Genomic DNA, 54539 nt, shown 5'->3' on the forward strand with positions numbered 1-54539 from the left:
ATGGCCAAGGCAAAATTCGAGCGTACGAAGCCGCACTGCAACATCGGGACGATCGGTCACGTGGACCACGGCAAGACGTCGCTGACGGCGGCGATCACGAAGGTCCTGGCGGAGACGGGCGGCGCGACGTACACGGCGTACGACGCGATCGACAAGGCTCCCGAGGAGAAGGCGCGCGGGATCACGATCTCGACGGCGCACGTGGAGTACGAGACGGCGAACCGTCACTACGCGCACGTGGACTGCCCCGGCCACGCGGACTACGTGAAGAACATGATCACGGGCGCGGCGCAGATGGACGGCGCGATCCTGGTCGTGTCGGCGGCGGACGGCCCGATGCCGCAGACGCGCGAGCACATCCTGCTCGCCCGCCAGGTCGGCGTGCCGGCGCTGGTCGTGTTCATGAACAAGGTCGACATGGTCGACGACGAGGAGCTGCTGGAGCTGGTCGAGCTCGAGATCCGCGAGCTCTTGTCGAAGTACAGCTTCCCGGGCGACGACATCCCGATCACGAAGGGCTCGGCGCTGATGGCGCTCGAGGACAAGAGCCCGGAGATCGGCAAGGAGGCCGTGCTCAAGCTGATGGCCTCGGTGGACGAGTACATCCCGACGCCGGAGCGCCCGATCGACCAGCCGTTCCTGATGCCGATCGAGGACGTGTTCTCGATCTCGGGCCGCGGCACGGTGGTGACGGGTCGCGTCGAGCGCGGCGTGGTGAAGGTGGGCGAGGAGGTCGAGATCGTCGGCATCCGCGACACCGTCAAGACCACCGTGACGGGCGTCGAGATGTTCCGCAAGCTGCTCGACCAGGGCCAGGCCGGCGACAACGTCGGCGTGCTGCTGCGCGGCACCAAGCGCGAGGACGTCGAGCGCGGGCAGGTCGTCTGCAAGCCGGGCTCGGTGAAGCCGCACAAGAAGTTCACTGCCGAGGCGTACATCCTCACCAAGGAGGAGGGCGGCCGCCACACGCCGTTCTTCAACAACTACCGCCCGCAGTTCTACTTCCGCACGACGGACGTGACCGGCATGTGCAAGCTGCCCGAGGGCACCGAGATGGTGATGCCGGGCGACAACGTGTCGATGGAGGTCGAGCTGATCGTGCCGATCGCCATGGAGGAGAAGCTGCGCTTCGCCATCCGCGAGGGCGGCCGTACCGTCGGCGCCGGCGTCGTGGCGGCGGTCCTGGACTGAGGCCCGAGAGGGCGTGAGGACGCGGCCGCGATCGTCGCGGCCGCGTTTCTGGTCCCGCGGCGGGTTCGCCGCCGGCGGGTCGGGTGAGGAAGACGGGGCAACCCATGAACGGTCAGAATATCCGCATTCGCCTCAAGGCGTTCGACCACCGCGTGCTCGACGCGTCGACCCGCGAGATCGTGTCGACCGCCAAGCGCACGGGAGCGCAGGTTCGTGGGCCCATCCCGCTGCCGACGCGCCTCGAGAGGTTCACGGTGCTGCGCTCGCCGCACATCGACAAGAAGTCGCGCGAGCAGTTCGAGATGCGCACGCACAAGCGTGTCCTCGACATCGTGGACCCCACCCCGCAGACGGTCGATGCGCTCATGAAGCTCGACCTCGCCGCGGGCGTGGACGTGGAGATCAAGCTCTGAGGCCCTCCGGGCTCTCAGGGACAGGCATCAACGCCGAGAGGGAACGCACATGCGCTCAGGCGTCATCGCGCAAAAGATCGGCATGACCCGCGTCTTCACGGACGCCGGAGAGCATGTCCCGGTCACCGTCCTCAAGCTCGACCAGTGTCAGGTCGTGGCCCATCGGACGAAGGACAAGAACGGCTACGTCGCGCTGCAGGTCGGCGCCGGCCTCGCCAAGGTGAAGAACGTCTCGAAGGCGGAGCGCGGCCGGTTCGCCGTCGCCAAGGTCGAGCCGAAGCGCAAGCTCGCCGAGTTCCGCGTGTCCGAGGACGCGCTGATCCCGGTCGGCGCCGAGATCACGGCGGATCACTTCGTCCCCGGGCAGTTCGTCGACGTGACGGGCACCTCGAAGGGCAAGGGCTTCGCCGGCGGCATGAAGCGCTGGAACTTCGCGGGCCTGCGCGCCTCCCACGGCGTGTCGGTGTCGCATCGCTCGATCGGCTCGACCGGCGGCCGCCAGGACCCCGGCAAGACGTTCAAGGGCAAGAAGATGCCCGGCCATCTCGGCGTCGAGCGCGTCACGACGCAGAACCTGCGCGTGGTGCAGACCGATCCGGAGCGCGGCCTCATCCTCGTCGAGGGTGCCGTCCCCGGCGGCGACGGCGGCTGGATCTTCGTGCGGGACGCGGTGAAGCGCGCGCTCCCGGCGGATGTGCCGATGCCCGGCAAGTACCGTGAGAACGGGGCCAGCGAGGCGCCGGCCGAGGCCGGCTCCCAGGCCCAGACCGAGGAGAACGCGTGATGAAGCTCGCGATCACCACGTTGGACGGCGCCAGCGCCGGCGAGGTCGAGCTCGACGACGCGATCTTCGGTCTCGAGCCTCGTGCCGACATCCTGCAGCGCATGGTCCGCTGGCAGCTCGCCAAGCGCCAGGCGGGGACCCACAAGGTCAAGAACCGCGGCGAGATCGCCCGGACGACCAAGAAGGTCTACCGTCAGAAGGGCACCGGCAACGCCCGCCACGGCTCGGCCCGCGTGGGCCAGTTCCGCGGCGGCGGACGCGCCTTCGGCCCGCTCGTGCGCTCGCACGCTCACGACCTGCCCAAGAAGGTCCGTGCGCTGGCGCTGCGCCACGCGCTGTCCTCCAAGGCACGCACCGAGGCGCTCATCGTCGTCGACGAGATCGTCGCGGCCGAGCCCAAGACGAAGGCTCTGGTCGAGCGCTTCGCCAAGCTCGACCTGACGAACGCGCTGATCATCGGCGGCACGGAGCTCGACGCGAACTTCAAGCTCGCCTCGCGCGCCATCCCCAACATCGACGTTCTGCCGATCCAGGGCATCAACGTCTACGACATCCTGCGCCGCGAGAAGCTCGTGCTGACCAAGGCGGCCGTGGACGCGCTGGAGGAGCGGTTCAAATGAGCATGGATCCACGCCATTACGACGTGATCATCGCTCCCGTGATCACGGAGAAGTCGACCAACCTGTCCGAGCTGAACAAGGTCGTCTTCAAGGTCGCCATGGACGCGACCAAGCCGCAGATCAAGACGGCCGTCGAGAAGCTCTTCGACGTCAAGGTCAAGGCGGTGAACACGTCCGTGCTCAAGGGCAAGACCAAGATCTTCCGCGGCATCCGCGGGCGCCGCTCGGACGTCAAGAAGGCGATCGTGACCCTCGAGGAGGGGCACTCCATCGACGTCACCACGGGCCTGTGAGGAAGGGATCTCCACAATGGCTTTGAAGCATTTCAAGCCCATCACGCCCGGCCTCCGGCAGCTCGTCATCGTCGACCGGAAGGGCCTCTACAAGGGCAAGCCGGTCAAGGCGCTCACCGAGGGCCTGTCGCAGAAGGGCGGGCGCAACAACACCGGCCGGATCACCGTCCGCTTCCGCGGCGGCGGCCACAAGCGCACCTACCGCGTCGTCGACTTCAAGCGTCGCGCGCGGCTCGGCGAGACGGCCAAGGTGGAGCGGATCGAGTACGATCCCAACCGCTCGGCCTACATCGCGCTGATCCGCTACGAGGACGGGACGCAGTCCTACATCCTCGCGCCGCAGCGCCTGTCGGCCGGCGACACGGTCACCGCGGGCGAGAAGTCCGACATCAAGCCGGGCAACGCCCTGCCGCTCGCGTCGATCCCGGTCGGCACGATCGTGCACAACATCGAGCTGAAGATCGGCAAGGGCGGCGCGATGGCGCGCTCGGCGGGCTCCTACGGGCAGATCGTCGGCCGCGACCAGGGCTACGTCTCGATCCGCCTGACCTCCGGCGAGCAGCGTCTCGTCCACGGCCAGTGCTTCGCGACGGTCGGTGCGGTGTCGAACCCGGACCACATGAACACCTCGATGGGCAAGGCCGGCCGCAACCGCTGGCTCGGCCGTCGCCCGCACAATCGCGGCGTCGCGATGAACCCGATCGACCACCCGCACGGCGGCGGCGAAGGCCGCACCTCGGGCGGCCGTCACCCGGTCACCCCGTGGGGCAAGCCCACCAAGGGCCGCAAGACGCGGTCCAACAAGCGGACGGACAAGTTCATCGTCTCGAGCCGCCACGCCCGCAAGAAGAGGTGAGGACAGAGCCATGGCGCGTTCCATCTGGAAGGGCCCGTTCATCGACGGCTACCTTCTCAAGAAGGCCGAGGCGGCCCGCTCGTCCGGCCGAAGCGAGGTCATCAAGATCTGGAGCCGTCGCTCCACGATCCTGCCTCAGTTCGTCGGCCTCACCTTCGGGGTCTACAACGGTCAGAAGCACATTCCCGTCTACGTGACGGAGGAGATGGTGGGCCACAAGTTCGGCGAGTTCTCGCCGACGCGCACCTTCTCCGGCCACGCGGCGGACAAGAAGGCGAGGAGGCGCTGACATGGGCAAGCCCGCTCAAACCCGCTCGCTGCCCGAGAACGAGGCCAAGGCCGTGCTGCGCATGGTCCGCATCAGCCCTCAGAAGCTGAACCTCGTGGCGCAGCTCATCCGGGGCAAGAAGGTCGGCGTCGCGCTCGCGGATCTGGAGTTCTCCAAGAAGCGCATCGCGCGCGACGTGAAGAAGTGCCTCGAGAGCGCCATCGCCAACGCCGAGAACAACCACGACCTCGATGTCGACGATCTCGTCGTCAAGGAGGCGTTCGTCGGCAAGGCGCTGGTGATGAAGCGCTTCCACGCCCGCGCCCGCGGCCGCGGCGCGCGCATCATGAAGCCCTTCTCGAACCTCACGATCGTGGTTCGCGAAGCGCCCGCGCAGTCCTGAGGAGGATACGATGGGTCACAAGGTCAACCCGATCGGGCTGCGTCTGGGCATCAACCGCACCTGGGACAGCCGCTGGTTCGCCGGCAAGGGCGAGTACGCCCGCCTGCTCCACGAGGACATCGCCATCCGCGACGCCCTCATGAAGCAGCTCAAGCAGGCCGCCGTCTCGCGCATCGTCATCGAGCGCCCGCACCGGAAGTGCCGCGTCACCATCCACTCGGCCCGCCCGGGCGTGGTGATCGGCAAGAAGGGCGCGGACATCGAGAAGCTGCGCAAGCTCGTCGGCCGGATGACCAAGGCCGAGGTGACGATCAACATCGTCGAGGTGCGCAAGCCGGAGACGGACGCGACGCTCATCGCCGACTCGATCGCCCAGCAGCTCGAGCGCCGCGTGGCCTTCCGTCGCGCCATGAAGCGCGCGGTGCAGTCGGCGATGCGTCTGGGTGCCGAGGGCATCCGCATCAACTGTGCCGGCCGTCTCGGCGGCGCCGAGATCGCGCGCCTCGAGTGGTACCGCGAGGGCCGCGTCCCGCTGCACACGCTGCGCGCGGACGTCGACTACGGTATCGGCACGGCGTTCACCACGTACGGCACGTGCGGCATCAAGGTCTGGGTGTTCAAGGGCGAGATCCTCGAGCACGACCCGATGGCGCAGGAGCGCCGCATGACCGAGGAAGGCGGCCGCTCCGGCGGCGACCGTGATCGCGATCGTGACCGCGGCCCGCGCCGCGACCGTGACCGTGATCGCGAGCGCGAGAGCGCCTGAGGCGAAGGCAGTTCTGGAGGCACGCCATGTTGCAACCCAAGAAGACCAAGTTCCGCAAGCAGTTCAAGGGGCGCATCCACGGCGTCGCCAAGGGCGGCACGGAGCTGAACTTCGGCCAGTACGGCCTCAAGGCCGTGGAGCCGGAGCGCATCACCGCGCGCCAGATCGAGGCCGCCCGCCGCGCCATCACCCGTCAGATGAAGCGCCAGGGCCGCGTCTGGATCCGCGTTTTCCCGGACGTCCCGGTCACCGCCAAGCCGACCGAGGTCCGCATGGGTAAGGGTAAGGGCGCGCCGGAATACTGGGCGGCCCGGGTCAAGCCCGGCCGTATCATGTTCGAGATCGACGGCGTGCCCGAGGACATCGCGCGCGAGGCCATGCGCCTCGCCGCGGCCAAGCTGCCGATCCGTACGCGCTTCGTCCAGCGCATCGCCGATTGAGGAGGGACGAGATGAAGTCGAGCCAGCGTCTGTCCGACCTGAAGGCGATGACCGGAGATCAGCTGCAGGACGAGCTCCTGAAGCTGAAGAAGGAGCAGTTCAACCTGCGCTTCCAGAAGGCCACGGGACAGCTCGAGAACACCGCGCGCGTGGCGCAGGTCCGCAGGGACATCGCCCGGGTCAAGACGATCCAGCGCCACAAGCAGGCCGCCGCGGCCACCGCCTGAGGATACGAGATCATGCCGAAGCGCGTTTTGCAGGGCGTCGTCGTCAGCGACAAGCAGGACAAGACCATCGTCGTGAAGGTCGAGCGCCGCTTCACGCACCCGCTGCTGAAGAAGACCGTCCGCCGCACGAAGAACTACCATGCCCACGACGAGAACAACGTCGCCAAGGTCGGCGACGTGGTCCAGATCGAGGAGACGCGGCCCCTGTCCCGCCTGAAGTGCTGGGCGCTGGTGCAGCAGGGCACGCAGGGCTGAGCCCCTCGTTTCGAGGGTTGTGCGAGACGGGCGCTTCCTGTATGGGAGCGCCCTTCTCGCGATCATGAGCAGGGGGCGCGAGACCCCCGTCAGAAGTAGTCCGGCCGGGCAATCCCGTCCGTGCCGGAAACCTTTTGAGACAAGGAAAGGATCAAGGCCATGATCCAGATGCAGACGAACCTCGACGTCGCCGACAATTCCGGCGCCCGTCGCGTGATGTGCATCAAGGTCCTGGGCGGCTCGAAGCGGAAGTACGCCTCCGTGGGCGACATCATCGTCGTCTCGGTGAAGGAGGCGATCCCGCGCGGGCGCGTCAAGAAGGGCGACGTGATGAAGGCGGTCGTGGTGCGCACGGCCAAGGACATCCGCCGCGCCGACGGCTCGGTCATCCGCTTCGACAAGAACGCGGCCGTGCTCGTGAACAACAACAAGGAGCCGGTCGGCACGCGCATCTTCGGACCGGTTCCGCGCGAGCTGCGCGCGAAGAACCACATGAAGATCATCTCCCTGGCTCCGGAGGTGCTGTGATGGCGGCGAAGATCAAGAAGGGCGACCAGGTGATCGTTCTCACCGGTCGCGACAAGGGCAAGAGCGGCGAGGTCGTGCGCGTCATGCCCAAGGAGACGCGGGCGCTCGTGCGCGGCATCAACCTGGTCAAGCGCCACCAGCGCCAGACGGCCCAGCAGGACGGCGGCATCGTCACCAAGGAGGCGCCGCTCCACCTGTCGAACCTCGCGGTCAAGGACCCGAAGGACGGCAAGCCCACGCGCGTCGGCTTCAAGTTTCTGGACGACGGGCGCAAGGTCCGCTTCGCCAAGCGCTCGGGAGATCTGATCGATGGCTGAGATGAACGGCTACACGCCCCGCATGAAGCAGCACTACGAAGAGGTGGTGCGCCCGGGGATGATCGAGAAGTTCGGCTACAAGAACCCCATGGAAGTGCCGAGGATCGACAAGATCGTCGTCAACATGGGCGTGGGCGAGTCGACCGCAGATTCGAAGAAGGCGACCACCGCCGCCGCGGACCTCGCGATGATCGCCGGCCAGGCGCCGGTCATCACCCGCGCCCGCAAGGCGATCGCGAGCTTCAAGGTCCGCGAGAACATGCCGCTGGGCTGCAAGGTCACCCTGCGCAAGACGCGGATGTACGAGTTCCTCGACCGCATGGTCACGATCGCGCTGCCGCGCGTGCGCGACTTCCGCGGCCTGAACCCGAAGTCGTTCGACGGCAACGGCAACTTCGCGATGGGCATCAAGGAGCACATCGTTTTCCCCGAGATCAACTACGACCGTGTCGAGCAGATCTGGGGCATGGACGTCATCGTCACGACGACGGCCAAGACCGACGAGGAAGCGCGCGAGCTGCTGCGTTTCTTCAATTTCCCGTTCCGGCAGTGAGGCTGCAGGGCCTCAGACGCGGAAACCGGAGAGGAATTCATGGCTAAGAAGTCTCATATCGAGAAGAACAAGCGCCGCCAGCGGATGGTCAAGCAGTGGACCGGCCGCCGCGAGCGCCTGAAGGCGATCGCCAGCGACGAATCGGTGTCGATGGAGGAGCGCTTCGAGGCGCGCCTCAAGCTCGCCGAGATCCCCCGCAACGCCAACCCGACGCGCGTGCGCAATCGCTGCGAGGTCACCGGTCGGCCGCGGGCCTACTACCGCAAGCTGGGCATGTCGCGCATCGCGCTTCGCGAGCTCGGCTCGCGGGGCCTGATCCCCGGCCTGGTCAAGTCGAGCTGGTAAGGAGGACGCATCATGGCGATCAACGATCCGCTCGGCGACATGCTGACCCGCATCCGCAATGCGCAGCTGCGCCGGCGTCCCACCGTGGGCACGCCCGGCTCGAAGCTGCGTGCGCGGGTTCTCGACGTGCTCAAGTCCGAGGGCTACATCCGCGACTACTCGGTCGCGGAGTTCGGCAACGGCCGGACCGAGTTCCAGATCGAGCTCAAGTATTTCGACGGCACGCCGGTCATCAAGACCATCGAGCGCGTGTCGAAGCCCGGCCGCCGGGTGTACATGTCCATCGACACGATGCCGCGCTATGCCGACGGCCTCGGGACGGTGATCCTGTCCACCTCGCGCGGCGTGATGGCCGACCACGAGGCCCGCGAGGCCAACGTGGGCGGCGAAGTGCTCTGCCGCGTCTTCTGACGCGCGGGCGATCTCGGAACCGAAGGAGAGCGACATGTCTCGCGTAGGCAAGAAGCCGGTCCCGGTCCCGCAGGGCGTCACCGCGTCCGTGGACGGTCAGACCGTGAAGATGAAGGGGACGAAGGGCGAGCTGAGCTTCGTCGTCCCCGAGGAAGTGTCGGTCGCGATGCAGGACGGCTCCGTCGCCGTGCAGCCCCGCGACACGACGAAGGACGCGCGCTCCAAGTGGGGCCTCTCGCGCGCCATGATCGCGAACATCGCGACGGGCGTCTCGAAGGGCTTCGAGCGCAAGCTCGAGATCAACGGCGTCGGCTACCGTGCCGCGGTGCAGGGCAAGACCCTCAAGCTCGCGCTCGGCTACAGCCACGACGTGGACTTCGACATCCCCGCCGACATCACCATCGCGACGCCCAAGCCCACCGAGATCCTGATCTCGGGAATCGACAAGCAGCGCGTCGGCCAGGTGGCGGCGGTGATCCGTGGCTATCGCGGCCCCGAGCCCTACAAGGGCAAGGGCGTGAAGTACGCCGACGAGACGATCTTCCGCAAGGAAGGCAAGAAGAAGTAAGGACGCGAGCCATGGCGAAGAACCTCGATGCCGTCGCGCGCCGCAAGGCCCGCGTCCGCAAGGCCATCAAGTCGGTGGCCAACGGGCGTCCGCGCCTGTCGGTCTTCCGCTCGTCGAAGCAGATCTACGCTCAGATCATCGACGATGCGAAGGGCCACACGCTGGCGTCCGCGTCCTCCCTCGAGAAGGACCTGCGCGAGAAGCTGAAGACCGGCGCGGACCGCGCCGCGGCGGCGGAGATCGGCAAGCTCGTCGCCGAGCGCGCCAAGGCCGCCGGCGTGACCAAGGTCGTCTTCGACCGCTCGGGCTACATCTATCACGGCCGGGTCAAGGCGCTGGCGGACGCCGCGCGCGAGGGCGGGCTGGAATTCTGATCGCGATGGGCGTATAGCCCGGCGGTCCATCGAGACGGCGCGCGCGGGAGGGCTCCATGCCCGGCCCGCGCGGAGCCATGACGGCGGCAAGCAACAAGGGGAGGGAGCGCGCCCGCGCTCCCGGGCGGGCGGGTATCCTCCCGGCGCCGATCCCCGGCAGCGAGCGGGAGCCGCCGCCCGCGCCAGTGAGAGAGACATGGCGAGAGAAAGAGACAGGCAGGATCGGGACGACCGCGACAGCGAGTTCGTCGACCGCCTCGTGCACATCAACCGCGTCGCCAAGGTGGTGAAGGGCGGCCGGCGCTTCGGCTTCGCCGCCCTCGTCGTCGTCGGCGACCAGAAGGGCCGCGTCGGCTTCGGCCACGGCAAGGCCCGCGAGGTGCCGGAGGCGATCCGCAAGGCGACCGAGGCCGCCAAGCGCGGGCTCGTGCGCGTGCCGCTGCGCGAGGGCCGCACCCTCCACCACGACGTCGCGGGCCGCCACGGCGCCGGCAAGGTCGTGATGCGCGCGGCGCCCGCGGGTACCGGCATCATCGCCGGCGGCCCGATGCGCGCCGTGTTCGAGGCGCTCGGCGTCCAGGACGTGGTGTCGAAGTCGCTGGGGTCGTCGAACCCCTACAACCTCGTGCGCGCCACCTTCGACGCGTTGAAGTCCGAGGACAGCCCGCGCTCCGTCGCGGCGCGCCGCGGGCTCAAGGTGTCGTCCCTGCAGGCCCGCCGTCCCGGCGGCGGCACCGACGTCGGCGCCGAAGGCTGAGGGAGGGCGACATGGCTGACAAGACCATCACCGTCGAGCAGATCGGCTCGCCCATCCGCCGCGAGGCCCGCCAGCGCCAGACGCTGATCGGGCTCGGGCTCAACAAGCTGCACCGGAAGCGCACCCTTCCCGACACCCCCGAGGTCCAGGGGATGATCACGAAGGTCAAGCATCTCGTGCGCGTCGTCGACGAGACCTGAGGAGGCGCGCGTCATGAAGCTGAACGAACTTCGCGACAATCCCGGAGCGGTCAAGGAGCGCATGCGCGTCGGCCGCGGCATCGGGTCCGGCAAGGGCAAGACCGCCGGGCGCGGCGTCAAGGGTCAGAAGGCCCGCTCCGGCGTCCGTATCAAGGGCTTCGAGGGCGGCCAGATGCCGATCTATCGGCGCCTGCCCAAGCGGGGCTTCAACAACCCCGGTGCCCGCGACCTCAACGAGGTCAACCTCGGGCGCATCCAGCAGGCTGTCGATGCGGGCAGGCTCGCGACCGACGCGCCGGTGACGGTCGAGGCGCTCGTCGCCGCGGGCGTCTGCTCGCGGGTGCGCGACGGGGTGAAGATCCTGGGTGTCGGCGAGCTCACCGCGAAGCTCGCCTTCGAGGTGACCGGCGCGTCGAAGTCGGCGCGCGAGGCCATCGAGAAGGCCGGCGGCAGCGTGAAGATCCTCGACGAGGCCGTTGCGCAGGCATGAGCCTGATCCCATCTTGACGACTGCGAGCGGCGGCCCGTGCGTGCGAGCGTGCGTGGCCGCCGTTTCATCTCGACGAACAGCGACGACGATCGACGGCGCGCCTCGAGGAGGGGACGATGGCCTCAGCAGCCGAGCAGCTTGCTGCGAACTTGAATTTCGGGGCGCTGGCGCGCGCCGAGGAGCTGAAGAAGCGTATCTGGTTCACCCTGGGCGCGCTCATCATCTATCGGCTGGGCACCTACATCCCGCTGCCGGGCATCGACCCCGAGGCGCTGGCGCAGTCCTTCGAGGCGGCGGCCGGCGGCGTGCTGGGCATGTTCAACATGTTCGCGGGCGGCGCGGTGGAGCGCATGGCGATCTTCGCGCTCAACATCATGCCCTACATCTCGGCCTCGATCATCATCCAGCTCCTGACGGCGGTCTCGCCGACGCTGGAGACCCTCAAGAAGGAGGGCGAGAGCGGCCGCAAGATCATCAACCAGTACACCCGCTACCTCACCGTGGTGCTCGCCGTGTTCCAGTCCTGGGGCATCGCGGTCGGGCTCTCGGCGTCGGGCGGCATCGTGGTGAACCCCGGCCCGTTCTTCATCGTCACGACGGTGATCACGCTCACCGGCGGCACCATGTTCCTGATGTGGCTCGGCGAGCAGATCACCTCGCGCGGCATCGGCAACGGTATCTCGCTGATCATCTTCGCGGGCATCGTCGCGCATCTGCCGCAGGCGACCGCGGGGCTGCTCGAGCTCGGCCGCCAGGGGGCGATCTCCACCGCCTTCATCATCGGCGTCATCGTCATGGCGGCGGGCATCATCTACTTCGTGGTGTTCATGGAGCGGGCCCAGCGCCGGCTGCTGATCAGCTACCCGAAGCGGCAGGTCGGCAACCGCATGTACGACGGCCAGACCTCGTTCCTGCCGCTCAAGCTCAACACGGCGGGCGTGATCCCGCCGATCTTCGCCTCCTCGCTGCTGCTGCTGCCGACCACGGTGGCGAGCTTCTCGGCGGCGCAGGGCGGGGACGGGATCCTCAACACGATCGCGATCTATCTCGGTCACGGCCGCCCGGCCTTCATGATCCTCTACGCCTCGCTGATCATCTTCTTCGCCTTCTTCTACACGGCCATCGTGTTCAATCCGGCGGAGACGGCGGACAACCTGAAGAAGCACGGCGGCTTCATCCCGGGCATCCGCCCGGGCGAGCGGACGGCGGACTACATCGACTACGTGCTCACCCGCATCACCGTGATCGGGGCGCTCTACCTCACCGTGGTTTGCCTGATACCCGAATTTCTCATTTCCTACGCGGCATTGCCGTTCTATCTCGGTGGGACGTCGCTGCTCATCGTGGTGACGGTGACGATGGACACGGTCGCGCAGGTGCACGGGCATCTGCTCGCCCACCAGTACGAAGGCCTCGTCAAGAAGGCGAAGCTGAAGGGCGCGCGGCGCGGCCGTTGAGGCCGGGCGACCCGCGCGCACGGTGCCGGCGACGGCGCCGCGAATCGAGGGAACGCGGAGGGGGACAGGGATGAGGCTGATCTTCTTGGGACCGCCGGGCGCCGGCAAGGGCACGCAGGCCGCACGCGTCTCCGAGCGCTGGGGCATCCCCCAGCTCTCGACGGGCGACATGCTGCGCGCCGCCGTCGCGGCGGGCACGCCCGTGGGGCGCGAGGCCAAGGCGATCATGGATTCGGGCGCGCTCGTCCCCGACGCGGTCGTGGTCGGCATCGTCGCCGACCGGATCGAGGAGCCGGACGCCAAGAACGGCTTCATCCTCGACGGCTTCCCGCGCACCGTGGCGCAGGCCGACGCGCTCGACGCGATGCTCGCGTCGAAGGGCATGGCGCTCGACACGGTGGTCGAGTTCGTGGTCGACGAGGCGATCCTCGTCGAGCGCATCGCCACCCGCGCCCGCGAGACCGAGGCGCGCGGCGAGCCGGTGCGCAAGGACGACAACCCCGAGGTCTTCAAGACGCGCCTCGAGGCCTACCGCCGGCAGACCGCGCCGCTCTCGGCGCATTATGCCGGCAAGGACATGCTCGAGCGCATCGACGGCATGCAGCCGATCGATGCCGTCACCGAGCAGCTCCTGGCGCTGCTGGCGAAATACGAAGGCTGATTCGACCGCACGCCTTGACGCGCCCCGCGCAGCCGTGTATGGGCGCCTCTTCCCAGGTCGACGGGCGGTCCCGGCGGGCTTCGTCAGAAGCCGTCCGGGGCTTTGCGCGCTTCGACCTCCGGCCCGCGAGGGCCCACTCCGCGCAGGGGCCGGCCTCCACCGGACGCGCGACACGACAACCCGCCGCCGCCCTCCCGGGCTCGCGGCCACATGGAGACGAGACGTGGCACGTATCGCAGGCGTCAACATCCCGACCAACAAGCGCGTCGTCATCGCGCTGCAGTACATTCACGGCATCGGGTCCAAGAAGGCCCAGGAGATCTGCGACAAGGTCTCGATCCCGGCCGAGCGCCGCGTGAACGAGCTCACCGACGCGGAGGTCCTCCAGGTCCGCGAGACCATCGACCGCGACTACGTGGTCGAGGGCGACCTGCGCCGCGAGGTGTCGATGAACATCAAGCGCCTGATGGACCTCGGCGTCTATCGGGGCCTGCGCCATCGCCGCAACCTGCCGGTCCGCGGTCAGCGCACGCACACCAACGCCCGCACCCGCAAGGGCAAGGCGAAGCCGATCGCCGGCAAGAAGAAGTGACCGTGCAGTGAGATTTCGGGCGGCGCCGCGCGTCGCCCGCCGATCCCGAGCGCCTGGCATTACGGGCGCGCCAGAAGGACTTGAGGACAGATGGCAAAGGACACCACCCGCGTTCGTCGCCGCGAGCGCAAGAACATCGTTTCCGGCGTCGCGCACGTGAACGCCTCGTTCAACAACACGATGATCACCATCACCGACGCGCAGGGCAACACGATCTCCTGGTCGTCGGCGGGCATGATGGGCTTCAAGGGCTCGCGCAAGTCGACCCCGTATGCGGCCCAGGTCGCCGCCGAGGACGCTGCCCGCAAGGCCGCCGAGCACGGCATGCGCACCCTCGAGGTCGAGGTCTCCGGCCCCGGCTCCGGCCGCGAGTCGGCGCTGCGCGCGCTCCAGGCGGCGGGCTTCACCGTCACCTCCATCCGCGACGTTACGCCGATCCCGCACAACGGCTGCCGTCCGCGCAAGCGTCGCCGCGTCTGACATCGCGCCGCCCGCGCGCCGCGCATGCCGGATCCCGCTCGCGGGCCGGCGCGGCGCGCATCGATCGGTTCGGCGCGCCGCGCGCCTTTCCGCCATGCCCGTCTCACGAGAGGTGAGGTCGTGATCCAGAAGAATTGGCAAGAGCTGATCAAGCCGAACAAGCTTCAGGTCAGTGCCGGTGACGATCCCAAGCGCGTCGCCACCGTCGTCGCCGAGCCCCTCGAGCGCGGCTTCGGCACCACGTTCGGCAACGCGCTGCGGCGCGTGCTCCTGTCGTCGCTCCAGGGCGCGGCGGTCAGCGCCGTGCAGATCGACGGCGTGCTGCACGAGTTCTCGTCGATCCCGGGCGTCCGCGAGGACGTGACGGACATCGTCCTGAACATCAAGGCGATCGCCATCCGCATGCAGGGCGACGGCCCCAAGCGCATGACGCTGCGCAAGACGGGCCCCGGCCTCGTCACCGCCGGCGACATCAACACGGTGGGCGACGTCGAGATCCTCAACCCCGATCTGGTCCTGTGCACCCTCGACGAGGGCGCCGAGATCCGGATGGAGTTCACGGTCAACACCGGCAAGGGCTACGTCTCGGCGGACCGCAACCGTCCCGAGGACGCGCCGATCGGCCTGATCCCGGTCGATGCGCTGTACTCGCCGGTGCGCAAGGTCTCCTACCGCGTCGAGAACACCCGCGAGGGCCAGATTCTCGACTACGACAAGCTCACGATGACGATCGAGACCGACGGCTCGCTGACGCCGGAGGACGCGCTCGCCTACGCCGCGCGCATCATCCAGGACCAGCTCGCCATCTTCGTGAACTTCGAGGAGCCCCGCAAGGACGAGCCGGCCTCCGTCTCGCCGCAGCTGCCCTTCCCGCCGGCGCTGCTCAAGAAGGTGGACGAGCTCGAGCTCTCGGTGCGCTCGGCGAACTGCCTGAAGAACGACAACATCGTCTACATCGGCGACCTGATCCAGAAGACGGAAGCCGAGATGCTGCGCACGCCGAACTTCGGCCGCAAGTCCTTGAACGAGATCAAGGAAGTGCTCGCCGGCATGGGCCTGCACCTGGGCATGGAAGTGCCCGGCTGGCCGCCGGAGAACATCGACGATCTCGCCAAGCGCTTCGAGGAGCACTACTGAGATCCCGGGCCCCCGCCGCGCGGCGGGGGCACCGTTCCGACCAAGACGATCGGCCGTTCCTTGGCACGGCGGCCGGCAACGAAGGAGAGCCACCATGCGTCACGGATTCCGCGGTCGTCGCTTCAACCGCACCCCCGAGCATCGCAAGGCGATGTTCAAGAACCTCGCCCAGGCCCTGATCAAGCACGAGCAGATCGTCACCACGCTGCCGAAGGCGAAGGATCTGCGTCCCGTCGTCGAGAAGCTGATCACGCTCGGCAAGCGCGGCGACCTGCACGCCCGGCGCCAGGCGATCGCCCGCATCCAGGACGAGACGCTCGTCAAGAAGCTCTTCGACGTGCTCGGCCCGCGCTACAAGGACCGCCAGGGTGGCTACACCCGCGTCCTCAAGGCCGGCTTCCGCTACGGCGACAACGCGCCGATGGCTGTGATCGAGTTCGTCGATCGCGATCCGGACGCGAAGGGCCAGGATTCCGGTCCCTCGGCGGAGGCCGACGAGGCCGAGGCCGCCTGAGGCCGATCCGGCGCCGCGTCGGCGCCACGAGAACGACACGCGCGAGGGGCGGCCCCGATGGGGCCGCCCCTTCGCGTTTTCCGAGCCTCAGGGTGCCGGCGGCGCGGTGCGCCCTCGGCCCGGCTTCGCCGCGGGCCGAACCCGCGCGGCGACGACCACGGTCGCGACGACCATGCCGGCGACGACCCAGGTCACCGGCTCCACCCGCTCGCCGTTCAGCACGGCCGCGATCGCGAGCGTCACGAACACCTGGAGGAGCTGGACCTGCCCGACGCGGGCGATGCCGCCCAGCGCGAGCCCGGTGTTCCAGGCGAAGAAGCCGAGATACTGGCTCAGCAGCGTCACGTAGGCGAAGCCGATCCAGGAGGAGAGAGGCACCGCCGCGGGTCCGGCCGGCATCAGCAGGAGGCTGGCGGGGATCGTCACCGGCAGGGCGAGCACGAGCGCCCAGGAGATCACCTCCCAGCCCGGCATGTCGCGGGCGGCCAGTCCGGACCAGGCATAGCCCAGCGCCGCCCCGACCGCCGCGAGAGCGAGGTAGCCGTCTCCCGCGCCGACGCCGTCGACGCCCTCGCGCAGCGCGAAGGCCGTCACGACGGCCGCCCCCACCAGCGCCGCCGCCCAGAATGCCGCCGGCAGGCGCTCCCGGGCCACGACCGAGGCCGCGATGGCGGTCGCCAGAGGGAGCAGGCCGAGCACGACTCCCCCGTGCGACGCCTCGACGGTCGTCATCGCGAGGCCGGTCGCGAGCGGGAACACACCCACGAGGCAGAAGGAGATCAGGGCGAGGCGTCCCAGATGCGCGGGGCTCGGCCGGCGCCGCATCGTGCAGACCAGGACGACGCCCGCGATGCACCCGGCTGCGGCCGCGCGTCCCGTCATGACGAACCACGGGTCGAGCCCGGCGACGGCCAGACGCGTGAACGGCAGCGTGCCGCCGAAGATCACGACGCCGACGAGCCCCAGCGCGAGCCCCAGGACGATACGCAACGTGGCCGGGCTCATGGCGTCTCCTGGCGCGGGCGCGCGCCGCGAGGCGCGACGCTAGCGCCGGTGCGCCGCGCGACGCAAGCCCGCCCGGACGGGCCGGGCGGGCTCGTGCGCGGCGACGCGCCGGCTCAGCGGACCGGATGGTAGAAGCACGGCCGGGCGCGCGCCTGCCAGGTCGTGCCGCCGGCGGCGGTCGGAACCACGGACTTGTCGGCGGCGCCGGCCCAGATCGACCAGTTCGCGCCGTGGACGGCGCTCACCTGGTTCGCCCAGACCGCCTGCGCGGCGGCGGCGCTGGGGCCCTGGGCCATCACGGGAGCGGCCTTGCAGGTGCCGGGCTGCGGCGCCGGCGCGCGCAGCTGGAGCTGCGCCTCGGCGGTGCCGCCACCCATGGCGGCGAAGGCGCCGAGCGAGAGCGCGGCGAGGGCGGCGATGGCGAGGGTCTTGCGCATGGTCCTGATCTCCCGTGTGTCGAGCCGTGCCGCTCTCTCGCGGCCGGCGGGGCGCCGACGACGCCCTTGCACGAGGTTGGTCGGTGCGGGGGCGCGGGAGGTTCGATGGGGCCGGTCGATTTCGGTCGCGGCTTCGGCCGTGCGGCAGGCGCCCGGCCGGTTCACGTGCGCGAGGGCGCGCTCCGGCCGGCGGTCCGGAAGCGGTCGGCGCTATTCCGCTCGGAGAAGGAGGCGATTCGCCGCCCTGGATGTTCCTACGTAGTTTCACGTCATAATCGTTTTAGTTTTGAATACAGTGATGGAATTAACTCCAAAATCACAGCGCTTAAACCTTCGTAAACGTGGGACGCCGCAGCGTCATGCCACCCCAAGCAAGGAAGTATTCTGGAGTGCGGAGAAGAACGATGCTCGGACGTGTGTCGGTAGGGGCCAAGATAGCTCTGGTGATCGCGACGATGGCAGTCGCGACGATCGGTGTCGCGACGGTCGCGTACAACAGCCTCGAAACCGTGGCGCAGGCGACGGCGCGCCTCGAGGCGACGACCCAGCAGATCAAGCTCGTCGCGGGAATCAACCAGGATGCCCTCGACATCTCGCGCAGCGAGTACAGGATCCTGGCGGAGCCGTCGAAGGTCGACGACTCTCGCGCCGACATCGTGGAGCGGCGCCGCAGCTTCGAGGCGCGCATGGTCCAGCTCGACGCGATGATCGAGGACGGTGAGCGCCGGGCCATGATGCGCGACATCGCGCGTCTGTCCCAGACCTTCTTCACCGATCTCGACGCCATCATAGCCGAGGGCGAGCGGCAGCGCGGGCGTGCCGTCGACGAGGCCCAGGCCCAGCTCGCGGACCTCGTCGCGAAGAGCCGGGAGGACGTCGCGAACCTGACCGCGACGCTCGACCGGTTGACGGACGCGAGCGAGGGGCTGGCCGTTCAGGTCGCAGCCGACGCGCGCGAGGTCGCGCGAACGAGCGAGGTCGTCCTGGTGACGATCGCCGTCCTCGGCACGCTCGTCGGCATCACGCTCGGCTTCTCCGTCTCCCGCTTCGGCATCACGGCGCCGCTGCAGAGTATCGTCTCGTGCATCCGTGCGCTCGCCGGCGGCGATCTCGCCGTCGAGGTGACGGGCGCATCGCGGCGCGACGAGATCGGCACGCTCGCCACCGCGGCGCTCGACCTGCGCGAGAGCCTGCGCCGCGGCAGGGACGCGGAGCGCGAGGCCGCCGAGCAGAAGCAGGCCGCCGAGCGCGCGAGCCGCGACGCGATGCTGCGCCTCGCCGACGAGTTCGAGGAGGCCGTCGCCGGCGTCGTCGGCGACGTCGGCAGCGCGGCCGAGCAGCTGCGCAGCAACGCCACCGCGCTCTCCTCCGTGGCGGAGGAGACCGAGAGCCAGGTCCTCACCGTCTCGGCCGCGGCCGAGCAGGCGAGCACCAATGTCGGCGCCGTCGCGGCGGCGAGCGAGGAGCTCTCCGCCGCCATCGCGGACGTCGTGCGCTCCATCACCGGCGCTGCGAACGGTGCCAACGTGGCGAACGAGGAGGCCGGGCGTACGACGGCCTCGGTCGCCGCCCTGCGCGAGGTGGTCGGCCGCGTCGCCGCCATGACGGTCCTCATCCGCGAGGTGGCCGAGAAGACCAACCTCCTCGCGCTCAACGCCACGATCGAGGCGGCGCGCGCGGGCGAAGCGGGCCGCGGCTTCGCCGTCGTCGCCGCCGAGGTGAAGTCGCTCGCCGAGCAGACGACGAAGACGACCGAGCGGATCGATGCCGAGATGGCCGCCATGCAGACCGCGACCGGCGTCACGATCGAGGCCGTCGAGCGCATCGGCCAGATGATCGGCGAGATCCGCGAGGGGGCGTCCCTGGTCGCGTCCGCCGCCGAGGAGCAGGGGGCGACGACGAACGAGATCGCCCGCAACGTCAACGAGGCCGCCAAGGGCACGAGCGCCGTCTCCGAGGCCATGTCGGCGATGACGCAGGCGGCAGCCGAGACCGGCCGCATGTCCGGCGAGGTGCGGGTGTCGGCGGAATCGCTCAGCGGGGCCGCCGGAGCGCTCGAGACCCGCGTGGCGGACTTCCTCCAGCGCGTCCGCGCCGCCTGAGCGGCGAGCCGGAGGCGGGCGGGGTCAGAGCCCCGCCTGCGCCTCTACGACCGCGACGGCCGTCATGTTGACGATGCCCCGCGCCGTCACCGACGGCGTCACCACGTGGGCGGGCTTCGCGGGGCCGATCAGGATCGGCCCGACCGGCAGGGCGTCCGCCATCACCTTCGTGAGCTGGTAGGCGATGTTGGCGGCGTCGAGGTTGGGCATGATCAGCACGTTGGCCTCGCCGGTCAGCCGCGAGTGCGGCAGCACCCGGTCGCGCGTAACCTGGAGGAGCGCGGTGTCCGCCTGCATCTCCCCGTCCACCTCGAGCGCGGGCGCGCGCTCGCGGATCAGCTCCAGGGCCTGGCGCATCTTGCGGGCGGAGGGCGTGTCCACCGCGCCGAAGTCCGAATGCGAGACGAGCGCGATCTTCGGGTCGAGGCCGAAACGGGCGACGTGGCTCGCGCAGGCGCAGGCGACGTCGGCGATCTCCTCCGCCGTCGGGTCCGGCCGCACGTGTGTGTCGGCGAGGAAGTAGGCGCCCTTGCTCGTGATCATCAGCGAGAGCGCCGCGAAGTCCCGCGCGCCGGGTGCGAGGCCGATGATGGTGCGCAGGTGCCGCAGGTTCGACTGGAAGCGCCCCTCGAGCCCGCAGATCAGTGCGTCCGCGTCGCCGCGCTGCACGGCGAGCGCAGCAATGACGGTGGCGTTGGTGCGCACCAGCGTGCGGGCGGCGTCGGGCGTGATGCCCTGGCGCCCGGCGATCTCGAGATAGGTGGCGACATAGTCGCGGTAGCGCGGGTCGTCCTCGGGGTTGATCAGGTCGACGTCGCGGCCGATCTCGAGGGAGAGCCCGAAGCGATCGAGGCGCGTCTGCACGACGGCCGGGCGGCCGATCAGGATGGGGCGGGCGATGCCCTCCTCGATGACGACCTGCGCCGCCCGCAGCACCCGCTCGTCCTCGCCCTCGGCGTAGATCACGCGCTTGGGCGCGGCTTTCGCCGCGGCGAAGAGCGGCTTCATGATGAAGCCCGAGCGGAAGACGAAGCCGCCCAGCGAGTCCTCGTAGGCCTTGAGGTCCGGCAGCGGCCGCGCCGCGACGCCGGAGCCCATCGCCGCCCTGGCGACTGCGGGAGCGATACGCAGGATCAGGCGCGGATCGAACGGGCTCGGGATCAGCGACTCCTTGCCGAAGGGCCGCGCCTCGCCGCCATAGGCCCGCGCCACCACCTCGGACGGCGCCTCCCGCGCCAGCGCGGCGATGGCCTTCACCGCCGCGGCCTTCATCTCCTCGTTGATCGTGGTGGCGCCGACGTCGAGCGCCCCGCGGAAGATGTAGGGGAAGCACAGGACGTTGTTGACCTGGTTGGGGAAGTCCGAGCGCCCGGTGCAGATCATCGCGTCCGGGCGCACCTCCTGTGCGAGGTCGGGCATGATCTCCGGAGTCGGGTTGGCCAGCGCCATGATCAGGGGCAGCTGGGCCATGCCGGCGAGGTATTCCGGCTTGAGCACGCCGGCCGCGGAAAGGCCCAGGAAGACGTCGGCGCCCTCGATCACCTCCGCCAGCGTGCGCTTGTCGGTCTTCTGGGCGTAGGCCGCCTTCCAGCGGTCCATCAGCGCCTCGCGGCCCTCGTAGACGACGCCCTCGATGTCCGTCACCCAGACGTTCTCGCGCCTCACGCCGAGCGTCAGCAGCAGGTTGAGGCAGGCGAGCGCGGCCGCGCCGGCGCCGGAGGCGACGATCTTGATCTCGTCGATCTTCTTGCCCGACAGCGCGAGCGCGTTCGTCACCGCCGCGCCGACGATGATGGCGGTGCCGTGCTGGTCGTCGTGGAAGACGGGGATGCCCATGCGGGCCTTCAGCCGCTCCTCGACCTCGAAGCACTCGGGCGCCTTGATGTCCTCGAGGTTGATGCCGCCGAAAGTCGGCTCCAGCGCCGCCACGGTCTCGACGAGCGCGTCGACGTCCGTCTGCGCCACCTCGATGTCGAACACGTCGATGCCGGCGAACTTCTTGAACAGGACCGCCTTGCCCTCCATCACGGGCTTGGAGGCGAGCGGGCCGATGTTGCCGAGCCCGAGCACGGCGGTGCCGTTCGTGACGACGGCGACGAGGTTCTGCCGGGCGGTGAGGGTCGCGGCCTCGCCGGGATCGTCGACGATCGCCTCGCAGGCGGCGGCGACGCCGGGCGAGTAGGCCAGCGCCAGGTCGCGCTGGTTGCCGAGCGGCTTCGTCGGCTGGATCTCGAGCTTACCGGGGCGGGGATGGCGATGGTAGAAGAGGGCGCCGGACTTCAGGTCCTCGGAAATGCTCTTCGTCACGCGTGCCCCCTGTTCCTACCTGGAACGCGTTTCTATACGGGGGCGGCGGGCGGGCGCAACACGGGCGGAAGGAAGGGGAGCTTTGCGCGGGGCGAAAGGGCGACACCCGCTCAGAACAGGAAATACCGCTGCGCCAGCGGCAGGCTCTCGGCCGGCTGGCAGACGAGGAGCTCGCCGTCCGCCGTCACCGCGTAGGTTTCCGGGTCGACGGTGATCGCCGGACAGGCGGAGTTGTGGATCATGTCGGCCTTGGAGATGCCGGAGCGGACGTTCTCGACGGCGATCGTCTGCTTCGAGAGCCCCAGCCGGCCGCGCACGTCCCGCTCCATGGCGGCCTTGGAGACGAAGGTCACCGAGGTCGCCGCCAGCGCCTTGCCGAAGGCCGCGAACATCGGGCGGTAGTGGACCGGCTGCGGCGTCGGGATCGAGGCGTTGGGATCGCCCATGGCGGCGGCGACGATGGCGCCGCCCTTGAGCACGAGATGCGGCTTCACCCCGAAGAAGGCGGGGTCCCACAGCACCAGGTCGGCCATCTTGCCGACCTCGATCGAGCCGATGTGGCGCGAGATGCCGTGGGCGATCGCCGGGTTGATCGTGTACTTGGCAATGTAGCGCTTCACCCGGAAATTGTCCGCCCCCGATCCGGCATCCTCCGCCAGCGCGCCGCGCTGCGTCTTCATCTTGTGCGCGGTCTGCCAGGTACGGGTGATCACCTCGCCGACGCGGCCCATGGCCTGGCTGTCGGACGCCATCATCGAGAGGGCGCCGATGTCGTGCAGGATGTCCTCCGCCGCGATCGTCTCCTTGCGGATGCGGCTCTCGGCGAAGGCGAGATCCTCGGGGATCGACGGGTCGAGGTGGTGGCAGACCATGAGCATGTCGAGATGCTCGTCGATCGTGTTCACCGTGAAGGGCCGGGTCGGGTTGGTGGAGGAGGGCAGCACGTTGGGGAGCCCAGCCACCTTGATGATGTCGGGCGCGTGCCCGCCGCCGGCGCCCTCGGTGTGGAAGGCGTGGATGGTGCGGCCCTCGAAGGCGGCGATCGTGTTCTCGACGAAGCCCGACTCGTTCAACGTGTCGGTGTGGATCATCACCTGGATATCGTATTCGTCCGCCACCGACAGGCAGGTGTCGATCGCCTGCGGCGTCGTCCCCCAGTCCTCGTGCAGCTTGAGCGCGCAGGCGCCGGCCTCGATCATCTCGACCAGCGCGCCGGGCAGGGCGGCGTTGCCCTTGCCGGAGAAGGCGAGGTTCATCGGCAGCCCGTCGGCGGCTTCCAGCATGCGCGCCATGTGGAAGGGGCCGGGCGTGCAGGTGGTGGCGTTGGTGCCGTCGGCGGGGCCGGTGCCGCCGCCGAGCATGGTGGTGACGCCCGACATCAGCGCGTCCTCCACCTGCTGCGGGCAGATGAAGTGGATATGCGAGTCGAAGCCGCCGGCGGTGAGGATCCGGCCCTCGCCCGCGATCGCCTCCGTCCCCGGCCCCACCACGATGTCCACCCCCGGCTGGACGTCCGGGTTGCCCGCCTTGCCGATGGCGACGATGCGCCCGTTCTTGAGCCCCACGTCCGCCTTCACGATCCCCCAGTGATCGACGACGAGCGCGTTGGTGATCACCGTATCGACCGCGCCCTGCGCGTTGGTGGCCTGGCTCTGCCCCATCCCGTCGCGGATCACCTTGCCGCCGCCGAACTTCACCTCCTCGCCGTAGACCGTGAAGTCGCGCTCCACGCGGATCGTCAGCTCGGTGTCGGCGAGCCGCACGAGATCGCCGACCGTGGGGCCGAACATGTCGGCATAGGCGGCGCGGGAGATGCGGTAGGGCATGGGCGGGGCCTTTCTGGCGGTGGGGCCTTTCCGGGGGGCGTCAGGGCACGATGGCGAGCGGCGGATGGCGGGCAGCCTTGCGATCGAACGTGTAGGTTTGCGACGCGCCGTGGGCCTCGTTGATGCAAGCGATGAGGCGGTCCGAGAAGTCGCCGAGGTTCGCTTCGTAGTCGGCGAGCGCCGCACGCGCCGCTGCGCCGTCCACCACGACGACGGCATCGTCATGCAGCAAACGTCTGAGCCGATCCGAGATAGCCGCGCGCTCGAGCTTGAGGCAGGAGCGCAACACCCAGAACAGCTCGGCAAGGACGACGGGGTTGACCAGGATCGGCGAGATCCGCGCCAGGAGCGCACGCCCCTTGCGGGCCTGGTCCGGATCGTCCTCCAGCATCAGCCGCACGAGCACGTTGGTGTCGATGCCCGACGGCTCGCTCATGAGCGCCCCTTCTTCAAGATCTCCTCGCCGATCAGACGGTGGATCTCCTCGCGGGGCGGCAGCGGGCCGTAGCCGCGGAGGGAACCTACGAGGCCCAGCAGGCCGGCGCCGGGGGTCTTCTCCGCCGTTTCCTCGCCACGGATCGGCGCGGCGGCTGGGCCGAGCTGAACTTTTCCATCGGGCATGAGCGTGAACTCCACCCGGTCTCCCGCCTTCAGGCCCAGCGCCCGCCGGACGTCCTCCGGCACGGCCACCGATCCGTCCTCGCCGATCGTCGCATGCGATCCCATGCCCTGCTCCTCCGTCGTGCCGATCCTACCACACCGCCCTCACAACGCCCCCATCACCTTCCCCTGGAACCCGTACACCTTCCGCTCGCCCGAGAGCGCCACCAGCGTCACCTCGCGCGTCTGGCCCGGCTCGAAGCGCACGGCGGTGCCGGCGGGGATGTCGAGGCGCATGCCGCGCGCCTTGTCGCGGTCGAAGGCCAACGCGCCGTTGGTCTCGGCGAAATGGTAGTGCGACCCCACCTGGATCGGTCGGTCGCCGGTGTTGGAGACCTCGAGCGTGAGCGTCTCGCGGCCCTCGTTGAGCACGATCTCGCCCTCCATCGGGCAGACCGCGCCGGGGACGAGCTCCTGCGTCGCGCCGCGGATCGGCTCGTGCACGGTCACGAGCTTCGTCCCGTCCGGGAAGGTCGCCTCCACCTGCACGTCGTGGATCATCTCGGCGACGCCGGGCATCACCTGCTCGGCCGTGATCACGTGCGCGCCGGCCGCCATCAGCTCGGCGACGGTGCGGCCGTCGCGGGCGCCCTCGACGACGTAGTCGGTGATCAGAGCGATGGCCTCGGGGTAGTTCAGCTTGACGCCGCGCTCGAGCCGCCGGCGTGCCACCATCGCCGCCATGGCGACGAGGAGCTTGTCCTTCTCGCGGGGGGAGAGCTTCATCGGGGCACCTCAGGTGGACCAGGAACGGGGCAGGGGGCGCCCGGAGAGCCGCGCGAGGAAGCGGGCGAGATCGGCGCGAAGCCGGCGCGGATCGGGCGAGAGGAAGCGGGCGATCAGCATGCCGTCGAAGCCGCCCGCGGCGCTTTCCACCGATGCGTCCCCGAGCGCCGCGCGCGCGTCCTCGACGCGCGCCTCGGCATCGGGCGACACGAGGAGCACGGTGGCCAGCGCACGCGCGCCGCCGCCGCAGGCGGGGCGCGCCAGGATCTCGGCGACGCCCCCCTCCAGCCGCAGGTCCTCGGCGAAGACGAGGCGCCGGTCGCGGCGGATGCGCCAGCGATCCCGCAGCGCCCCGGTCTCCACCGTCTCGCCCATCGCGAGGCGGCCGAAGACGGCGGCCTCGACCATGAGCAGCCTGGCGTCCGCGGCCATGGCGACATCGATCGTGCGATGGAGCCGCGCCCCCTCGAACAGGATCTGCTCCTGCGGCAGCCAGTCGAGCGCCGCGCCCGGCCCGAGATCGAGCGCGACGCGCATCGTCGCGGCGTCGCCCTGCGCACGGTAGACCTTCTCGGCCGCCTGCGTCGTCAGCGTCGCCGCCGCGCCGGGGGCGAGCGAGACGTCGAGCGCGAGGTCGTCGCCCCCGGCGAGCCCGCCGCCGGTGTTGAGGTAGACGCCCTCGCAGCGCCCGCTCGCGCGGACGAAGCGCACCCTGTAGCCTCCGCGCTCGGCGATCGCCATCGGCGCGGTGCCGCGCGCCGTGGTGCCGAGCGCGATGCGCACGCCCCCCGCGGCGCGGATCCAGCGCGGCGGGGCGGGGTCGGCGGCGGGGCGGGGCAGGTGCATGGACGCTGGTCTCGGGACGGCACGCCATCGTCGCGCCCGCGCGCTCCGGCATCAAGGCCACGCTCGGCGCTCGCGTGCCCAAAGAAGCGGCAGCGGCCGCCTCGCCGCGTGCAGACGATCGGCCGAGCGGGCTGCTTCGTCCTTGATCTTCCATGACGGACCAGTGAAACATATCGCATTCGGTGCATGCTCGCGGGCGGACCCCTGATGGCGGAGCTGCTTCCCCACGATCTCGCGGCCAACCTGGTGCGCACGCTGCTCGGCTTCGTCGCGGGCGTGGCGCTCGGCTTCGCCGCACGCCGGGGCCGGTTCTGCACGCTCGGCGCCATCGAGGACGCGGTCTACGCCCGCGACACCCGGCGGCTGCGCGCCTGGGCGCTGGCCATCGGGGTGGCGACGGCCGGGATCGTGCTGCTCGTGGGCGCCGCGGGTCTGGACCTCTCGCGCACGATCTATGTCGCCCCGCGGCTCGAATGGGCGGGAGCGCTCCTCGGAGGGCTGACCTTCGGGCTCGGCATGGCGCTCGTCGGCACCTGCGGCTTCGGCATGCTGCTGCGGCTCGGGGGCGGCGACCTCAAGGCGCTGCTCGGCTTCCTCGTGCTGGGCCTGTCCGCGCTGATGGCGATGCGCGGGCTCACCGGCGTCGTGCGCGCCTCGCTGATCGACCCGCTCGCATTGGACCTCGCCCCGCGCGAGATGCAGACGCTGCCCGCGCTGATCGGGCTCGAACCCGCCGCGGCGACGACGCTGGCGCTCGCCGTCGCCGGCGGCTTCGCGGCGCTCGCGCTCGCTCACGAGGCGACGCGGACCTCCCGCAAGCTCCTCCTCACCGGCGCGGCGATCGGTCTCTCGGTCACCGCGGGGTTCGCGATCACCGGCGTGGTCGGCGTCGACCCGTTCGAGGAGGCGCGGGTGGAGAGCTTCACCTTCGTCGCGCCGCTCGGGCAGACGCTGCTCTGGGCGGCGCTGGCGACGGGGATCGCGATCGACTTCCCCGTCGGTGCCACGCTCGGGGTTCTCGCCGGCGCCTTCCTCGCCGCGCGCACGGGCGGCGAGTTCTTCTGGGAGGCGCCGGACGACGCGCGCGAGGTGAAGCGCCACGTCTTCGGCGCCTTCCTGATGGGCACCGGCGGCGTCGCCGCCCTGGGGTGCACGATCGGGCAGGGGGTGAGCGGGGTGGCCACGCTCTCCGTCGGCTCCTTCCTCGCGCTCGCGTCGATCTTCGCCGGCGCGCGGATCGGGCTGTGGGTGCTGGTCGAGCGGTGACGGCGGGCCCGGCGCGAGCCGCCTCGCACGCCTACCGGAAACCGTGCGGTTCCGGCCCTCGCCTGGAGCCGTCGTGCACGGTGTCGGCCACGAGCCGGGCTGCGGCCTTCGCGCTCAGCCCGCCTTGGAGGCCGCGCGCACGATCCGCAGGAGCTCGCGCTGGACGGTCTCGTTGCCGGCGACGACCGAGCCCTTCGTCATCATCTGCTCGCCGCCGTCGGCGTCGGCGACGAAGCCGCCGGCCTCGCGCACGAGGATCAGCCCGGCGGCGACGTCGTAGCTCTGGACGTTGCGCTCCCAGTAGCCGTCGACCCGGCCGGCCGCGACCGCGGCGAGGTCGAGGGCGGCCGACCCCATGCGGCGCACGCCCGCGACCTTCGCCATGATCGTGGCGAGCTCGCGCAGGAATTCCGGATGATTGCCGTGGCCGAGAAAGGGGATGCCGCAGGCGACGAGACAGTCCGCCAGGTCGGTGCGCGCCGAGACGCGCAGGCGGCGATTGTTGAGGAAGGCGCCCTGGCCCTTCTCAGCGACATAGAGCTCGTCCTTGATCGGATCGTAGATCACGCCGGCGAACATCTTGCCGTCGCGCTCGAGCCCAACCGAGATGGCGAACTGGGGGATGCCGTGCAGGAAGTTCGTGGTGCCGTCGAGCGGGTCGACGTGCCAGACGTTCTGCGTGTCGCCGCCCTCGACCTTGCCGCCCTCCTCCAGCACGAAGCCGTAGCCCGGCCGCGCCTTGGCCAGCGCCTCGCGCAGGGTGGCCTCGGCCTTGCGGTCGGCCGCGGAGACGAAGTCGCTCGGCCCCTTGCGGGACACCTGCAGGTTCTCGACCTCGCCGAAGTCGCGCTTGAGCGTGCGCGCGGCCTTCATCACGGAATCGACCATCACGGTCATGAGAGGGGTGCGGATCATGGCGGCTCCAGCGCCTCCCCGGAACGGAGGCGGTCTTCGCGGCGATCGACGCCGGTACGCGTAGCGAGGATGCGCGAGGGCAAACCACGCCGCGGGCCGGGCGTCAAGCGCCGCGGCGGAGCCGAGACGGCACGAGTCGAGCAACGGGACCCCGCCCCCGATCCGCTGCGCGGATCGTCCCCGCCCCGAGGGGGCGGGAGCTTCGCCGCCGTCGGCGGCGAAGCCGACGGCACCCGGGAGGGCCGGTCGTGGGCGCTCGGGGCCGCTCCCGCCCGGTTGGGGCGGGAGCGGGGGCGTCACTGGTTGACCGGGGAGGCCGGGTCCATCAGCAGGGCGACGATGTCCTTGATCTGGTCGATCGTCAGGACCGCGTTCGCGCCGAAGCGCGGCATCATCGAGCAGGGCAGCGCGACGTGCGGATTGTAGATCTTCTCGTAGGCCGCCTTCACCGCCTCCTCCGAGAAGTCGTAGAGCTTGCCGTAGCCCATCAGGCTGGGGCCGAGCGTGCCGTAGGAGACCTCCTGCGGCGTGAGCTGGTGGCAGGCGTAGCAGTTGCCGCCGCTCTCCCGCCGCGGCGGGTAGTCGGAGAAGCGCATGCCGTAGCCGGACTGGGCGAGCTTCTCGCCGTTCTCCCACGAGCCCATCAGCACGCCGTCGTCGGGATAGACGATCGTGCTCGCCGCGCGGGTGCGGATCTCCTCGAAGACGTCGTCGGGCGGCATGTTGCCGAACTGGTTGCACTGACGCATCGTCTCGTCGGGCGTGAGCCGGGCGGCCCACTCCGCGTCGATGCCCGGGAAGGCGGCCTCGACGACGGCGTCGACCTGGGCCTGCGTCGGCCCCGCGTCCTGGGCGAGGGCGCCGGGAGCGAGCCCGGCGGCGAGGAGCGCCGCGCCGAGGGCGGCAGCGGCGAAGGTCCGCGAGAACGGACGCTGGATCTCGTTGTGCATGACCGCCTCCCTCAGCGCTTGATGCCGGGCGCGGCGACGTCGCCGCCGGCGGCCTTGTCGACGAGATAGGAGATCAGCGCCACGGACGCCTCCGAGCCCATCTCGAGCTTGGGCATGCGCATCTGCCAATAGCAGTCGTACATGCGGTGCTGCATCGTCATCACGTGCGTCGAGGACACGCGGTAGGCGGGCCACTCGCCGACGACGACCTGCGCCTCGGCCGGGTCGGACAGGTAGGGCAGCTCCTGCAGGCGGATCCGCTGGCCGCTCGCCGCATGGCAGGTGGCGCAGGAGAAGTCGAACGGGCCCGAGCGGCGGTTGAACAGCGCCTCGCCCATGGCGACCGCCTGCCGTCCGGCCTCGTCGTCGAGCGCCGGCGCGAAGGCCTCGCCCTCGGAGCGGTTGGCGATCCACGTGGCGATCGCGCCGACGTCCTTCACCGGCTGCCCGCCCGACGGATGCGGCTTCTTCACGTATTCGGCGACATCGAAGCCCTGGAGCTCCTGCATGCACCACAGGATGCGGGTCTCGACGTCCATGACGCGCCCCGCGTCCTCGAACCACCGCGGCAGCTGCGCGAAGGCGCCGTCCACCACGCCCGGCCCGAGGCCGAGATCGCAATCCTCCAGCGTGGCGTTGCTCGGGCCGGCGGGCGTCGCCCACAGCATCTCGCCGCGGTCGGCGTCGAGCAGCGCCGGGTTCGACCACGGGTCCTCCCGCAGCATCTGGCGGAAGCGTTCGAGACCGCGCTGGGTCTCCTCCTCGGTCTGCGCGCCGGCCGGCGGTGCGACCAAGGATAGTGTGAATGCGGCCGCCAGCGATCCCGCCAGCGCCAGGGTCATGAGCTTGTGCAAGGCCGTTTCCTCCCGAGCCTCGTTCCGGTCGTACGCGCCCGATGGTTGTTGTCGTGGATCGGCTCGGAGCCCACCGTCCTTCCACGCATGTTACATGCAAAAAATGCGATGGGAAGCTCCGATCTGGAAAGATTCCGATTGACGCATCGGCTCGCATCGGACAGCATCGAAAAAAATGAATGTGTTCGCCCGTCCAGGCGGTCCAGCGGGGCCGACCGGCGAGGCGAGCCGGGGAGGGAGCCGAGGGCGCTCGCACGCTCGTGAGAGGCGAGCCGCTTTTCGATCCCCAGCGACGGACGTATCCTGGCGTGCACCCGTGCGCGCCGGGTGCGCGAGACCACACGCACCGTCGGCGAGCCGGCGGCCGCGACCGAGGGAGAGATATGCGATGAACCTGGTCCTCAACCGCCGTCAGGCGCTCCTCGCGGGCGTCGGAGCGGTCGCGGCGGCGAGCGGCATGGCGGGCGCTTCCGCCCCCGCGCTGGCCGCGGCGGAAGACGCCGCCGCCACCATCCTGGAGTTCACCGGCGGCGCCGAGCCGACGATGGGGCGCGTCACGCTCGACGTCCCCGAGATCGCCGAGAACGGCAACACGGTGCCGATGGACGTGTGGGTCGACAGCCCGATGACCGCGGACGACTACGTCGCCGAGGTGCTGGTCGTCGCCGACGGGAACCCCCGCCCTGGCGTCGCGACCTTCCACTTCTCGCCGCTGTCGGGCCGCGCCCAGGCGAACACGCGCATCCGTCTCGCGGGCACGCAGAACGTCATCGCTGTCGCCAAGATGAGCGACGGCTCGGTGTTCATGGACAAGAAGGAGGTGAAGGTCACGATCGGCGGCTGCGGCGGCTGACGCCCGCGCCGACTTCGAGCCTCGACCTTCCCACGCATCGACCCCGAGGAGCACGAGCCATGGCGACCCCGCGTCCCCGCATCCGTCTCGACCGCAACGAGATCTCGGCCGGCGAGACCATCGAGGTGAAGACCCTCGTCTCGCACATCATGGAATCCGGCCAGCGCCGCGACGGCGACGGCAACGTCATCCCGCGCAAGATCATCAACACCTTCAAGTGCGAGTTCGAAGGGGAGCCGGTGTTCTCCTGCGACATCGAGCCCGCGGTCTCGGCGAACCCGTATTTCCAGTTCAACGTCGCGCCGCCCCGCTCGGGCACGCTGACCTTCACCTGGATCGACGACGACGGCACCGAGATCACGGCGACCGAGGACGTCGTCGTCAACTGACGCAGCCCGGCGACGGGGAGCGCGCTGCCGCTCCCCCGCGCGACGATCGCCGCCCGCCGGGCCCCCGGCGCGCGAACGGCGATCCGTGCCCACACGCATCGCCCGAACGAGGTCATCGCCATGCCCACGAGACGCGACTTCCTGCAGATGGCGGCGGCCACGGCGGCGATCCTGCCGACCGCGCACTGGTCGCGCGCCTTCGCGCAGCAGAGCCTGACCCAGGACGAGCTCTTGGCGATGGACCCGGTGGGGCGCCTCTCCATCGTCCACGTCACCGACATCCACGCCCAGCTCGTGCCGATCCACTTCCGCGAGCCGTCGACCAACCTCGGGGTGGCCGAGGTGAAGGGCCTCGTGCCCCACGTCACCGGGCGCGCGCTGCTCGACATGTACGCGATCGCGCCGGGCTCGCCGATGGCGCACGCGCTCACCTACGACGACTTCGCCGCCCTGGCGCGGGCCTACGGCCGCATGGGCGGGCTCGACCGGGTGGCGACGGTCGTCGATGCCATCCGCGCCGAGCGCGGGGAGGGCAACACGCTCCTCCTCGACGGCGGCGACACCTGGCAGAACTCCTGGACCTCGCTCCAGACCCGGGGCGAGGACATGGTCGCCTGCATGGCGCTGCTGCGCCCCGACGCGATGGTCGGCCACTGGGAGTTCACGCTCGGGGAGGAGCGGGTGAACGAGCTCGTCTCCCGGCTCGGCTTCCCGTTCCTCGGCGGCAACATCCGCGATACGGACTGGGACGAGCCCGTCTTCGACGCGATGACGATGGTCGAGCGCGCGGGCGTGAAGGTCGCCGTGATCGGCCAGGCCTTCCCCTATACGCCCATCGCCAACCCGCGCTGGATGATGCCGTCCTGGTCCTTCGGCATCCGCGAGGCGGAGGTCGCCGCGAGCGTCGAGGACGCCCGGGCCCAGGGGGCGGACGTGGTCGTCCTCCTGTCGCACAACGGCTTCGACGTCGACCGCAAGCTCGCCTCCCGCGTGCCCGGCATCGACGTCGTGCTGACCGCCCACACCCACGACGCGCTGCCGGAGCCGGTGATGGTCGGCAAGACGCTCGTCATCGCGTCGGGCTCGCACGGCAAGTTCGTCTCGCGCCTCGACCTCGACGTGTCCGGCGGCGAGGTGAAGGGCTTCGGCTACAGGCTCATCCCGGTCTTCTCGGACGTCATCGCGCCCGATCCGGCGATGGCTGCGAGGATCGCCGAGGTCCGCGCGCCCTACGAGGCGACGCTATCCGAGGTGCTCGGCCGCACGGAGGGCCTCCTCTACCGGCGCGGCAACTTCAACGGCACGTTCGACGACGTGATCTGCGAGGCGATGCTCACGCGGCGCGACGCCGAGATCGCGCTCTCCCCCGGCTTCCGCTGGGGGGCGTCCGTCCTGCCCGGGGCCGAGATCACCATGGAGGACGTCACCAACGCAACCGCCATGACCTATCCCGAGACCTATCGCACAACGATGACGGGCGCGCGGCTGAAGGAGGTGCTGGAGGACGTCGCCGACAACCTCTTCAACCCGGACCCCTACTACCAGCAGGGAGGCGACATGGTTCGCGTCGGCGGCATCGCCTACGCCATCGACGTCTCCGCGCCGATGGGGTCGCGCATCTCCGACCTGACGCTCATGCGCACGGGCGAGGCGCTCGAGGCCGAGCGCGAATACGTCGTCTCGGGCTGGGCGAGCGTGAACGAGGGCACGCAGGGCCCGCCGATCTGGGACCTCGTCGCCGCGCACATCCGCGAGGCGGGCACGGTCGCGCCGAGGGAGACCGAGACGGTGCGCGTCACGGGCGCCTGACGCCGAACGGGCCCCGACGCCGAGACGAAGAGACGATCATCACCGAGGGAACGAGACCGATGTCGAAGGACGAAGCCGGCAGGAACGGGAGAGCGGGGCCGGGAGCCTCGCGCCGGACCTTCCTGCGCGCGGGGCTCGCCGCCGGCGGCGCCGCGCTGATGGGCGGGCGCGCCGCCGCCGAGACCGCCGCGGGCAATCCCGCGAACCTCCCGCCGAACGTGCCCGACTGGTCGCGCTATCTCGGCGACGGCGTCGCCGTGCGCGCCTACGGCCGGCCCTCCGAGCACGAGAGCCACGTGATCCGCCGCGACGTGGAATGGCTCACCGCCTCGCGGGAATCGTCGGTCAGCTTCACCCCGCTGCACGAGCTCGACGGGCCGATCACCCCCAACGGCCTGTGCTTCGAGCGCCACCACGGCGGCATCGCCGAGCTGAACCCGCAGGACTACCGGCTGATCCTGCACGGGCTCGTCGACAAGGAGCTCGTCTTCACGCTGGACGACATCAAGCGCATGCCGCGGGTCAACCGGGCCTACTTCGCCGAATGCGCGGCGAATTCCGGCATGGAATGGCGTGGCGCGCAGCTCAACGGCTGCCAGTTCACCCACGGCATGATCCACAGCGTGATGTATACCGGCGTGCCGCTGCGCGTGCTGCTCGCCGAGGCCGGCGTGAAGCCCACCGGCAAGTGGCTGCTGCTCGAAGGGGCCGACGCGTCGGGCATGACCCGCTCGCTGCCCATCGAGAAGGCGCTCGACGACTGCCTCGTCGCCTACCGCATGAACGGCGAGATGCTGCGCCCGGAGAACGGCTATCCCGTGCGCATGGTCGTCCCCGGCTGGGAGGCGAACATGTGGGTGAAGTGGCTGCGTCGCATCGAGGTCGGCGACCAGCCCTGGTACCAGCGCGAGGAAACCTCGAAATACACAGACCTGCTCGAGGACGGCAGCGCGCGCAAGTTCACCTTCGTGATGGACGCCAAGTCCGTGATCACGAGCCCGAGCCCGCAGGCGCCGGTCAACCACGCGAGCGGCTTCACGGTGATCTCGGGCCTCGCCTGGTCGGGGCGCGGCAAGATCGCCGCCGTCGACGTCTCGCTGGACGGCGGGCGCAACTGGCGGCGTGCGCGGCTCGACGGGCCGGTCTGGGGCAAGGCGCTGACGCGCTTCTACTACGAGCTCGACTGGGACGGCTCGCCGCTGCTGCTGCAGTCGCGTGCGGTCGACGAGACGGGCTACGTGCAGCCGACCAAGAACGAGCTGCGGGCCGTGCGCGGCCTCAACTCGATCTACCACAACAACGGGATCCAGACCTGGCACGTGATGGCCGGCGGGGAGGTCGAGAATGTCGAGGTTTCGTGAGATGCGCCCCCTCGCGCTGGCCGCGCTCCTTGCCGGGGCGAGCGTGCTGGCTGCCGGCGCGCTCCTGCCGGCGCCGACGCTGGCCACCGAGACGCGCGCCGCCGAGGCGACGGACGGCGTGACGGACGGCGCCTTCCCGGAGCTGCCGACCGGGCTCGGCCTCGGGCGCGCGGCGAGCGCCGAGGAGATCGCCGGCTGGGACATCGACGTGCGCCCGGACGGGCTCGGCCTGCCGGAGGGCCGCGGCACGGCGCGGGAAGGCGAGGAGGTCTACATCGCGCAATGCGCCGTCTGCCACGGCGACTTCGGCGAGGGCGCCGGACGCTGGCCGCAGCTGGCGGGTGGTGCCGGCACGCTCGCGTCGCACGACCCGTCGAAGACCGTCGGCTCGTACTGGCCCTACGCCTCGACGCTGATCGACTACATCAACCGCGCCATGCCCTACGGCAACGCGCAGTCGCTCACGCCCGACGAGCTCTACGCGGTGACCGCCTACGTGCTGTGGCTCAACGACGTCGTCCTCGACGAGGAGCTCGAGCTCAGCCACGAGAACTTCGCCGAGATCGAGCTCGAGAACCAGCCGAACTTCTTCCCCGACGATCGCGAGACGGCGGAGGCGCACTTCTGGCGGGAGCCCTGCATGGAGGGCTGCGCGACGGGCGAGGCGGAGATCGTCATGCGCGCGCGCGCCCTCGACGTGACGCCCGAGCCGGGGCAGGGCCCGACCGTGGATTGATGCGCGGGCGCCGATCCGCCCGCGCATCGGTGGTTTCGGGCTTGCTCCGCCCGTCGAGCTGATGGAAGCTGCGCCCATGCGTTCCCTCGTTCCCAGCCTGATCGTGCCGGTCGCGGCTCTCGCCGCGGCCGCATGGCTCGTGCCGGCGGCGCAGGCCCAGGAGCTCGCCGGGGACGCGGAGTACGGCGCCTTCCTCGCCGGCGAATGCGTGACCTGCCACCAGGAGAGCGGGGCCTTCGACGGCATCCCGCCCATCGTCGGCTGGCCGGTGGAGAGCTTCGTGCACGTCATGCGCCTCTACCGGGAGGGGGCGCGCGACAACCAGGTCATGCGCACGATCGCGGGACGGTACGGCGACGAGGAGCTCGCGGCGCTGGCGGCCTATTTCGCCGAGCTGGGCCCTGGCGCCGAGAAAAATACGAGATAGGATGCATAATGTGTGATTAACACACAGATTTCCGTGTAATTCGGCTCGAGGGCCGTGCTGGGAGGATCCGACATGTCGTTCACCCGTCGAGGCGTCATCAAGGCCGGGGCCGTGGCGGCCGCCGCCGGCTCCCTGCCGTTCGGCATGGCCGCACCCGCGATCGCCCAGGGAGCGCGTCCGCGCCTCGTGGTGATCGGCGGCGGGCCGGGCGGGGCCACGCTCGCCAAGTACGTCGCCCGCGATTCGCAGGGCGCGGTGGAGGTCACGCTGGTGGAGCCGAAGGAGCGTTTCGCCACCTGCTTCCACTCCAATCTCTATCTCGGCGATTTCAAGGGCTGGGACGAGATCAACCACGGCTACGAGCAACTGACCGAGGCCTACGGCGTCGCGCACGTGCGCCAGGCGGCGAGCGCCATCGACCGCGAGGCGAAGACCGTGCGCCTCGGCGACGGCTCGGACCTCGCCTACGACCACCTCGTGGTCGCCCCGGGCATCGACCTGATCTACGACTCGGTCGAGGGCTACTCGGAGGAGGTGGCGGAGACGCTGCCCCACGCCTGGCTCGCCGGCCCGCAGACGCAGCTGCTCAAGGCGCAGCTCGACGCGCTCGAGGACGGCGCGCAGATCGTCATGATCGCGCCGCCCAACCCCTACCGCTGCCCGCCCGGCCCCTACGAGCGCGTCTCGATGATGGCGCACGTGCTCAAGGCCAAGGGCCACACCCGCTCGCGCATCCTCATCCTCGACCCGAAGCCGAGCTTCTCCAAGCAGGCGCTCTTCGCCGCCGGCTGGCAGCGCTACTACACCGGCATGGTCGAGTGGCAGGATCCGAACATCCACGGCGGCATCGGCGCGGTGGACGCCGCGTCGATGACCGTCGAGACCGGGTTCGGTCCCTACGACGCCGATCTCATCAACGTCATCCCCGCCCAGCGCGCCGGCGCCATCGCGGTGTCCGCGGGCCTGACGAACGAGACCGGCTATTGCCCGATCCTGGCCGAGACCATGCGCTCGGCGGTCGACGAGAGCATCACCGTGCTCGGTGACGCGACCATCGCCGGCGACATGCCGAAATCCGGCTTCTCGGCGAATTCCCAGGCCAAGGTGGCCGCGAACGCCATCCGCGCCGCGCTCACCGGCTCGCGCCAGTTCCCGGCGCGCTACGCCAATACCTGCTGGAGCCTGATCGCCGACGACGACGCGGTGAAGGTCGGCGGGCGCTACGAGGCCGTGGACGGCAAGATCACAGCCACCGAGACCTTCGTCTCGCAGCTCGACGAGGACGACGACCTGCGCCGTCAGACCCAGGCCGAGAACATCGGCTGGTACGAAGGCATCGCCGCGGACATCTTCGGATGAGCCCGCACGGAACGACCGAGCCCGGCGGGACCACCCGCCGGGCGCTGCTCGCGGCCGCCCCGCTCGTGGGTTCCGCCGCGCTCGGCCTCGCCGGCGCGCCGATGGGCGTGCGCCTGGCCCGCGCCCGGGCGAGCGACACGCTCGCCATCGGCGACATCCGCGTGCGCGTCGTCTCGGACGGGACCGTGGCGCTGCCCGTCTCCTTCACGCTGCCGGAGACGGACGACGCCGACCTCGACGCCCTGTTCCGTGCGAACGGCATGGAGCCGCCGCGGGAATTCGTGAACCAGACCAACGTCGTCCTGATCGAGGTCGGCGAGCGGCGCATCCTCGTCGATGCGGGCTCCGGCCCGACCTTCCAGGCGACGGCGGGGCGGCTGACGGACGCGCTCCTGGAGATCGGCGTCGCACCCGAGGACGTGACGGACGTCGTCTTCACCCACGGCCACGCCGACCACCTCTGGGGTGCCGTCGACGATTTCGAGGAGGGGCCGCGGTTCCCGAACGCCCGCCACGTCATGGGCGAGACGGAGCACGCCTTCTGGACCGATCCCGCGACACCGGAGACCGCGCCGGATTGGCTGAAGGGCCTCGCGCTCGGTGCCGCGCGGGTGATCGGCACGCTCGGCGATTCGCTGGAGCCGGCGGGCGACGCGGCCGAGCTCGCGCCGGGGGTGCGGTACGTCGCCACGCCGGGGCACACGCCCGGCCACGCCTCGGTGCTCGTCGAGAGCGGCGGCAGCCAGCTGCTCGTGGGCGGGGACGCGCTCACCAACGCGCTGATCTCCTTCCAGAAACCGGACTGGCCGCTGGGCACGGACCTCGACCGCGAGCAGGCGATCGCCACGCGCCTCGCCCTGCTCGACCGGCTGGCCACGGATCGCATCGGCCTCGTGGGCTTTCATCTTCCGTTCCCAGGAATCGGCTCCGTCGAAAGACGCAACGGCGCATTCATCTTCGCTTCAGGATGAGGCGCGCTATAAAGGCTAAGCTGGATCAGCTCCAAGCTCGACCCACCCGCCCGAAGAGAGGAAACCAGCCCATGCGTAAGATCGCCCTCGTTGCCGCGTCGTTCCTGATGCTCGGCGGTATCGGTTCCGCCCAGGCCCAGGACGCGGCCGCCGGTGAGCGAGTGTTCCGTCTCTGCAGCGCCTGCCACATGGTCGGCGAGAACGCCCAGAACCGCGTCGGACCGCAGCTCAACGGCCTGTTCGGCCGCGAGGCCGGCTCCGTCGAAGGCTTCCGCTACTCGCCCGCCTACGAGACCCTCGACAAGGTCTGGGACCACGAGAACTTCGCGGTCTACATCAAGGACCCCCGTGGCGTGACGCCCGGGACGCGGATGGCGTTCGCCGGCCTGCGCAACGATCAGCAGGTCGCCGACCTGATCGCCTATCTCGATCAGTTCAACGCCGACGGCACGATGAAGTGAGGCGCCGCACCGGCCGCTTTCGCGAGACCACACGAACGGCGGCGGGCTCCCGGGCCCGCCGCCGTTTCGCTGTCTGCGATGTCGTCCCGGACGGCGAAGCCGATCCGGGACCCGGATCCTCCGGAGCCTCGAAGAGCGGCGTGCCGACGCCGCGGCGGAAGACGCCTCCATCGGCGCCCAAGGACGCGCGCGCTCCCGCGCACGCCGATCACACCCCTGTGGATCCGGGCCCCGGGCCCGCTTCGCGACCCGGGGTGACAGCGTTCGCCGCGCGACGTCCTATTCCGCCGCCTGCGAGCGCCGGTCCTGCGCGTCCGAGAACTGCAGCCGGGCGAGGCGGGCGTAGAGGCCGCCGCGGGCGACGAGCCCGTCGTGATCGCCTTCCTCGACGATCCGGCCGGCATCCATCACCAGGATCCGGTCGGCGGAGCGCACGGTGGCGAGGCGGTGGGCGATGACGAGGGTGGTGCGGCCCTCCATCAGTCGGTCGAGCGCCTCCTGCACCGCGTGCTCGCTCTCGGCGTCGAGCGCGCTCGTCGCCTCGTCGAGGAGCAGGATCGGCGCATCCTTGAGGATGGCGCGGGCGATGGCGATGCGCTGGCGCTGGCCGCCGGACAGCGTGACCCCGCGCTCGCCGACGAGGGTGGCGTAGCCGTCGGGCAGCGCCTCGACGAAGACGTCGGCGCTCGCCAGCCGCGCCGCTTCGCGCACCTGCGCCTCGGTCGCGTCGGGGCGGCCGTAGCGGATGTTGTCGAGCACGCTCACGCCGAAGATCGTCGGCTCCTGCGGCACGAGCGCGAGCCGTCGGCGCAGGGCGACGGGATCGGCCTCGGTGAGCGGCACGCCGTCGACGCTCACGCGCCCGCCCTCCGGGTCGTAGAAGCGCAGGATCAGCTGCAGCACGGTCGACTTGCCCGATCCCGACGGGCCGACGAGCGCCACCCGCTCGCCCGGCCGCAGGGCGAAGGAGACGCCCTCCAGCGCCGGTGCCTCCGTGCGGGTGGGATAGTGGAAGCGCACGTCCTCGAAGGCGACGGAGCCGAGAGGCGGCTCGGGGAGCGCGCGGGGGCGCTCGGGCGCCGTCACCCCGGGCAGCGCCTCGAGGATCTCGCCGAGCCGCTCCGCCGAGCCCGCCGCCTGGGCGAGCTCGCCGTAGACCTCCGACAGCTGCCCCATCGCGGAGGCCGCGAACACGGCGTAGAGCACGAACTGCCCGAGCGTCCCGCCCGTCATCGTGCCGGCCAGCACCGCCTGCGCGCCGTACCAGAGCACGCCGACGACGCTCGCCGAGACGAGGAAGATCGCGGCCCCGGTGAGCATCGCGCGCGCGCGCACCGAGATCCGCGCGGCGTCGTAGGCCTCCTCCGCCGCATGCGCGAAGCGCCGGGCGGTCTCGCGCTCCATGCCGAAGGCCTGCATCGTGCGCACGGAGCCCACCGCCTCGGCGGCGAAGGCGGAGGCGTCGGCGAGCTTGTCCTGGGCGATGCGCGAGCGCCGGCGCACCTTGCGGCCCGAGACGATGATCGGCACGACGATGAGCGGCAGCGCGACGAGGACGAGGGCGGAGAGCTTGGGGCTCGTCCAGATCATCAGCGCGATCGCGCCCACGAGGAGCACGGCGTTGCGCAGCGCGATCGAGATCGAGGCGCCGAAGGCGGCCTTCACCTGCGTCGTGTCGGCGGTGAGCCGCGAGACGAGCTCGCCCGCGCGGCTGGCGTCGAAGAAGGCGGGATCGAGGGTGGTCAGCCGCTCGAACACGGCGGCGCGCACGTCCGCCACGACCCGCTCGCCGAGCGTGATCACGAAGTAGTAGCGCAGCGCCGAGCCGAGCGCGAGGAAGCCGACGACGACGACGAGCATGCCGAAATAGGCGCTGATCAGGTCGCCCTGCGCGTCCGAGAAGCCGTGGTCGATCACCCGGCGCACCGCGAGCGGCACCGCGAGCGTCGCGACCGAGGCCACGACGAGGGCGATCAGCGCTGCGGCGATCCGCCCCTTGTAGCGCGCGGCGAAGCCGACGAGGGGCCTGAGCGCGCTGAGGTTGGCGCGCCCGCTCGTCCCGGGCGCGAGCCCGTCCGCTCCCCGCTTGCGCCCCGCGCCCCCGATCTCGTCCGCCATGATGATCCCGTTCCTCGGCGCTCACGCCTCGCTTGAACTCGCTCCGCGGCTGGGGTATAGCCCCGCGATCCCAGTCACTGGCTCGACATAACGTCGCAAGCCGTCGTCGTCACGCGGGACGCGCAGGCGACGGTGCGAGGAGGTTCAATCTATGCCCAAGGCCGCCACCAACCATCCGGATTACCACTTCATCACCGTCCAGATGACGGATGGGACGACGTACCAGACGCGTTCCACCTACGGCAAGGAGGGCGACACCCTCCCGCTCGACATCGACCCGAAGACGCACCCGGCCTGGACCGGCGCGTCGCAGGCGCTGCTCGACCGCGGCGGCCGCGTCTCGCGCTTCAACAACCGCTTCGCCGGGCTGACCTTCGGCCGCAAGTGAGCGTGCCGAGGACGTCGAGCCTCGCGCCTTTCCGAGATCGCCCGCGTCTCCAGTCACGCGTGCGCGCCCCGGCCGCCCCGCGGCCGGGGTTTTCGCGTCGCCGGCGCCGCGTCCGCACCCGGGGGGAGGGAACGATGCCCGCGACGGATCGGGGCGGGGCTCGTCCGAGCCGCGACCGTGACGCTCGCCGGCGGGCTCTCTCCCGGCGCGCACACGCTTGCGCGGACGCATGCCGGCTGCTACCGCTTGCGCGCGCTGCTACCGGCCAGGGGCCCGCCGCGCATGCCGGCTTAGCTCAGCTGGTAGAGCAACCGCCTTGTAAGCGGTAGGTCGTCGGTTCGAGTCCGACAGCCGGCACCAGTGATTTCAGGTACCTAGCGCGCCCCGTGCCATTCCGTTTAGACGGCCTTGGTGGGCGCGTTTAGACTTACCGTTCGACCGGTGTTCGCGCGCAGGATGGCGCGCCCGCGGCGGCGGGCCTCGTCGGCTGCGCGGACGAGGACCGGATCGACGGGGAGATAGGTCGCCTGGAGCGCGCGGGCGTCCTGGATCTGGTTCGCCATCTTCGCCGCGAGCTGGCCGGGGTCGACGCCGCCGGCGAGCGCCTCGACGGCGCCGGAGGGCTCGAGAGCGTGCCGATCGCCGGCGCGCCCGTCTTGCCGCGCCCGTCTTGCCGCGGCCGATGGCCGCGCAGGGTGCGGGCCGGTTCGGCTCGCCGAAGAGCCGGCGCGGCGCGCCGGCGTCGACGATCTCGTGGGCGATGTCGTTGGGAACCCGCGCGAGCGTGTGAGAGGTCGTTTCGCCGGGGCCGACCGGGCCTTCCGGGTGCCAATCCCTCCAGTGCTCGAACAGGAGCGGCACGCCGGCGGCGACGCCTAGTAACCGAGATCGACAATCACCGGGGAATGGTCAGAGCCTCGCGCATCGCCCACGAGAGCTGCCTCGATCACGAAGCCGCGCGAGAATACATGGTCGATCGTGAACGCCTGGAGCTTGCCCCGCTGCACGCGCCGGAATGTGATGTAACGCATCGGCTCTGCGCCGTGCTGAATGCCGGCAGCCGCGTGCAGTGATGAGGAAAATCCAAGCTTCGCCAAGTGTGCGACATTGGTGGAGTGAGACAGCGCTGGATACCTGTGGTCGAAGGCGGCGGATGCGTTGAAGTCTCCAGCGAATATCGCGTTCCCCGATTTCGGGAGACGCTCGGCAATCCACTCGATCGCCGCACGATTGACGACGTTATACGATCCGCCGTTCTTCGGGCGCCGCGAGCAGATCGCGACAAGGGCAAAGCTCCCCTCGGGGCCGTGGACAAGTGCTGCAAGGCAGGAGGGCGCTGGAGCCGCGATGACCGTGAGCGGATAGAGGGAGGCGATCGCGATCCCACGCGCAGAGTCCTCCAGCCGATGCGGGAGCCGATGATCGTCGGTCGGCACCGGCGGAGCCTCCTGCAGGACGGCGATCGCCGGGCGGAGGGCAAAGGCGTGCGGCCATAGCGCTTTGCGGGCGACGTTCCAGCTGACAATCCGCATTCCACGCCAGCCCTCTCGAGGTACGTCCGCCCGTGGCTCTTGAAGCTATTCAGCCAGAGTCGCGCGTCTCGAGAGTGGACCATATGCGAACATGCCTCGCCACTCTCCTCAATGCGCATCGATGCCGGGTCGCGGCCTCGTTCCCGACGCCGGCGGCCACATCGCCGCCTCCGGCGCGCGCAGCGGCTGGGGCAACCGCATCTTCCACCTCGGCGAGGCGATGTCCGTCCGGCTGCCGAGCGACGCGCGATGCGCAACCCTCCGCGCTGCCCGGGCGGACTCCCGCGCGCTGTGACGGCGGCTCCCGCTACAACCGGGCGCGCCGCCCGAGCATCGGCTCTTTCCGACACGGCCACGCCGTCCGATTTCCGGTCGAGCCGACGCGGCGCTGCGCGTTGCCTCGTCGACATTCGAGTCGTGCATTTTCTTATCGAGGGCACGTTATCCGTGCTCTGGGAGCAATTAGGATTATATCAGCAAACACAATCTGAAGAAAAACCTTTAAGATTTCACTTGCAAGCGCATTCGAATTCTGCCGCTCGAGTAGGGCGGATCTGCAACGTGATTTCCGAGCCTGCGGTCTGGCGACGAATGCTTCCGTTAACGGCCCGAGCCGATTGTGTCGACACTTCGACGATGGCTCGACCGAGGCGCGGACATGTACACACTGAAGATCCTCCACAAGCTGCTGATACCCGTTCTGATGCTGGCGCTCTTCGCGATCGGCTCGAGCTGGAACTCTCTTTCGGAGATGGGGGAGCAGAACGCGCTCACGCAGCGCGTCATCGCCAACGATGCGGAGAGCCTCTACCTCGCCGCTCGTGTCGCCGAGAACCTCACCCGTATCCAGTCGATCGCGATCGAGACGGCGAACACGACCGACCCGGCGCGGCTGCGGACGCTCGGCGCCGGGAGCGAGACGGAGATCGCCGACTTCCGGCGTCGCTTCGATCGCCTCGTCGACCTCTATGTATCCGAGAACACGGACGCGATCGGCAGGACCCTGCCGCGCTATGTCGCTGCGGTCGAAGGCACGCGCGCGCATGCCGAAGCGGGGCGTGCCGAGGCCGCGCTCGCCCTCGTGCAGGGCGAGACGTCGGAGCTCTTCGGGAGCATCGACGCGGCTCTCGAGGCCGTTACCCAGAGGCAGCGCCAGGACCTGAAGACCGTCGCCGCGGATGCCGAGGCGGCCTTCGCCTCGACGTTCCGCTGGACGCTCGTGGCCACGGCGGTGGGCCTGGTGGCGGTCGTCGCCCTGGCCGTCGGCCTCGTCCTCGTGCAGGTGAGCAACCCGCTGCGCCGTATGACGCAGACGATGAACCGCCTCGCCGAAGGCGATCTCACCGCCGAGGTCGCCGGTCAGGCGCGCACGGACGAGCTCGGCGACATGGCGCGGGCGGTCGACGTGTTCAAGCGCAGCGGCATCGAGCGCGAGCGCCTCGCGGCGGAACGGGCCGCCGAGGAGGACGCCAAACGCCGCCGTGCCGATCGCGTCGACGGCCTGATCGCGCATTTCGAGGGCGTCGCGCGCCAGGCCCTGGCGACCGTCGCATCCGCCTCGGGCCAGCTCGACGCCTCTGCCGGCAGCATGAGCGCGGTCGCCGAGGAGGCGGAGCGTCAGGCCGCGGCGAGCGCCAGCGCCGCGACGCAGACGGCGAGCAACGTCCAGACCGTCGCCGCCGCGACGCAGGAGATGTCCGTCTCGCTGCAGGAGGTGGCGGGCCAGGTGAGCCGCTCGCGCGGCATCGCCATGCAGGCCGTGGAGCAGGCGCAGGGCACCCGGACGACGATGGACACGTTGTCGCGCACGGCGCAGAAGATCGGCGACGTCGTCGAGCTCATCCAGACGATCGCGGGCCAGACCAACCTCCTCGCGCTCAACGCCACGATCGAGGCGGCTCGTGCCGGCGAGGCCGGCAAGGGCTTCGCCGTCGTCGCCGCGGAGGTGAAGGGGCTCGCCGACCAGACGGCCAAGGCGACGGACGAGATCGGGCAGCAGATCGCGGCGGTCCAGCAGGCGACGGCCCAGGCCGGCGGCGCGATCGAGGCCGTGAGCGCGACGATCCTGCAGATGAACGAGATCGCCTCGGCCATCGCCGCGGCCGTCGAGGAGCAGAACAGCGCCACCGGCGAGATCGCACGCAACGTCGACGAGGCCTCCCACGGCACCGAGGAAGTCGCGTCCAACATCGCCGGGGTCTCGCAGGCTGCCGCGAGCGCGGGCGCGGCCTCGGCTCAGGTGCTGCAGGCGGCGGGCGCCCTCAACGCCCAGGCGACGAGCCTGGGCCGGGAGATCGAGACGTTCCTCGGCGGCATTCGCGCGGCCTGAAGCGCTGCCCTGTCGGACGGAACGGGTCGGCCGCGAGCCAGCGGCCGGCCCGTCGTGGCGTGCGCGGGGTGGGTGCCATCCAGGCCCGGGTGCCTCCGGCGAGCGGAGACAGAGCCTGTTCCGGTCCGTACCGGCCCTAGTGCCTCAGCCCCCGCTCCTTCGCCAGCGCCGCGCGCAGCACGCGTCGGGCCGTGGCGGGGCCGAGCCGCTCGAAGGTGGCGCGGGCGTCCTCGGCGAGGACCTCGGGGAGGGCGCGGCCGAGCTTGGCGTGGATGAGGTGGTGCACCGTCTTCCAGCGGAAGTCGCAGGCGCGGGCGATCACGAGGATCGGCGCGTAGGTCGAGGCGTGGAAGGCGCGCGCCACGAACTCCACGGGCACGCCCTGCAGGATGGCGATGACGCACAGCGCCTCCGCCGGCCGTCCGTCGAGGAGGGCGCCGAGCGCGTCGATCTCGGCGAGCCCGGTCTCGGCCGCGCGCTCCTGCATCGCCGCCATCGGCTCGGCGAACTGGCCGAGCAGCGTGCGCTTGTCGCCCTTCTCCGCGATCTCGTCGCCGACACGCGAGACCAGCGCATCGATCAGCTCCGGATCGGCCCCGGTCTCCCGGGCGAGCGTGTCGCGCACGCGCGTGCGGGCCTTCGCGACCAGCGCGGCGATGCGCCCGGCGAAGGCGTCGTCGCGCGCCGCGAGCGCGCGCACCAGCGCGTCGTCGCTCTGTGCGCGCGCGACGAGGATCGCGGCCCCGTCCGCGCTGAAGGCGGCGCCGGGGTTGCCGGCCGCCGTCGCGACGGCGCGCCGCCCGCCGCGGTCGAGCAGGACGTCGGTGACGACCTCGGGCACGCTCGGGCGCTTGGCGATGGCGCAGAGGTGCTCCTGGCCCTTGGCGCGGGCGATGGCGAGGAGCGCGTCGACGTCGAGGCGCGACGAGCGCTCGAGCACCGGCCCGGCGACGCGGATCTCGTCGTCGCTGCCGAAGGCGAACACCACCTTGCGCGGGGCGTTCGGGCAATCGGCGAAGCGCTCGGACAGCGCCACGCGGGTGCGGAAGGTGATGTCGCCGACGAGCTTCTCGAGCACGTCGTCGAACAGCGCGACGTGATCCTCCGACAGGCCCGGTGCGCGCGCCAGGAAGAGTTCCGCCAGGCGCTCCGCCGCGCGTCCCCGTTCCGCGGCGTCGCGGGCGGCGAGGACGCCGTCGAGATCGGCCAGGGTCGAGCGGTCGACGGTCATGGGGCGGCGGGCTCCTTCGCGCCATGACGGTAACGCACGATGGTTAACGTTTCGCGACCCCGCTCGACCGCAATCGCGCGTTCCTCCGATGCGCCAGGCACTTGGCTCGCCGGGCACTCGGCGCGCCGGGCACTCGGCTCGCCAGGCACTCGGCCCTCGCCGTCCGGCCGCGGGTGGCGGCGCCGGGCGAAGCGTTGCGGTGAAATCACGACCGTTCCAAGTATAAATAGGGGACTTTACCTGCGTAAGAAAACGTATAGAAGGGTTATCTTCGGTAACGGAGTGGAACTATACCATCGCGGCCGCGTGAAATAGACGAATAAGAACGGCTCCTTTCAGTAAAAATCCGAGCCGTCGCCTCGTCGCGACGCGGTCGCGCATGCCTTGCGGAGGAGAGTCACATGGAACGTCGTCAGTTTCTCAAGGGGGCCGCGCTCGCCGGCGGCGCCGCGGCGGCGAGCACGCTCGCGGCCCCGGCCATCGCGCAGGAGCGCATCGAGTGGCGGCTCGTCACGTCGTGGCCGAAGGGCCTGCCCGGCGCCGGCACCGGCGTCGACCGGCTCGTCGAGCGCATCAACACGATGTCGGGCGGGCGCCTGCACATCACGACCTTCGCCGCGGGCGAGCTCGTGCCGGCGCTGCGCTGCATGGACGCGGTGATGGACGGCACGGCCGAGATGGGCCACGACGCCTCGTTCTACCATCACGGCAAGGACCCGGCCTTCTCGATCTTCTTCGCCGTGCCCTTCGGGATGACGGCGCAGGAGCAGTTCGCCTGGATCGCCTTCGGCGGCGGGGCCGAGCTGTGGGACGAGCTCAACGCGAAGTACGGCATCGTCGCCTTCCCGGCCGGCCAGACCTCGGCCCAGTCCTTCGGCTGGTTCAAGCGCGAGATCAACTCGATGGCCGACTTCCAGGGCCTGAAGATGCGCATCCCGGGTCTCGGCGGCGACCTGATCCAGCGCGTCGGCGGCTCGGCGGTGCTGCTGCCGGGCGGCGAGATCTTCGCCGCGCTCCAGTCCGGCGCCATCGACGCGGCCGAGTTCATCGGCCCGCTCAACGACCTCGCGCTGGGGTTCCAGCAGGTCTGCAAGATCTCCTACGGCCCCGGCGTGCAGGAGCCGGGTGGCATGATGCAGATGATGGTCAACCGCGCCAAGTACCAGGAGCTTCCCGCCGACCTCCAGGAGATCATCAAGGTCGCGTGCTGGCAGATGCACGAGGACATGAAGGTCGAGTACGACTACGGCTCCGGCCGCACCATGGAGACGCTGCGCCTCGAGCACGGCGTCGAGTTCCTGCGCCTCAACCGCGAGGTGCTGGAAGGCCTCGGCAAGGCCGCGGGCGAGATGGTGCAGGACATGTACGACAACGGCGACGACTACATGCGCCGTCTCTGGCAGTCCTACTTCGCCTCGCGCGAGAACACGATGCGCTTCCTGCGCTTCAACGAGCAGGCCTTCCTCAACGCCCGCACGCTGGACTTCGCCTTCCCCTCGCGCGGCCTGGGCTGAGCCCATCCGCCGGGCCGGGCCTCGCAGGCCCGGCGTCCCTCCCCCCCCCGCGGCGCCCGGCGCCGCGGGGGTTCGTCGTTTCGGGAGAAGCTCACAGGAACTCGTCCGCCTCGCTGTCGTCGAAGGGCAGCGGCGCCGGCGCGCCGTCGATCGTCGCGGCGGCGGGCTGGCGGAAGAAGTAGTTCGGCAGGTAGGTCGCCAGCGCCTGCCATTGCCAGACGAGCACGAGCACGGCGATCTGCATGACGACGAAGGGGACGACGCCGCGATAGAGCATCGTGGTCGCCACCTCCTTGGGCGCCACGCCGCGCAGGTAGAACAGCGCGAAGCCGAAGGGCGGGGTGAGGAAGGAGGTCTGCAGGATCAGCCCGATGAGCACGCCGAGCAGGATCGGGTCGACGCCGAGGATGATCAGGATCGGCGCCGTGATCGGCACGACGATGAAGACGATCTCGAACGTGTCGAGGAAGAACCCCAGCACGAACATCATCGCCATCACCGCCATGACGGCGCCGATCTGGCCGCCGGGCATGGCCGCGAGGAAGTCCTGCACGAGGTCGTAGCCGCCCATCCGCGTGAAGACGAGGGCGAAGGCGGTGGCGCCGAGCAGGATGACGAAGATCATCGAGGTGATCGTCATCGTCGCGCGGCAGGTCTCGTCCATCGTGCCGAGGAAGCGCACGCGCAGCTTCGTCGACGCCATCACCGGCACCAGCGCGGCGAGGATCGCGACGACGAGGAAGGTGAGGAGCCAGAAGGCGCCGCCGAAGACGCCGATGGCGAGGAGGAGCCCGAGGAAGCCGATCCAGAACCAGAACAGCTTCTCCTCGTGGTCGACGCCGTCGTCGCCGTGGACGGCGCGCTCGGCGAGGAGCTTGACGAGGCACAAGAGGATCGCGCCGAGCGAGCCGACGGAGGCGGACTCGGTGGGCGTCGCCACGCCGCCGACGATCGAGCCGAGCACGGCGACGATGAGCGCGAGCGGCGGGATCAGCGCCACGACGACCCGCCGGCCGAGCGTCGCCTTCTGCTCGGGTGTCATCACGATGGCGGGCGCGCTCTTCGGGTCGACGATCGCGCGCACCATGACCCAGAGCGCGTAGAGCCCCGCGAGGATCATGCCGGGGATGAAGGCGCCGACGAAGAGGTCGCCCACCGAGACCGTATCCGGCGCGAAGTTGCCGAGCTCCGCCTGCGCGGCGGCGTTGGCGCCCTGCAGGATGTCGGCGGTGAAGATCAGCACGGTCGAGGGCGGCAGGATCTGGCCGAGCGTGCCGGCGGCGCAGATGACGCCGGTGGCGAGCTTCGGGTCGTAGCCGGCGCGCAGCATGGCGGGCAGCGCGAGGAGCCCCATCGCCACGACGGTCGCGCCGACGACGCCCGTCGAGGCCGCGAGCAGCGCGCCGACGAGGACGACGGAGACGCCGAGCCCGCCGCGGAGCGAGCCGAACAGCTCTCCCATCGTGGTCAGCAGCACCTCCGCGATCTTCGAGCGCTCGAGCACGACGCCCATGAAGACGAACAGCGGCACCGCGATCAGCACGGGGTTGGTGATCACCCCGAAGAACCGCGTCGAGAGGGCCTGGAGCAGGTTGGCGTCGAAGGCGCCGAGCCACCAGCCGACCAGCGCGAAGATCATCGACAGGCCGCCCAGCGTCCAGGCGACGATGTAGCCCGACAAGAGGACGACGAGAATGGCGAAGAAGAAGACGACGGCGAGGATCTGGCCGGCCACCGCGGGATCGAGCATGGCGCGCCTCCTCAGCCGTGCGAGAGCGTCGGCGCGAACTCCTCGCGGCCGTTCAGCACGAGGAGCGAGCGGGCGACGAGTGCGCAGCCCTGCAGGAAGGTGAGCGCCACGAACACGACGAGCGCGCCCTGGAGCAGCCACCAATTCGGCAGCCCGCCCTCGTTGGGCGAGCCCTCGTCGGCGATGTAGCCGTTCCAGAAGAAGCGCCAGAACGACCAGGCGAGCACCGCGAGGAAGGGCATGAGGAAGACGAGCGTGCCGGCGATGTCGACCTTGGCGCGCCCGCGCGGCGACATGCGCCCGTAGAAGATGTCCACCCGCACGAAACCGCCGACCATCTTCGTGTAGGCACCGCCGAGCACGATCACCAGCGCGTGCTGCCAGACGTACGCCTCCTGGAGCCAGATGAAGTTCGTGTTGAGGGCGTAGCGGGTATAGACGGTGGCAAAGCACACGAGCACCGTCCCCAGCGTGAGCAGCGCGACCGCGCGACCCACGAGGTCGTTCACGCGCTCGACGGCGCGCACGAAGCCGATCAGCCCGGACATGGACGCAGGGTTCCCCATTATTCGTATTTGTGCGTAGCCCGTTTATCGGGCGGGGAAACGCGGCTGTCTACTGGTTTTTCGTATCGTCAGGCGAGAAATCGCGGTGGTTTTACCGAATTCCGTACGTGGATTATGGAGAATTATTCTACCGGTAAAGAATGTTCAAAGTATCGCGCGCCCCGACCGCCCGCCTGCCGGAGGATCACGCCCCGTGCAGGAGGCTCCGCACCTCGGGCGGCAGCGCGAACGCGCCGACGTGCACGTCCGGCGCGTAGTAGCGGGTCTCGAGCCGTGCCGCGCGGAAGCGCTCCCGCAGCAGCGCGAGGTCGCCGGGCGCGAGGTCGGCGTCCGAGGCGAAGCCGAGCGCGATCGGGCCGCCGGTATAGGTCGGCACGGCGGCGAGATAGGCGGTCGCGTGGGCGAACAGGCCCGCGCGCAGGGCGTGCGCTGCGGCGATCTGCGGGCCCTGGAAGAAGGGGACGCCCGCCTGGGTAACGAGCACGCCGCCGGGCCGGAGGCAGCGCTTGCAGTCGTGGTAGAACGCCTCCCCGAACAGCGCCGCCGCCGGACCCACGGGATCGGTGGAGTCGACCACGATCACGTCGAAGCGCCGGTCCGTGTCGCGCACGAAGGCGAGCCCGTCGCCGATCACGATCTCGGCGCGGGGATCGTCGAACGCGTCTCCGCAGACGAAGGGCAGGTGGGTGCGCGCCGTGCCGATCACGCGGGCATCGATCTCGACCAGCGTCGCGCGCACGTCCTCGTGCCGCAGCACCTCCCGCAGCACGCCGCCATCGCCGCCGCCGATCACCAGAACGTCGCGCACGGCGCCGTGCCCGAGCACGGGCACGTGCGCGATCATCTCGTGGTAGGCGTGGTGGTCGCGCTCGGTGAGCTGCACGAGCCCGTCGAGCGCGAGAACCCGGCCGAAGGAGGCGTTGTCGAAGATCACCAGCTCCTGGAGCTCGGTCTTCTCGTAGTGCACCAGGCGATCGATCCGGAAGGTCTGGCCGTAGCCGTCGTGCACCGCCTCCGTGAAGCTCAGCACGGCACCATCCCGCGCTTGTGCTCCGCGAGCTGGATGCGCGCCGGCGCGAACGCCTCGCGCAGCACCGCGATCGCCGCGTGCGGGCGCGCGTCGCCGCACATGAAGATGTCGATCGCGGCGTAGGCGCGCTCCGGCCAGGTGTGGATGGAGATGTGGCTCTCCGCCAGCACCGCGACCCCCGAGATCCCGCCGTTGGGCGTGAAATGGTGCAGGTCGATGTTGAGCAGCGTCGCCCCGGCGGCCTCGGTGGCGCGCCTGAGCGCGTCCTCCACCGCCGGCAGGTCGTCGAGACGCGTGGCCTCCCACAGGTCGACGATGAGGTGCGTGCCGGCGAAGCGCAGGCCGTCCTTCTCGACGAAGTGGTCGAGGCTCTCGTCGTGCCGAGTCGCGTCCGGCTCGGTTCCAACCGCCGCAGCGATCGATGGATCGTCGATCGCGCCCCGCTCCGTGGCGGAATTCCGATCGGTGCTCACCTCGTTGGTTTGAACGCCTGCATCATGCAGGTCCAAGTTCATCCCCAATTTGGCAAGGCGGGTGTTGTGAAGCATCCCGTGCCCTCCATACCAGCAGATGAACCCAGCCAGCTTTGTCTCGCTTTCGGGTCAGGAGGGGGGTTGTGGGGGTTCGCGGCTGGAAACGCAAGGCGTTCCGGCCCGACATACCCCGGCCACGGCCACGAATCGGGCCAGAAAGGCCGCCGGGATGGCGTCAAGAGGGATTTCCCCCGGTCAGCCGGGGTGTTCCTGCGCTCGCAATGATGGCAACCGGGGTGTGCTTACCCGGAACGGCCCTGTCCGGCAGCTTCGCCTCGGTCGGCGGCACCGGCTTCGCCTTCCTGACGCCCGAGCTCGTCTACGATCGCCGGGCGCGTGCGGTCGACCTGCGCTTCGCGCGTAACCGGACGCCGTTCGCCGCGTTCGCGCGCACGCCCAACGAGGGCGCCATGGCCGGCGTCATCGAGGCGCTCGGCCCCGGCAACCCGCTCTACGACCTCCTGGCGGCGCTGCCCTCGGCCGGCGTCCAGCCGGCCTTCGACCTCCTCTCGGGCGAGATCCACGCGGCCGCACCGGGGACCTTCGCCGAGGCGGGCCAGGCGCTGCGCCGTGTTCTCGACGAGCGCTTCGGCCGCTTCGGAACCATGGCCGCCGATGCCGGCGATCCGGCGGCGGCCTACGCCTCGCTCGCGCCGGACGGCGGGGTCGGCGCGCACGCGATCGGGGCCTGGGCGCGCGTCTACGGCAGCACCGCGGAGATCGCCGCACGCGGGACGCTCGCGGGGCTCGAGCGGCGGGGCGGCGGCATCGCCATGGGCTTCGACGGGGCGCTCTCCGACGCCTGGCGGGTCGGTGTGCTCGTCGGATTCGGACGCACGGACGTCGAGATGGACGCACGCGCCTCGCGCGGGGAGATCGGCTCCGTCGATCTCGGGCTCTACGGCACCGGCGCGCTCGGCTCCCTGATTGTCCGGGCCGGCGCGATCCACAGCTGGCACGATGTCTCGATGCGCCGGACCGTGGCGATCCTCGGCGTCTCGGATTCCCTGCGCGCCTCCTACGACGCCCGGTCCTGGCAGGTCTTCGGCGAGGCGGCTCTGCCGGTCGAGCTCGGCGCGATGCGGCTCGAGCCCTATGCCGGAATAGCGCACCTGCAGACGCGCAGCCCGGCCTTCGGCGAGACGGGCGGGATCACCGCCCTGACCGTCGCCGGCCGGACGACGGGCACGACCTTCACGACGCTCGGCCTGCGCGGGCGCACGACCTTCGACGTCGCCGGCGCCCGGCTCGGGCTCTCGGCCGGGCTCGGCTGGCGGCACGCCTTCGACGACGCCGCGAGCGGCACGGCCGCCTTCGCCGGCAGCGGCTCCTTCGGGGTCGGCGCGGCGCCGGGCGCCGAGGACGTGGCCGTGCTCGAGGCGGGGCTCGACCTCGTCCTCTCCGAGCGCGTCGGCATCGCGCTCGACTACGACGGGCTCGTCGGCGACGGCGATCGGGAGCACCAGGCGAGCGCGACGCTGCGGGTGGCGTTCTGACGCCGCCGCGGCCGCGCGGCGCCTCGCCCGTCGCGACCCCGTTCCTTTCCCCGCGCGCTTCGCTATCCTGCCCGGTGTTCAGGCGGGTCGGCGACGGAGCGCGCGAGACATGAGAGAGGCCATCCGGTTCGGCAGGAACGGCACGGTCCGCGAGGTCCGCGACGTGCATCCGCGCACGACGCTGCTCGATTGGCTGCGTCTCGGGGAGCGGCGCACGGGAACGAAGGAGGGCTGCGCCGAGGGGGATTGCGGCGCCTGCACGGTGGCGCTGGGGCGGCTCGTCGACGGGCGCGTCGTCTACGAGCCGGTCAATTCCTGCATCCTGCTGCTCGGCCAGTGCGACGGCGCGGACGTGGTCGCGGTGGAGGACATCGCCGCGGACGGGGCGCTGCACCCGGTCCAGGAGGCGATGGTGACGCATCACGGCTCGCAGTGCGGGTTCTGCACGCCGGGCATCGTGATGAGCCTGTTCACGCTCTACGAGGAGGGGGAGCGCCCCGTCGGCCGCGACGCGGTGAACGACGCGCTCGCCGGCAACCTGTGCCGCTGCACCGGCTATCGCCCCATCGTCGACGCGGCGCTCGACGCCTGTGCCACGGCGAAGGACCGCCGCTTCGAGGCGCATCGCGAGGCTGCCGCGTGCGCGCTGGGGGAGATCGCGGCGGACGGCGCCGATCTCTTCATGCGCGACGAGGGCCGCTTCTTCGCCGCGCCCGCCTCCGAGGAGAGCCTCGCCGCGCTGCTCGCCCGGCATCCGGACGCGACGATCCTCGCCGGGGCGACCGACGTCGGGCTGTGGATCACAAAGTCCTTGATGGAGATCGAGAAGATCGTCTGGCTCGGGCGCGTCGCGTCCCTGCGCGAGACGCGCTCCACGCCCGAGACGCTGACGCTCGGCGCCATGGTCTCCCACGCCGACGCCCACGCGGCGCTCGCGGCGATCGACCCGGATCTCGGCGAGCTGATGCGCCGCTTCGGCTCGATCCAGGTGCGCGCGTCGGGGACGGTAGGCGGCAACATCGCCAACGGCTCGCCCATCGGGGACCTGCCCCCGGCGCTGATCGCGCTGGGCGCGAAGCTGCATCTCGCCGGCGCGAAAGGCACGCGCACGCTGCCGCTGGAGGACTTCTTCCTCGGCTATCGCCAGCAGGATCGCGAGCCCGGCGAGTACGTCCGCGCGGTGGAGATCGACAAGCTGCGCAGGCACGACGCCTTCCGCTGCTTCAAGGTGACGAAGCGCCTCGACGAGGACATCTCGGCCGTGATGGGCGCCTTCCGCCTCCACCTGGAGGGACGGCGGATCGCCCGCGCCCGGATCGCCTTCGGCGGCATGGCGGCGACGCCGAAGCGCGCGCCGCTGGCGGAGGCGGCGCTCGTCGGCCTCGATCTCGACGACGAGCTCGCCTGGGCGCCGGCGCTCGATGCGCTGGCGCAGGACTACCGGCCGATGTCGGACCACCGCGCCTCGGCGGAGTACCGGGCGGTCGTGGCCCGCAACCTCCTCTTCAAGGCGCTGGCGGAGATCGCCGGGGACGCCGGGCTGCGCATCGCCCCGCGCCCGGCCGGCCTCGCCGCCGAATGACCGCGCGTCCCGTCGAAAGCATGAGCGCATGAACATCCGCCACGACCCCGACGACGCCAGCCCCGACGGCGGGGAGCCGCTGCGCCACGTGCGCAAGCCGTTGCCGCACGATTCCGCGCGCCGTCACGTCCAGGGCGCGGCGGACTACATCGACGACGTGCGCGAGCCGCAGGGCACGCTGCAGGTCGCGATCGGCATGTCGCCGAAGGCGCGCGGGACGATCCGCGGGCTCGACCTCGCGGCCGTGCGCGCCCATCCCGGCGTCGTGCGGGTGCTCACCGCCGCCGACATTCCCGGCGCGAACGACGTC

General features: G+C 70.4%; 64 protein-coding genes and 1 tRNA gene (1 of these 65 running past the window's edge). 46 read left to right on the forward strand and 19 right to left on the reverse strand.

What is annotated here, in order from left to right:
- From tuf to rplQ, 28 genes are all read left to right on the forward strand, one after another.
- A complete protein-coding gene (tuf, locus tag G407_RS0117850; RefSeq protein WP_029031309.1) occupies window positions 1–1191 on the forward strand; it encodes an elongation factor Tu in 1191 nt (396 codons plus the stop codon).
- Between the two features lie 104 nt (window positions 1192–1295).
- The gene (gene rpsJ / locus G407_RS0117855; RefSeq protein WP_029031924.1) at window positions 1296–1604 is read left to right on the forward strand and encodes a 30S ribosomal protein S10; all 309 of its coding nucleotides are present in this window, start codon (window positions 1296–1298) and stop codon (window positions 1602–1604) included.
- A 49-nt stretch (window positions 1605–1653) separates the two neighbouring features.
- Window positions 1654–2388, forward strand: a complete 735-nt coding sequence (gene rplC / locus G407_RS0117860; RefSeq protein ID WP_029031925.1) for a 50S ribosomal protein L3 — start codon at window positions 1654–1656, stop codon at window positions 2386–2388.
- The gene (gene rplD / locus G407_RS0117865; protein WP_029031926.1) at window positions 2388–3008 is read left to right on the forward strand and encodes a 50S ribosomal protein L4; all 621 of its coding nucleotides are present in this window, start codon (window positions 2388–2390) and stop codon (window positions 3006–3008) included. The genes rplC and rplD overlap by 1 nt, the downstream gene beginning before the upstream one ends.
- On the forward strand, window positions 3005–3301 hold the full coding sequence (locus G407_RS0117870) for a 50S ribosomal protein L23 (RefSeq protein ID WP_029031927.1): 297 nt from the start codon (window positions 3005–3007) through the stop codon (window positions 3299–3301). Before rplD ends, G407_RS0117870 begins: the two co-directional genes overlap by 4 nt.
- Before the next feature lie 16 nt (window positions 3302–3317).
- Window positions 3318–4157, forward strand: coding sequence for a 50S ribosomal protein L2 (gene rplB, locus G407_RS0117875; protein WP_029031928.1), 840 nt, complete (start codon window positions 3318–3320; stop codon window positions 4155–4157).
- Between the two features lie 10 nt (window positions 4158–4167).
- Window positions 4168–4446, forward strand: coding sequence for a 30S ribosomal protein S19 (rpsS, locus tag G407_RS0117880; protein WP_029031929.1), 279 nt, complete (start codon window positions 4168–4170; stop codon window positions 4444–4446).
- A 1-nt stretch (window position 4447) separates the two neighbouring features.
- Window positions 4448–4828, forward strand: coding sequence for a 50S ribosomal protein L22 (gene rplV / locus G407_RS0117885; RefSeq protein WP_043540130.1), 381 nt, complete (start codon window positions 4448–4450; stop codon window positions 4826–4828).
- Between the two features lie 10 nt (window positions 4829–4838).
- Window positions 4839–5594: a 30S ribosomal protein S3 gene (rpsC, locus tag G407_RS0117890; protein ID WP_029031931.1), complete on the forward strand. Its 756-nt coding sequence runs from the start codon at window positions 4839–4841 to the stop codon at window positions 5592–5594.
- A gap of 26 nt (window positions 5595–5620) precedes the next feature.
- Window positions 5621–6034 carry a 50S ribosomal protein L16 gene (gene rplP, locus G407_RS0117895; protein ID WP_029031932.1) on the forward strand — a complete coding sequence of 138 codons (414 nt, stop codon included), beginning with the start codon at window positions 5621–5623 and terminating at the stop codon, window positions 6032–6034.
- A gap of 11 nt (window positions 6035–6045) precedes the next feature.
- Complete coding sequence (gene rpmC / locus G407_RS0117900) at window positions 6046–6261, forward strand: 50S ribosomal protein L29 (protein ID WP_029031933.1); 216 nt, start codon at window positions 6046–6048, stop codon at window positions 6259–6261.
- 12 nt (window positions 6262–6273) lie between these two features.
- Window positions 6274–6516 (forward strand): 30S ribosomal protein S17, encoded by a 243-nt coding sequence (gene rpsQ, locus G407_RS0117905; protein WP_029031934.1) that lies wholly within the window; start codon window positions 6274–6276, stop codon window positions 6514–6516.
- Window positions 6517–6675: 159 nt separating this feature from the next.
- Entirely contained in the window at window positions 6676–7044 is a 369-nt protein-coding gene (rplN, locus tag G407_RS0117910) for a 50S ribosomal protein L14 (RefSeq protein ID WP_029031935.1), read from the forward strand.
- Complete coding sequence (gene rplX / locus G407_RS0117915) at window positions 7044–7361, forward strand: 50S ribosomal protein L24 (protein ID WP_029031936.1); 318 nt, start codon at window positions 7044–7046, stop codon at window positions 7359–7361. Before rplN ends, rplX begins: the two co-directional genes overlap by 1 nt.
- A complete protein-coding gene (rplE, locus tag G407_RS0117920) occupies window positions 7354–7914 on the forward strand; it encodes a 50S ribosomal protein L5 (protein WP_029031937.1) in 561 nt (186 codons plus the stop codon). The genes rplX and rplE overlap by 8 nt, the downstream gene beginning before the upstream one ends.
- Window positions 7915–7953: 39 nt before the next feature.
- Window positions 7954–8259, forward strand: a complete 306-nt coding sequence (rpsN, locus tag G407_RS0117925) for a 30S ribosomal protein S14 (RefSeq protein ID WP_029031938.1) — start codon at window positions 7954–7956, stop codon at window positions 8257–8259.
- Between the two features lie 12 nt (window positions 8260–8271).
- Window positions 8272–8670: a 30S ribosomal protein S8 gene (gene rpsH, locus G407_RS0117930; RefSeq protein ID WP_029031939.1), complete on the forward strand. Its 399-nt coding sequence runs from the start codon at window positions 8272–8274 to the stop codon at window positions 8668–8670.
- Window positions 8671–8704: 34 nt separating this feature from the next.
- Window positions 8705–9238 carry a 50S ribosomal protein L6 gene (gene rplF, locus G407_RS0117935; RefSeq protein WP_029031940.1) on the forward strand — a complete coding sequence of 178 codons (534 nt, stop codon included), beginning with the start codon at window positions 8705–8707 and terminating at the stop codon, window positions 9236–9238.
- 11 nt (window positions 9239–9249) lie between these two features.
- Window positions 9250–9612, forward strand: coding sequence for a 50S ribosomal protein L18 (gene rplR, locus G407_RS0117940; protein ID WP_029031941.1), 363 nt, complete (start codon window positions 9250–9252; stop codon window positions 9610–9612).
- Window positions 9613–9808: 196 nt separating this feature from the next.
- Entirely contained in the window at window positions 9809–10369 is a 561-nt protein-coding gene (gene rpsE / locus G407_RS0117945) for a 30S ribosomal protein S5 (RefSeq protein WP_029031942.1), read from the forward strand.
- Window positions 10370–10380: 11 nt separating this feature from the next.
- On the forward strand, window positions 10381–10569 hold the full coding sequence (gene rpmD, locus G407_RS0117950; protein ID WP_029031943.1) for a 50S ribosomal protein L30: 189 nt from the start codon (window positions 10381–10383) through the stop codon (window positions 10567–10569).
- 13 nt (window positions 10570–10582) lie between these two features.
- Window positions 10583–11059: a 50S ribosomal protein L15 gene (gene rplO, locus G407_RS0117955; RefSeq protein ID WP_029031944.1), complete on the forward strand. Its 477-nt coding sequence runs from the start codon at window positions 10583–10585 to the stop codon at window positions 11057–11059.
- A gap of 116 nt (window positions 11060–11175) precedes the next feature.
- The gene (gene secY / locus G407_RS0117960) at window positions 11176–12516 is read left to right on the forward strand and encodes a preprotein translocase subunit SecY (protein ID WP_029031945.1); all 1341 of its coding nucleotides are present in this window, start codon (window positions 11176–11178) and stop codon (window positions 12514–12516) included.
- Between the two features lie 70 nt (window positions 12517–12586).
- Complete coding sequence (locus tag G407_RS0117965; protein ID WP_029031946.1) at window positions 12587–13177, forward strand: adenylate kinase; 591 nt, start codon at window positions 12587–12589, stop codon at window positions 13175–13177.
- 223 nt (window positions 13178–13400) lie between these two features.
- Window positions 13401–13769 (forward strand): 30S ribosomal protein S13, encoded by a 369-nt coding sequence (gene rpsM, locus G407_RS0117970; RefSeq protein ID WP_029031947.1) that lies wholly within the window; start codon window positions 13401–13403, stop codon window positions 13767–13769.
- A 90-nt stretch (window positions 13770–13859) separates the two neighbouring features.
- Window positions 13860–14249: a 30S ribosomal protein S11 gene (gene rpsK / locus G407_RS0117975; RefSeq protein WP_029031948.1), complete on the forward strand. Its 390-nt coding sequence runs from the start codon at window positions 13860–13862 to the stop codon at window positions 14247–14249.
- A 120-nt stretch (window positions 14250–14369) separates the two neighbouring features.
- Entirely contained in the window at window positions 14370–15386 is a 1017-nt protein-coding gene (locus G407_RS0117980; protein WP_029031949.1) for a DNA-directed RNA polymerase subunit alpha, read from the forward strand.
- A gap of 94 nt (window positions 15387–15480) precedes the next feature.
- Complete coding sequence (rplQ, locus tag G407_RS0117985) at window positions 15481–15900, forward strand: 50S ribosomal protein L17 (RefSeq protein WP_029031950.1); 420 nt, start codon at window positions 15481–15483, stop codon at window positions 15898–15900.
- An 87-nt stretch (window positions 15901–15987) separates the two neighbouring features.
- Here the strand turns inward: rplQ and G407_RS0117990 are convergent, their stop codons facing one another.
- Complete coding sequence (locus tag G407_RS0117990; protein WP_029031951.1) at window positions 15988–16905, reverse strand: DMT family transporter; 918 nt, start codon at window positions 16903–16905, stop codon at window positions 15988–15990.
- 113 nt (window positions 16906–17018) lie between these two features.
- Window positions 17019–17342, reverse strand: a complete 324-nt coding sequence (locus G407_RS0117995) for a hypothetical protein (RefSeq protein WP_029031952.1) — start codon at window positions 17340–17342, stop codon at window positions 17019–17021.
- 404 nt (window positions 17343–17746) lie between these two features.
- Here G407_RS0117995 and G407_RS28475 point away from each other — a divergent pair, with 404 nt between their 5' ends.
- Entirely contained in the window at window positions 17747–19444 is a 1698-nt protein-coding gene (locus G407_RS28475; protein WP_280742664.1) for a methyl-accepting chemotaxis protein, read from the forward strand.
- A gap of 24 nt (window positions 19445–19468) precedes the next feature.
- On the opposite strand, the gene G407_RS0118005 is transcribed toward G407_RS28475, so the two are convergent.
- The 6 genes from G407_RS0118005 to G407_RS0118030 all read right to left on the reverse strand — a co-directional run bounded on the left by G407_RS0118005 (window position 19469) and on the right by G407_RS0118030 (window position 25809).
- Complete coding sequence (locus G407_RS0118005) at window positions 19469–21751, reverse strand: NADP-dependent malic enzyme (protein ID WP_029031953.1); 2283 nt, start codon at window positions 21749–21751, stop codon at window positions 19469–19471.
- Window positions 21752–21861: 110 nt separating this feature from the next.
- Window positions 21862–23577: an urease subunit alpha gene (gene ureC, locus G407_RS0118010; protein ID WP_029031954.1), complete on the reverse strand. Its 1716-nt coding sequence runs from the start codon at window positions 23575–23577 to the stop codon at window positions 21862–21864.
- Between the two features lie 40 nt (window positions 23578–23617).
- On the reverse strand, window positions 23618–24013 hold the full coding sequence (locus tag G407_RS28480; protein ID WP_052341536.1) for a type II toxin-antitoxin system VapC family toxin: 396 nt from the start codon (window positions 24011–24013) through the stop codon (window positions 23618–23620).
- On the reverse strand, window positions 24010–24303 hold the full coding sequence (locus tag G407_RS28485; protein WP_043540131.1) for an AbrB/MazE/SpoVT family DNA-binding domain-containing protein: 294 nt from the start codon (window positions 24301–24303) through the stop codon (window positions 24010–24012). The genes G407_RS28480 and G407_RS28485 overlap by 4 nt, the downstream gene beginning before the upstream one ends.
- 39 nt (window positions 24304–24342) lie before the next feature.
- The gene (locus G407_RS28490) at window positions 24343–24963 is read right to left on the reverse strand and encodes an urease subunit gamma (protein WP_052341537.1); all 621 of its coding nucleotides are present in this window, start codon (window positions 24961–24963) and stop codon (window positions 24343–24345) included.
- Window positions 24964–24972: 9 nt separating this feature from the next.
- Entirely contained in the window at window positions 24973–25809 is an 837-nt protein-coding gene (locus tag G407_RS0118030; RefSeq protein WP_043540132.1) for an urease accessory protein UreD, read from the reverse strand.
- A gap of 207 nt (window positions 25810–26016) precedes the next feature.
- Between G407_RS0118030 and G407_RS0118035 the strand changes: the two genes are divergently transcribed.
- Window positions 26017–27075: a YeeE/YedE family protein gene (locus G407_RS0118035; protein WP_029031956.1), complete on the forward strand. Its 1059-nt coding sequence runs from the start codon at window positions 26017–26019 to the stop codon at window positions 27073–27075.
- 114 nt (window positions 27076–27189) lie between these two features.
- Here G407_RS0118035 and G407_RS0118040 read toward each other — a convergent pair whose 3' ends face one another.
- The 3 genes from G407_RS0118040 to soxA all read right to left on the reverse strand — a co-directional run bounded on the left by G407_RS0118040 (window position 27190) and on the right by soxA (window position 29794).
- Entirely contained in the window at window positions 27190–27990 is an 801-nt protein-coding gene (locus tag G407_RS0118040) for an inositol monophosphatase family protein (protein ID WP_029031957.1), read from the reverse strand.
- A 296-nt stretch (window positions 27991–28286) separates the two neighbouring features.
- Window positions 28287–28940, reverse strand: coding sequence for a sulfur oxidation c-type cytochrome SoxX (soxX, locus tag G407_RS0118045; protein ID WP_043540133.1), 654 nt, complete (start codon window positions 28938–28940; stop codon window positions 28287–28289).
- A gap of 11 nt (window positions 28941–28951) precedes the next feature.
- On the reverse strand, window positions 28952–29794 hold the full coding sequence (gene soxA / locus G407_RS0118050; protein ID WP_245259122.1) for a sulfur oxidation c-type cytochrome SoxA: 843 nt from the start codon (window positions 29792–29794) through the stop codon (window positions 28952–28954).
- Between the two features lie 388 nt (window positions 29795–30182).
- Between soxA and soxY the strand changes: the two genes are divergently transcribed.
- From soxY to G407_RS0118095, 9 genes are all read left to right on the forward strand, one after another.
- Window positions 30183–30647 (forward strand): thiosulfate oxidation carrier protein SoxY, encoded by a 465-nt coding sequence (gene soxY, locus G407_RS0118055; RefSeq protein WP_043540134.1) that lies wholly within the window; start codon window positions 30183–30185, stop codon window positions 30645–30647.
- Window positions 30648–30706: 59 nt separating this feature from the next.
- Window positions 30707–31036, forward strand: a complete 330-nt coding sequence (soxZ, locus tag G407_RS0118060) for a thiosulfate oxidation carrier complex protein SoxZ (protein WP_029031961.1) — start codon at window positions 30707–30709, stop codon at window positions 31034–31036.
- Window positions 31037–31156: 120 nt separating this feature from the next.
- Window positions 31157–32845 (forward strand): thiosulfohydrolase SoxB, encoded by a 1689-nt coding sequence (gene soxB, locus G407_RS0118065; protein ID WP_029031962.1) that lies wholly within the window; start codon window positions 31157–31159, stop codon window positions 32843–32845.
- A gap of 59 nt (window positions 32846–32904) precedes the next feature.
- Entirely contained in the window at window positions 32905–34206 is a 1302-nt protein-coding gene (gene soxC / locus G407_RS0118070) for a sulfite dehydrogenase (protein ID WP_029031963.1), read from the forward strand.
- Complete coding sequence (locus tag G407_RS0118075) at window positions 34190–34942, forward strand: c-type cytochrome (protein WP_029031964.1); 753 nt, start codon at window positions 34190–34192, stop codon at window positions 34940–34942. The genes soxC and G407_RS0118075 overlap by 17 nt, the downstream gene beginning before the upstream one ends.
- A 76-nt stretch (window positions 34943–35018) precedes the next feature.
- Complete coding sequence (locus G407_RS28495) at window positions 35019–35369, forward strand: c-type cytochrome (protein ID WP_052341538.1); 351 nt, start codon at window positions 35019–35021, stop codon at window positions 35367–35369.
- A gap of 72 nt (window positions 35370–35441) precedes the next feature.
- Window positions 35442–36728 (forward strand): NAD(P)/FAD-dependent oxidoreductase, encoded by a 1287-nt coding sequence (locus G407_RS0118085; protein ID WP_029031965.1) that lies wholly within the window; start codon window positions 35442–35444, stop codon window positions 36726–36728.
- A complete protein-coding gene (locus tag G407_RS0118090; protein ID WP_029031966.1) occupies window positions 36725–37699 on the forward strand; it encodes an MBL fold metallo-hydrolase in 975 nt (324 codons plus the stop codon). The genes G407_RS0118085 and G407_RS0118090 overlap by 4 nt, the downstream gene beginning before the upstream one ends.
- A 71-nt stretch (window positions 37700–37770) precedes the next feature.
- Entirely contained in the window at window positions 37771–38160 is a 390-nt protein-coding gene (locus G407_RS0118095) for a c-type cytochrome (RefSeq protein WP_029031967.1), read from the forward strand.
- A gap of 279 nt (window positions 38161–38439) precedes the next feature.
- On the opposite strand, the gene G407_RS28500 is transcribed toward G407_RS0118095, so the two are convergent.
- Window positions 38440–40278 (reverse strand): ABC transporter transmembrane domain-containing protein, encoded by a 1839-nt coding sequence (locus tag G407_RS28500; RefSeq protein WP_043540135.1) that lies wholly within the window; start codon window positions 40276–40278, stop codon window positions 38440–38442.
- Between the two features lie 151 nt (window positions 40279–40429).
- Here G407_RS28500 and rpmE point away from each other — a divergent pair, with 151 nt between their 5' ends.
- Both rpmE and G407_RS0118110 read left to right on the forward strand, forming a co-directional pair.
- A complete protein-coding gene (gene rpmE, locus G407_RS0118105) occupies window positions 40430–40666 on the forward strand; it encodes a 50S ribosomal protein L31 (protein ID WP_029031968.1) in 237 nt (78 codons plus the stop codon).
- Between the two features lie 284 nt (window positions 40667–40950).
- Window positions 40951–41026: transfer RNA gene (locus G407_RS0118110), tRNA-Thr, on the forward strand.
- A gap of 38 nt (window positions 41027–41064) precedes the next feature.
- On the opposite strand, the gene G407_RS31845 is transcribed toward G407_RS0118110, so the two are convergent.
- Together G407_RS31845 and G407_RS0118120 are read right to left on the reverse strand one after the other, a co-directional pair.
- Window positions 41065–41229, reverse strand: a complete 165-nt coding sequence (locus tag G407_RS31845) for a hypothetical protein (protein WP_156917628.1) — start codon at window positions 41227–41229, stop codon at window positions 41065–41067.
- A 312-nt stretch (window positions 41230–41541) separates the two neighbouring features.
- Window positions 41542–42198, reverse strand: a complete 657-nt coding sequence (locus G407_RS0118120) for an endonuclease/exonuclease/phosphatase family protein (RefSeq protein ID WP_029031969.1) — start codon at window positions 42196–42198, stop codon at window positions 41542–41544.
- A gap of 658 nt (window positions 42199–42856) precedes the next feature.
- Between G407_RS0118120 and G407_RS0118130 the strand changes: the two genes are divergently transcribed.
- Entirely contained in the window at window positions 42857–44527 is a 1671-nt protein-coding gene (locus tag G407_RS0118130) for a methyl-accepting chemotaxis protein (protein WP_029031970.1), read from the forward strand.
- 136 nt (window positions 44528–44663) lie between these two features.
- Here the strand turns inward: G407_RS0118130 and G407_RS0118135 are convergent, their stop codons facing one another.
- Window positions 44664–45758: a DUF2336 domain-containing protein gene (locus tag G407_RS0118135; protein ID WP_029031971.1), complete on the reverse strand. Its 1095-nt coding sequence runs from the start codon at window positions 45756–45758 to the stop codon at window positions 44664–44666.
- A 401-nt stretch (window positions 45759–46159) separates the two neighbouring features.
- Between G407_RS0118135 and G407_RS0118140 the strand changes: the two genes are divergently transcribed.
- The gene (locus tag G407_RS0118140; protein ID WP_029031972.1) at window positions 46160–47272 is read left to right on the forward strand and encodes a TRAP transporter substrate-binding protein; all 1113 of its coding nucleotides are present in this window, start codon (window positions 46160–46162) and stop codon (window positions 47270–47272) included.
- A gap of 91 nt (window positions 47273–47363) precedes the next feature.
- On the opposite strand, the gene G407_RS0118145 is transcribed toward G407_RS0118140, so the two are convergent.
- The 4 genes from G407_RS0118145 to speD all read right to left on the reverse strand — a co-directional run bounded on the left by G407_RS0118145 (window position 47364) and on the right by speD (window position 51091).
- Complete coding sequence (locus G407_RS0118145; protein ID WP_029031973.1) at window positions 47364–49022, reverse strand: TRAP transporter large permease; 1659 nt, start codon at window positions 49020–49022, stop codon at window positions 47364–47366.
- Window positions 49023–49033: 11 nt separating this feature from the next.
- Window positions 49034–49570, reverse strand: a complete 537-nt coding sequence (locus tag G407_RS0118150) for a TRAP transporter small permease subunit (RefSeq protein WP_029031974.1) — start codon at window positions 49568–49570, stop codon at window positions 49034–49036.
- A 202-nt stretch (window positions 49571–49772) separates the two neighbouring features.
- Window positions 49773–50618 carry a polyamine aminopropyltransferase gene (speE, locus tag G407_RS0118155; protein ID WP_043540136.1) on the reverse strand — a complete coding sequence of 282 codons (846 nt, stop codon included), beginning with the start codon at window positions 50616–50618 and terminating at the stop codon, window positions 49773–49775.
- Window positions 50612–51091, reverse strand: a complete 480-nt coding sequence (gene speD, locus G407_RS28505) for an adenosylmethionine decarboxylase (RefSeq protein WP_052341539.1) — start codon at window positions 51089–51091, stop codon at window positions 50612–50614. Before speD ends, speE begins: the two co-directional genes overlap by 7 nt.
- A 296-nt stretch (window positions 51092–51387) precedes the next feature.
- On the opposite strand from speD, the gene G407_RS28510 reads away from it, so the two are divergent.
- The 3 genes from G407_RS28510 to xdhB all read left to right on the forward strand — a co-directional run.
- A complete protein-coding gene (locus tag G407_RS28510; RefSeq protein ID WP_052341540.1) occupies window positions 51388–52647 on the forward strand; it encodes an autotransporter outer membrane beta-barrel domain-containing protein in 1260 nt (419 codons plus the stop codon).
- Window positions 52648–52756: 109 nt separating this feature from the next.
- Window positions 52757–54229: a xanthine dehydrogenase small subunit gene (xdhA, locus tag G407_RS0118170; RefSeq protein ID WP_029031976.1), complete on the forward strand. Its 1473-nt coding sequence runs from the start codon at window positions 52757–52759 to the stop codon at window positions 54227–54229.
- A 28-nt stretch (window positions 54230–54257) separates the two neighbouring features.
- Window positions 54258–54539 carry the 5' portion of a xanthine dehydrogenase molybdopterin binding subunit gene (gene xdhB, locus G407_RS0118175; RefSeq protein ID WP_029031977.1) on the forward strand. Its footprint extends 2079 nt past the window's final position, so only the first 282 of its 2361 coding nucleotides appear in the window; it begins with the start codon at window positions 54258–54260; the stop codon falls past the right edge of the window.

This window comes from Salinarimonas rosea DSM 21201, from assembly GCF_000429045.1.
Taxonomy (GTDB): Bacteria; Pseudomonadota; Alphaproteobacteria; order Rhizobiales; family Beijerinckiaceae; genus Salinarimonas; species Salinarimonas rosea.

Coding starts and splice junctions, on each gene's coding strand:
- G407_RS28495 (WP_052341538.1), top strand. CDS start 35,019: ATGCGTTCCCTCGTTCCCAGCCTGATCGTGCCGGTCGCGGCTCTCGCC.
- rpsK (WP_029031948.1), top strand. CDS start 13,860: ATGGCAAAGGACACCACCCGCGTTCGTCGCCGCGAGCGCAAGAACATC.
- G407_RS0118135 (WP_029031971.1), bottom strand. CDS start 45,758: ATGACCGTCGACCGCTCGACCCTGGCCGATCTCGACGGCGTCCTCGCC.
- G407_RS0118085 (WP_029031965.1), top strand. CDS start 35,442: ATGTCGTTCACCCGTCGAGGCGTCATCAAGGCCGGGGCCGTGGCGGCC.
- G407_RS0118150 (WP_029031974.1), bottom strand. CDS start 49,570: ATGTCCGGGCTGATCGGCTTCGTGCGCGCCGTCGAGCGCGTGAACGAC.
- rplQ (WP_029031950.1), top strand. CDS start 15,481: ATGCGTCACGGATTCCGCGGTCGTCGCTTCAACCGCACCCCCGAGCAT.
- G407_RS0118030 (WP_043540132.1), bottom strand. CDS start 25,809: ATGCACCTGCCCCGCCCCGCCGCCGACCCCGCCCCGCCGCGCTGGATC.
- rpsH (WP_029031939.1), top strand. CDS start 8,272: ATGGCGATCAACGATCCGCTCGGCGACATGCTGACCCGCATCCGCAAT.
- rplO (WP_029031944.1), top strand. CDS start 10,583: ATGAAGCTGAACGAACTTCGCGACAATCCCGGAGCGGTCAAGGAGCGC.
- rplR (WP_029031941.1), top strand. CDS start 9,250: ATGGCGAAGAACCTCGATGCCGTCGCGCGCCGCAAGGCCCGCGTCCGC.
- rpsQ (WP_029031934.1), top strand. CDS start 6,274: ATGCCGAAGCGCGTTTTGCAGGGCGTCGTCGTCAGCGACAAGCAGGAC.
- ureC (WP_029031954.1), bottom strand. CDS start 23,577: ATGCCCTACCGCATCTCCCGCGCCGCCTATGCCGACATGTTCGGCCCC.
- soxY (WP_043540134.1), top strand. CDS start 30,183: ATGAACCTGGTCCTCAACCGCCGTCAGGCGCTCCTCGCGGGCGTCGGA.
- G407_RS0118095 (WP_029031967.1), top strand. CDS start 37,771: ATGCGTAAGATCGCCCTCGTTGCCGCGTCGTTCCTGATGCTCGGCGGT.
- rpsN (WP_029031938.1), top strand. CDS start 7,954: ATGGCTAAGAAGTCTCATATCGAGAAGAACAAGCGCCGCCAGCGGATG.
- G407_RS28490 (WP_052341537.1), bottom strand. CDS start 24,963: ATGAAGCTCTCCCCCCGCGAGAAGGACAAGCTCCTCGTCGCCATGGCG.
- G407_RS28480 (WP_052341536.1), bottom strand. CDS start 24,013: ATGAGCGAGCCGTCGGGCATCGACACCAACGTGCTCGTGCGGCTGATG.
- soxZ (WP_029031961.1), top strand. CDS start 30,707: ATGGCGACCCCGCGTCCCCGCATCCGTCTCGACCGCAACGAGATCTCG.
- tuf (WP_029031309.1), top strand. CDS start 1: ATGGCCAAGGCAAAATTCGAGCGTACGAAGCCGCACTGCAACATCGGG.
- G407_RS0118140 (WP_029031972.1), top strand. CDS start 46,160: ATGGAACGTCGTCAGTTTCTCAAGGGGGCCGCGCTCGCCGGCGGCGCC.
- secY (WP_029031945.1), top strand. CDS start 11,176: ATGGCCTCAGCAGCCGAGCAGCTTGCTGCGAACTTGAATTTCGGGGCG.
- G407_RS31845 (WP_156917628.1), bottom strand. CDS start 41,229: ATGGCGAACCAGATCCAGGACGCCCGCGCGCTCCAGGCGACCTATCTC.
- rplF (WP_029031940.1), top strand. CDS start 8,705: ATGTCTCGCGTAGGCAAGAAGCCGGTCCCGGTCCCGCAGGGCGTCACC.
- rplX (WP_029031936.1), top strand. CDS start 7,044: ATGGCGGCGAAGATCAAGAAGGGCGACCAGGTGATCGTTCTCACCGGT.
- G407_RS0117995 (WP_029031952.1), bottom strand. CDS start 17,342: ATGCGCAAGACCCTCGCCATCGCCGCCCTCGCCGCGCTCTCGCTCGGC.
- soxX (WP_043540133.1), bottom strand. CDS start 28,940: ATGCACAACGAGATCCAGCGTCCGTTCTCGCGGACCTTCGCCGCTGCC.
- rplD (WP_029031926.1), top strand. CDS start 2,388: ATGAAGCTCGCGATCACCACGTTGGACGGCGCCAGCGCCGGCGAGGTC.
- G407_RS28475 (WP_280742664.1), top strand. CDS start 17,747: ATGCTCGGACGTGTGTCGGTAGGGGCCAAGATAGCTCTGGTGATCGCG.
- G407_RS0118145 (WP_029031973.1), bottom strand. CDS start 49,022: ATGCTCGATCCCGCGGTGGCCGGCCAGATCCTCGCCGTCGTCTTCTTC.
- G407_RS0118120 (WP_029031969.1), bottom strand. CDS start 42,198: ATGCGGATTGTCAGCTGGAACGTCGCCCGCAAAGCGCTATGGCCGCAC.
- rplV (WP_043540130.1), top strand. CDS start 4,448: ATGGGCAAGCCCGCTCAAACCCGCTCGCTGCCCGAGAACGAGGCCAAG.
- rpmC (WP_029031933.1), top strand. CDS start 6,046: ATGAAGTCGAGCCAGCGTCTGTCCGACCTGAAGGCGATGACCGGAGAT.
- rplP (WP_029031932.1), top strand. CDS start 5,621: ATGTTGCAACCCAAGAAGACCAAGTTCCGCAAGCAGTTCAAGGGGCGC.
- xdhA (WP_029031976.1), top strand. CDS start 52,757: ATGAGAGAGGCCATCCGGTTCGGCAGGAACGGCACGGTCCGCGAGGTC.
- soxB (WP_029031962.1), top strand. CDS start 31,157: ATGCCCACGAGACGCGACTTCCTGCAGATGGCGGCGGCCACGGCGGCG.
- rpmD (WP_029031943.1), top strand. CDS start 10,381: ATGGCTGACAAGACCATCACCGTCGAGCAGATCGGCTCGCCCATCCGC.
- G407_RS0117965 (WP_029031946.1), top strand. CDS start 12,587: ATGAGGCTGATCTTCTTGGGACCGCCGGGCGCCGGCAAGGGCACGCAG.
- G407_RS0117870 (WP_029031927.1), top strand. CDS start 3,005: ATGAGCATGGATCCACGCCATTACGACGTGATCATCGCTCCCGTGATC.
- rplN (WP_029031935.1), top strand. CDS start 6,676: ATGATCCAGATGCAGACGAACCTCGACGTCGCCGACAATTCCGGCGCC.
- soxC (WP_029031963.1), top strand. CDS start 32,905: ATGTCGAAGGACGAAGCCGGCAGGAACGGGAGAGCGGGGCCGGGAGCC.
- G407_RS28485 (WP_043540131.1), bottom strand. CDS start 24,303: ATGGGATCGCATGCGACGATCGGCGAGGACGGATCGGTGGCCGTGCCG.
- G407_RS0118035 (WP_029031956.1), top strand. CDS start 26,017: ATGGCGGAGCTGCTTCCCCACGATCTCGCGGCCAACCTGGTGCGCACG.
- rplC (WP_029031925.1), top strand. CDS start 1,654: ATGCGCTCAGGCGTCATCGCGCAAAAGATCGGCATGACCCGCGTCTTC.
- G407_RS0118075 (WP_029031964.1), top strand. CDS start 34,190: ATGTCGAGGTTTCGTGAGATGCGCCCCCTCGCGCTGGCCGCGCTCCTT.
- rplB (WP_029031928.1), top strand. CDS start 3,318: ATGGCTTTGAAGCATTTCAAGCCCATCACGCCCGGCCTCCGGCAGCTC.
- G407_RS0117990 (WP_029031951.1), bottom strand. CDS start 16,905: ATGAGCCCGGCCACGTTGCGTATCGTCCTGGGGCTCGCGCTGGGGCTC.
- G407_RS28500 (WP_043540135.1), bottom strand. CDS start 40,278: ATGGCGGACGAGATCGGGGGCGCGGGGCGCAAGCGGGGAGCGGACGGG.
- G407_RS0118130 (WP_029031970.1), top strand. CDS start 42,857: ATGTACACACTGAAGATCCTCCACAAGCTGCTGATACCCGTTCTGATG.
- rpsS (WP_029031929.1), top strand. CDS start 4,168: ATGGCGCGTTCCATCTGGAAGGGCCCGTTCATCGACGGCTACCTTCTC.
- G407_RS0118040 (WP_029031957.1), bottom strand. CDS start 27,990: ATGATCCGCACCCCTCTCATGACCGTGATGGTCGATTCCGTGATGAAG.
- rpsE (WP_029031942.1), top strand. CDS start 9,809: ATGGCGAGAGAAAGAGACAGGCAGGATCGGGACGACCGCGACAGCGAG.
- rpsC (WP_029031931.1), top strand. CDS start 4,839: ATGGGTCACAAGGTCAACCCGATCGGGCTGCGTCTGGGCATCAACCGC.
- rplE (WP_029031937.1), top strand. CDS start 7,354: ATGGCTGAGATGAACGGCTACACGCCCCGCATGAAGCAGCACTACGAA.
- G407_RS0118090 (WP_029031966.1), top strand. CDS start 36,725: ATGAGCCCGCACGGAACGACCGAGCCCGGCGGGACCACCCGCCGGGCG.
- rpmE (WP_029031968.1), top strand. CDS start 40,430: ATGCCCAAGGCCGCCACCAACCATCCGGATTACCACTTCATCACCGTC.
- rpsJ (WP_029031924.1), top strand. CDS start 1,296: ATGAACGGTCAGAATATCCGCATTCGCCTCAAGGCGTTCGACCACCGC.